At 58.8% G+C, this 55,764-nt stretch carries 62 protein-coding genes (2 of these 62 running past the window's edge); 30 read left to right on the forward strand and 32 right to left on the reverse strand.

The features are described from left to right. The 7 genes from kynU to dksA all read right to left on the reverse strand — a co-directional run. Positions 1–1,088: the 5' portion of a kynureninase gene (gene kynU / locus WFP06_RS12325; protein WP_336987458.1), read on the reverse strand. It extends 136 nt beyond the left edge of the window; the window shows 1,088 of its 1,224 coding nt (coding positions 1–1,088); it begins with the start codon at positions 1,086–1,088; its stop codon lies beyond the left edge, outside the window. Beyond that, a complete protein-coding gene (gene kynB / locus WFP06_RS12330; protein ID WP_336987459.1) occupies positions 1,085–1,711 on the reverse strand; it encodes an arylformamidase in 627 nt (208 codons plus the stop codon). Before kynB ends, kynU begins: the two co-directional genes overlap by 4 nt. Then, a complete protein-coding gene (locus WFP06_RS12335) occupies positions 1,708–2,499 on the reverse strand; it encodes a tryptophan 2,3-dioxygenase (RefSeq protein ID WP_336987460.1) in 792 nt (263 codons plus the stop codon). Before WFP06_RS12335 ends, kynB begins: the two co-directional genes overlap by 4 nt. A gap of 33 nt (positions 2,500–2,532) precedes the next feature. Beyond that, positions 2,533–2,949, reverse strand: coding sequence for a DUF4112 domain-containing protein (locus tag WFP06_RS12340; protein WP_336987461.1), 417 nt, complete (start codon positions 2,947–2,949; stop codon positions 2,533–2,535). 18 nt (positions 2,950–2,967) lie between these two features. Further along, positions 2,968–4,443 carry an ABC transporter substrate-binding protein gene (locus tag WFP06_RS12345; protein ID WP_336987462.1) on the reverse strand — a complete coding sequence of 492 codons (1,476 nt, stop codon included), beginning with the start codon at positions 4,441–4,443 and terminating at the stop codon, positions 2,968–2,970. 47 nt (positions 4,444–4,490) lie between these two features. Beyond that, entirely contained in the window at positions 4,491–4,865 is a 375-nt protein-coding gene (locus WFP06_RS12350; RefSeq protein ID WP_336987463.1) for a PilZ domain-containing protein, read from the reverse strand. Positions 4,866–4,978: 113 nt separating this feature from the next. Then, positions 4,979–5,437: an RNA polymerase-binding protein DksA gene (gene dksA / locus WFP06_RS12355; RefSeq protein WP_336987464.1), complete on the reverse strand. Its 459-nt coding sequence runs from the start codon at positions 5,435–5,437 to the stop codon at positions 4,979–4,981. A 309-nt stretch (positions 5,438–5,746) separates the two neighbouring features. On the opposite strand from dksA, the gene WFP06_RS12360 reads away from it, so the two are divergent. Next, the gene (locus tag WFP06_RS12360) at positions 5,747–6,076 is read left to right on the forward strand and encodes a hypothetical protein (protein ID WP_336987465.1); all 330 of its coding nucleotides are present in this window, start codon (positions 5,747–5,749) and stop codon (positions 6,074–6,076) included. Here WFP06_RS12360 and WFP06_RS12365 read toward each other — a convergent pair whose 3' ends face one another. From WFP06_RS12365 to WFP06_RS12385, 5 genes are read right to left on the reverse strand one after another with little or no spacing between them, the layout of a single operon-like run. Beyond that, positions 6,077–7,228, reverse strand: a complete 1,152-nt coding sequence (locus WFP06_RS12365) for a GNAT family N-acetyltransferase (protein ID WP_336987466.1) — start codon at positions 7,226–7,228, stop codon at positions 6,077–6,079. Next, entirely contained in the window at positions 7,225–7,956 is a 732-nt protein-coding gene (locus tag WFP06_RS12370; RefSeq protein WP_336987467.1) for a glycerophosphodiester phosphodiesterase family protein, read from the reverse strand. The genes WFP06_RS12365 and WFP06_RS12370 overlap by 4 nt, the downstream gene beginning before the upstream one ends. 13 nt (positions 7,957–7,969) lie before the next feature. Further along, complete coding sequence (locus WFP06_RS12375) at positions 7,970–8,431, reverse strand: RidA family protein (protein ID WP_336987468.1); 462 nt, start codon at positions 8,429–8,431, stop codon at positions 7,970–7,972. Then, a complete protein-coding gene (locus WFP06_RS12380; protein WP_336987469.1) occupies positions 8,431–9,060 on the reverse strand; it encodes an HAD family hydrolase in 630 nt (209 codons plus the stop codon). Before WFP06_RS12380 ends, WFP06_RS12375 begins: the two co-directional genes overlap by 1 nt. Beyond that, positions 9,057–9,293, reverse strand: a complete 237-nt coding sequence (locus tag WFP06_RS12385) for a DUF3572 family protein (RefSeq protein ID WP_336987470.1) — start codon at positions 9,291–9,293, stop codon at positions 9,057–9,059. Before WFP06_RS12385 ends, WFP06_RS12380 begins: the two co-directional genes overlap by 4 nt. Before the next feature lie 77 nt (positions 9,294–9,370). On the opposite strand from WFP06_RS12385, the gene WFP06_RS12390 reads away from it, so the two are divergent. From WFP06_RS12390 to WFP06_RS12405, 4 genes are all read left to right on the forward strand, one after another. Then, the gene (locus tag WFP06_RS12390) at positions 9,371–9,754 is read left to right on the forward strand and encodes a response regulator (RefSeq protein ID WP_336987471.1); all 384 of its coding nucleotides are present in this window, start codon (positions 9,371–9,373) and stop codon (positions 9,752–9,754) included. A 75-nt stretch (positions 9,755–9,829) separates the two neighbouring features. Beyond that, positions 9,830–10,072 (forward strand): acyl carrier protein, encoded by a 243-nt coding sequence (locus WFP06_RS12395; protein ID WP_336987472.1) that lies wholly within the window; start codon positions 9,830–9,832, stop codon positions 10,070–10,072. Between the two features lie 7 nt (positions 10,073–10,079). Then, the gene (gene spt, locus WFP06_RS12400) at positions 10,080–11,330 is read left to right on the forward strand and encodes a serine palmitoyltransferase (protein WP_336987473.1); all 1,251 of its coding nucleotides are present in this window, start codon (positions 10,080–10,082) and stop codon (positions 11,328–11,330) included. 291 nt (positions 11,331–11,621) lie between these two features. Further along, complete coding sequence (locus WFP06_RS12405; RefSeq protein WP_336987696.1) at positions 11,622–12,050, forward strand: OsmC family protein; 429 nt, start codon at positions 11,622–11,624, stop codon at positions 12,048–12,050. A gap of 45 nt (positions 12,051–12,095) precedes the next feature. Here WFP06_RS12405 and WFP06_RS12410 read toward each other — a convergent pair whose 3' ends face one another. Beyond that, the gene (locus WFP06_RS12410; protein ID WP_336987474.1) at positions 12,096–12,737 is read right to left on the reverse strand and encodes a YqaA family protein; all 642 of its coding nucleotides are present in this window, start codon (positions 12,735–12,737) and stop codon (positions 12,096–12,098) included. 323 nt (positions 12,738–13,060) lie between these two features. Between WFP06_RS12410 and WFP06_RS12415 the strand changes: the two genes are divergently transcribed. From WFP06_RS12415 to WFP06_RS12505, 19 genes are all read left to right on the forward strand, one after another. Continuing rightward, entirely contained in the window at positions 13,061–13,672 is a 612-nt protein-coding gene (locus tag WFP06_RS12415) for a hypothetical protein (RefSeq protein ID WP_336987475.1), read from the forward strand. A 31-nt stretch (positions 13,673–13,703) separates the two neighbouring features. Next, positions 13,704–15,008: a DNA-packaging protein gene (locus WFP06_RS12420; RefSeq protein WP_419716229.1), complete on the forward strand. Its 1,305-nt coding sequence runs from the start codon at positions 13,704–13,706 to the stop codon at positions 15,006–15,008. A 14-nt stretch (positions 15,009–15,022) separates the two neighbouring features. Beyond that, positions 15,023–16,180: a phage portal protein gene (locus WFP06_RS12425; protein WP_336987476.1), complete on the forward strand. Its 1,158-nt coding sequence runs from the start codon at positions 15,023–15,025 to the stop codon at positions 16,178–16,180. After that, positions 16,177–16,578 (forward strand): HK97 family phage prohead protease, encoded by a 402-nt coding sequence (locus WFP06_RS12430; RefSeq protein WP_336987477.1) that lies wholly within the window; start codon positions 16,177–16,179, stop codon positions 16,576–16,578. The genes WFP06_RS12425 and WFP06_RS12430 overlap by 4 nt, the downstream gene beginning before the upstream one ends. Before the next feature lie 99 nt (positions 16,579–16,677). Further along, positions 16,678–17,844, forward strand: a complete 1,167-nt coding sequence (locus WFP06_RS12435; RefSeq protein ID WP_336987478.1) for a phage major capsid protein — start codon at positions 16,678–16,680, stop codon at positions 17,842–17,844. Positions 17,845–17,962: 118 nt separating this feature from the next. Continuing rightward, positions 17,963–18,511, forward strand: a complete 549-nt coding sequence (locus WFP06_RS12440; RefSeq protein WP_336987479.1) for a head-tail connector protein — start codon at positions 17,963–17,965, stop codon at positions 18,509–18,511. Continuing rightward, positions 18,508–18,678 (forward strand): hypothetical protein, encoded by a 171-nt coding sequence (locus WFP06_RS12445; protein ID WP_336987480.1) that lies wholly within the window; start codon positions 18,508–18,510, stop codon positions 18,676–18,678. Before WFP06_RS12440 ends, WFP06_RS12445 begins: the two co-directional genes overlap by 4 nt. Positions 18,679–18,683: 5 nt before the next feature. Further along, positions 18,684–19,091 carry a tail completion protein gp17 gene (gene gp17, locus WFP06_RS12450; protein WP_336987481.1) on the forward strand — a complete coding sequence of 136 codons (408 nt, stop codon included), beginning with the start codon at positions 18,684–18,686 and terminating at the stop codon, positions 19,089–19,091. Continuing rightward, entirely contained in the window at positions 19,088–19,495 is a 408-nt protein-coding gene (locus tag WFP06_RS12455; RefSeq protein ID WP_336987482.1) for a phage major tail protein, TP901-1 family, read from the forward strand. Before gp17 ends, WFP06_RS12455 begins: the two co-directional genes overlap by 4 nt. Then, positions 19,492–19,839, forward strand: coding sequence for a gene transfer agent family protein (locus WFP06_RS12460; RefSeq protein ID WP_336987483.1), 348 nt, complete (start codon positions 19,492–19,494; stop codon positions 19,837–19,839). The genes WFP06_RS12455 and WFP06_RS12460 overlap by 4 nt, the downstream gene beginning before the upstream one ends. Then, positions 19,836–20,030, forward strand: a complete 195-nt coding sequence (locus WFP06_RS12465) for a phage tail assembly chaperone (RefSeq protein WP_336987484.1) — start codon at positions 19,836–19,838, stop codon at positions 20,028–20,030. Before WFP06_RS12460 ends, WFP06_RS12465 begins: the two co-directional genes overlap by 4 nt. After that, positions 20,023–20,607: a tail tape measure protein gene (locus WFP06_RS12470; protein WP_336987485.1), complete on the forward strand. Its 585-nt coding sequence runs from the start codon at positions 20,023–20,025 to the stop codon at positions 20,605–20,607. Before WFP06_RS12465 ends, WFP06_RS12470 begins: the two co-directional genes overlap by 8 nt. Positions 20,608–20,609: 2 nt before the next feature. Then, on the forward strand, positions 20,610–22,922 hold the full coding sequence (locus WFP06_RS12475; RefSeq protein ID WP_336987486.1) for a DUF2460 domain-containing protein: 2,313 nt from the start codon (positions 20,610–20,612) through the stop codon (positions 22,920–22,922). Then, positions 22,919–23,734, forward strand: coding sequence for a DUF2163 domain-containing protein (locus WFP06_RS12480; RefSeq protein WP_336987487.1), 816 nt, complete (start codon positions 22,919–22,921; stop codon positions 23,732–23,734). Before WFP06_RS12475 ends, WFP06_RS12480 begins: the two co-directional genes overlap by 4 nt. Beyond that, entirely contained in the window at positions 23,731–24,141 is a 411-nt protein-coding gene (locus WFP06_RS12485) for an NlpC/P60 family protein (protein ID WP_336987488.1), read from the forward strand. Before WFP06_RS12480 ends, WFP06_RS12485 begins: the two co-directional genes overlap by 4 nt. Before the next feature lie 12 nt (positions 24,142–24,153). Further along, positions 24,154–26,340, forward strand: a complete 2,187-nt coding sequence (locus WFP06_RS12490; RefSeq protein WP_336987489.1) for a phage tail protein — start codon at positions 24,154–24,156, stop codon at positions 26,338–26,340. A 45-nt stretch (positions 26,341–26,385) separates the two neighbouring features. Continuing rightward, positions 26,386–26,844, forward strand: coding sequence for a DUF2793 domain-containing protein (locus tag WFP06_RS12495; RefSeq protein WP_336987490.1), 459 nt, complete (start codon positions 26,386–26,388; stop codon positions 26,842–26,844). Positions 26,845–27,042: 198 nt separating this feature from the next. Then, positions 27,043–28,164, forward strand: coding sequence for an OmpA family protein (locus tag WFP06_RS12500; RefSeq protein WP_336987491.1), 1,122 nt, complete (start codon positions 27,043–27,045; stop codon positions 28,162–28,164). Positions 28,165–28,246: 82 nt separating this feature from the next. Then, a complete protein-coding gene (locus WFP06_RS12505; RefSeq protein WP_336987492.1) occupies positions 28,247–28,774 on the forward strand; it encodes a superoxide dismutase family protein in 528 nt (175 codons plus the stop codon). Here the strand turns inward: WFP06_RS12505 and WFP06_RS12510 are convergent. The 7 genes from WFP06_RS12510 to WFP06_RS12540 all read right to left on the reverse strand — a co-directional run bounded on the left by WFP06_RS12510 (position 28,771) and on the right by WFP06_RS12540 (position 35,644). Next, positions 28,771–30,372, reverse strand: a complete 1,602-nt coding sequence (locus WFP06_RS12510) for an MFS transporter (protein ID WP_336987493.1) — start codon at positions 30,370–30,372, stop codon at positions 28,771–28,773. The genes WFP06_RS12505 and WFP06_RS12510 overlap by 4 nt on opposite strands. A gap of 3 nt (positions 30,373–30,375) precedes the next feature. Continuing rightward, complete coding sequence (gene queC, locus WFP06_RS12515; RefSeq protein ID WP_336987494.1) at positions 30,376–31,098, reverse strand: 7-cyano-7-deazaguanine synthase QueC; 723 nt, start codon at positions 31,096–31,098, stop codon at positions 30,376–30,378. A 60-nt stretch (positions 31,099–31,158) separates the two neighbouring features. Then, the gene (locus tag WFP06_RS12520; RefSeq protein WP_336987495.1) at positions 31,159–31,596 is read right to left on the reverse strand and encodes a DUF3617 domain-containing protein; all 438 of its coding nucleotides are present in this window, start codon (positions 31,594–31,596) and stop codon (positions 31,159–31,161) included. A gap of 55 nt (positions 31,597–31,651) precedes the next feature. Next, the gene (gene hslO / locus WFP06_RS12525; RefSeq protein WP_336987496.1) at positions 31,652–32,545 is read right to left on the reverse strand and encodes an Hsp33 family molecular chaperone HslO; all 894 of its coding nucleotides are present in this window, start codon (positions 32,543–32,545) and stop codon (positions 31,652–31,654) included. 57 nt (positions 32,546–32,602) lie between these two features. Continuing rightward, a complete protein-coding gene (gene argF / locus WFP06_RS12530; protein ID WP_336987497.1) occupies positions 32,603–33,526 on the reverse strand; it encodes an ornithine carbamoyltransferase in 924 nt (307 codons plus the stop codon). Between the two features lie 5 nt (positions 33,527–33,531). Next, entirely contained in the window at positions 33,532–34,722 is a 1,191-nt protein-coding gene (locus WFP06_RS12535; protein ID WP_336987498.1) for an aspartate aminotransferase family protein, read from the reverse strand. Positions 34,723–34,843: 121 nt separating this feature from the next. Beyond that, complete coding sequence (locus WFP06_RS12540) at positions 34,844–35,644, reverse strand: cold-shock protein (protein WP_336987499.1); 801 nt, start codon at positions 35,642–35,644, stop codon at positions 34,844–34,846. Positions 35,645–35,935: 291 nt separating this feature from the next. On the opposite strand from WFP06_RS12540, the gene WFP06_RS12545 reads away from it, so the two are divergent. From WFP06_RS12545 to WFP06_RS12565, 5 genes are all read left to right on the forward strand, one after another. After that, positions 35,936–36,367, forward strand: coding sequence for a protein tyrosine phosphatase family protein (locus WFP06_RS12545; RefSeq protein ID WP_336987500.1), 432 nt, complete (start codon positions 35,936–35,938; stop codon positions 36,365–36,367). Next, complete coding sequence (locus tag WFP06_RS12550; RefSeq protein ID WP_336987501.1) at positions 36,364–36,765, forward strand: hypothetical protein; 402 nt, start codon at positions 36,364–36,366, stop codon at positions 36,763–36,765. Before WFP06_RS12545 ends, WFP06_RS12550 begins: the two co-directional genes overlap by 4 nt. A 3-nt stretch (positions 36,766–36,768) precedes the next feature. Further along, positions 36,769–37,662, forward strand: coding sequence for a sterol desaturase family protein (locus WFP06_RS12555; RefSeq protein WP_336987502.1), 894 nt, complete (start codon positions 36,769–36,771; stop codon positions 37,660–37,662). A 44-nt stretch (positions 37,663–37,706) separates the two neighbouring features. Then, on the forward strand, positions 37,707–39,320 hold the full coding sequence (locus WFP06_RS12560) for a GMC family oxidoreductase (protein ID WP_336987503.1): 1,614 nt from the start codon (positions 37,707–37,709) through the stop codon (positions 39,318–39,320). 101 nt (positions 39,321–39,421) lie between these two features. After that, positions 39,422–39,685, forward strand: a complete 264-nt coding sequence (locus tag WFP06_RS12565; protein ID WP_419716230.1) for a DUF1232 domain-containing protein — start codon at positions 39,422–39,424, stop codon at positions 39,683–39,685. Between the two features lie 57 nt (positions 39,686–39,742). Here WFP06_RS12565 and WFP06_RS12570 read toward each other — a convergent pair whose 3' ends face one another. The 7 genes from WFP06_RS12570 to WFP06_RS12600 form a co-directional block, all read right to left on the reverse strand. Beyond that, positions 39,743–42,148 carry a TonB-dependent receptor gene (locus WFP06_RS12570; protein WP_336987505.1) on the reverse strand — a complete coding sequence of 802 codons (2,406 nt, stop codon included), beginning with the start codon at positions 42,146–42,148 and terminating at the stop codon, positions 39,743–39,745. 257 nt (positions 42,149–42,405) lie between these two features. Continuing rightward, on the reverse strand, positions 42,406–43,761 hold the full coding sequence (locus WFP06_RS12575; protein ID WP_336987506.1) for an ammonium transporter: 1,356 nt from the start codon (positions 43,759–43,761) through the stop codon (positions 42,406–42,408). 44 nt (positions 43,762–43,805) lie between these two features. Next, a complete protein-coding gene (locus WFP06_RS12580) occupies positions 43,806–44,144 on the reverse strand; it encodes a P-II family nitrogen regulator (protein ID WP_336987507.1) in 339 nt (112 codons plus the stop codon). Positions 44,145–44,283: 139 nt separating this feature from the next. Then, positions 44,284–44,997, reverse strand: a complete 714-nt coding sequence (locus WFP06_RS12585; RefSeq protein WP_336987508.1) for an endonuclease/exonuclease/phosphatase family protein — start codon at positions 44,995–44,997, stop codon at positions 44,284–44,286. A 14-nt stretch (positions 44,998–45,011) separates the two neighbouring features. Continuing rightward, positions 45,012–45,569, reverse strand: a complete 558-nt coding sequence (locus WFP06_RS12590) for a pyridoxamine 5'-phosphate oxidase family protein (RefSeq protein ID WP_336987509.1) — start codon at positions 45,567–45,569, stop codon at positions 45,012–45,014. A 36-nt stretch (positions 45,570–45,605) separates the two neighbouring features. Beyond that, a complete protein-coding gene (locus tag WFP06_RS12595; protein ID WP_336987510.1) occupies positions 45,606–47,129 on the reverse strand; it encodes a peptide chain release factor 3 in 1,524 nt (507 codons plus the stop codon). Positions 47,130–47,177: 48 nt separating this feature from the next. Continuing rightward, entirely contained in the window at positions 47,178–47,798 is a 621-nt protein-coding gene (locus tag WFP06_RS12600; protein WP_336987511.1) for a TetR/AcrR family transcriptional regulator, read from the reverse strand. Positions 47,799–47,934: 136 nt separating this feature from the next. On the opposite strand from WFP06_RS12600, the gene WFP06_RS12605 reads away from it, so the two are divergent. Beyond that, entirely contained in the window at positions 47,935–50,277 is a 2,343-nt protein-coding gene (locus WFP06_RS12605; protein ID WP_419716251.1) for a TonB-dependent receptor, read from the forward strand. Between the two features lie 51 nt (positions 50,278–50,328). On the opposite strand, the gene pheT is transcribed toward WFP06_RS12605, so the two are convergent. The 5 genes from pheT to WFP06_RS12630 form a co-directional block, all read right to left on the reverse strand. After that, positions 50,329–52,734, reverse strand: a complete 2,406-nt coding sequence (gene pheT, locus WFP06_RS12610) for a phenylalanine--tRNA ligase subunit beta (RefSeq protein ID WP_336987512.1) — start codon at positions 52,732–52,734, stop codon at positions 50,329–50,331. Further along, a complete protein-coding gene (gene pheS, locus WFP06_RS12615; protein WP_336987513.1) occupies positions 52,731–53,861 on the reverse strand; it encodes a phenylalanine--tRNA ligase subunit alpha in 1,131 nt (376 codons plus the stop codon). Before pheS ends, pheT begins: the two co-directional genes overlap by 4 nt. 525 nt (positions 53,862–54,386) lie before the next feature. Then, the gene (gene rplT / locus WFP06_RS12620; protein ID WP_336987514.1) at positions 54,387–54,746 is read right to left on the reverse strand and encodes a 50S ribosomal protein L20; all 360 of its coding nucleotides are present in this window, start codon (positions 54,744–54,746) and stop codon (positions 54,387–54,389) included. Positions 54,747–54,763: 17 nt separating this feature from the next. Next, positions 54,764–54,967 (reverse strand): 50S ribosomal protein L35, encoded by a 204-nt coding sequence (gene rpmI, locus WFP06_RS12625; RefSeq protein ID WP_336987515.1) that lies wholly within the window; start codon positions 54,965–54,967, stop codon positions 54,764–54,766. A gap of 165 nt (positions 54,968–55,132) precedes the next feature. After that, positions 55,133–55,764, reverse strand: the 3' portion of a protein-coding gene (locus WFP06_RS12630; protein ID WP_336987516.1) for an inositol monophosphatase family protein. The gene runs 139 nt beyond the window's last position; 632 of the gene's 771 nt are visible here — the last part of the coding sequence; its start codon lies beyond the right edge, outside the window — the gene reads right to left on this strand; the stop codon is at positions 55,133–55,135.

Here is a 55,764-nt window from a genome sequence, read left to right on the forward strand (position 1 = left end):
TCGGGGTCGCGAAAATCGCCAATGATGCCGCGAGCGATCAGGGCCTGACAAATCGGGTAAGCCTGTTCTAGCCGGTATGAGATCTGGCTGCCGCGAGACATGGGGTCAGGCGGGCTCGCCAGTTCAAGTTCGGGGAGCAAACGGTGCACGGCAGCGCGAAAGAATTCGCTCATATCCCGCGATTTTTTCCATAAGGCTCGCGCGCCGATTTCCGCCGCAATTTCAACCCCGACCTCCAGCGCTGCAAGCCCGATGATATGCGGTGTGCCCGCCAGCAACCGGGCTGTGCCGGCAGCGGGAACATATCGATCATCGAACGCAAACGGCTCCTTGTGCCCCATCCAGCCGCTTAGCGGTTGCTGCAATTCGCGGTGATGACGCTCTGCGACATAGGCAAAAGCGGGCGCGCCCGGTCCGCCATTGAGGTATTTGTAGCCGCACCCGACCGCGAAATCTGCGCCGGCATTTGTAAGATCAACTTCGACCGCGCCTGCACTGTGCGAAAGGTCCCACAACACCAGCGCACCGGCAGCGTGAGCCGCCCTGGTCAGCTGCGCCATATCATGCATTCGTCCGGTTTTGTAATGTACGTGCGTAAGCAGCAGCAGCGCGGTGTCATCATCAAGCGCTCCCTCCAGATCACCATGTGCAGCGGTTTTCTGTACTGCCAGTCCCTGCGCCTCAAGACCCTGTATCATATAGAGATCAGTGGGAAAATTACCCGGTTCTGAAAGTACGGTCTTGCGCCCCGGACGCATGGCCAATGCCGCAGCAATCAGTTTGAACAGGTTCACCGACACGGAATCCGCGACAATAACCTCGCCGGCTGCGGCGCCGATAAGCGGAGCGATTTTGCCTCCGACCCGCTGCGGCGCGGTAATCCAGTCCGCATCGTTCCAACTGCGGATCAGCCCCTGCCCCCATTCCTTCCGGACGGTTTCTTCAATCCGGCCAGGCGCAGCGTTGGGCAAGGCGCCCAAAGAATTTCCGTCAAGATAGATAATCCCTTCGGGCAGCGAGAAAAGCTGGCGATATTTCGCCAGCGGATCGGCAGCGTCGAGTTTTCGGGCCATAGCGAGGTCAGTCATGGAAGCTCTCTCAATACAGCCCTGACCGGCGAAGCATCACCGCCTTCGATCGGCAGCGGCAGCGCGATCAGTTCGTAAATGCCGGCCTCCACATCATCGAGCACAAGGCCTTCAAGGACGCGGATATCCGCGCGCAAAACTGCATTATGGGCATCCATCGATTTGGAGTTTTGCGGATCAATCGAAGGGGTGTCGATACCGATCAGCGTGACACCATGCATCGCCAGCCAGCGGATGGCTTCGGGCGAAATGGCGGTAAAGTCTTCCTCCCATTGCGTATGCGGAAACCGTTCGTAAGTCCGCAGAAGTATCCGGGTGATGCCCAGAAGGTTGGGCAGGTCTGATTCCTGGATCAGGCCGACCGCCTTGCGCGCATCCACCACCAGACATTTGCCGAGATAAGGCGTCAGATCGACCGAAGCGATATCGGCACCGTCCTGCGAATAATGCAGCGGCGCATCAGCATGAGCGCCGGTATGCGTCGAAAGCGTCAGCCGCGACACATTGACCGGAGAGCCGTCCGCCATCTTCCAAGTTTGTTCCCCGCCAAAAGGCGTGTCGCCAGGCCATACCGGCACACCCGGGTGTAACCGCTGCGAAATATCCCAGATACGCTGTTTCATATGGCGGTGCGTACCGAAAGCAGTTCGGGGAAGAAGCCCTTTTTAAGTACGCTTTCGAGGTAACCCACGCCGGATGTGCCGCCGGTGCCGCGCTTGAAGCCGATAATCCGCTCCACAGTTTTCATATGGCCGAAGCGCCACCGCTGGAAATGATACTCGAGATCGACCAGCTTTTCAGCCAGCTCGTACAAATCCCAGTATTTCTGCGGATCACGGTAAATTACGGCCCATGCTGCCTCGACCTCGTCAGATGCTTCCCACGGGGCCGCACAGTCGCGGCCAAGAATGGCCTGCGGTATGTCGAAACCCCGGCGGGCCAGAAGCTGGATAGCCTCGTCATACAGACTGCGGCGGTGCATCTCGGCGCGGAGCATGTCGGCGACTTCAGGAGTTGCTTCATGCATCGTCACCATATCGGGATTGCGCCCGCCAAGCAGGAACTCCATCAACCGGTATTGCGATGACTGGAAACCGCTGGAAGTGCCCAGAAATGGCCGGACCAGCGAATAATCATGCGGTGTCATGGTGCTGAGGACTTCCCAGCTATGAATGAGCTGGTTTTGCGCCCGCGCCACTCGGGCGAGCATCTTGAAGGCTGGCCTGACACTGTCGGCGATAATGGCTTCTCGCGCAGCATTCAATTCGTGCAAACACAGTTTCAGCCAAAGTTCGCTGGCCTGATGCACAATAATGAACAACATCTCGTCGTGCGCATCGGACGCGGGATGCTGCGCCGAAAGAACTTTCTCCAGAGCAAGGTATCCGGAATATGTGACATCTGTTGACATATAATAGTCGCTATCATGCCTGCCAGTGTGTGGTCACCCTTCGATAACCCTTGTTTCGGGATGATGCTTGTCGAGATGCTTTCTGACGATCCGCAGATTGCGCGAGTTGGACCGGTAGAGAAAATCGAACGCATCGCCTGCAAGAGGGACAGCGCCAAGTAGCGAATCGACCCCGACATTCCCGGCCATCCGCCACAATTTCCATTTTGGGAGGCCGATATTCTTCGCTTCCCACACCAGATACATTCCCATTACAGCTGTCACTATATCGCCGACCACCGGGACTAGACCGACCAGCGAATCCAGGCCGACGGGAATTTTCGTTCCGGGTACATGAAAACTTCGTTCCAGCAATCGCTCCATTGTCTCGATCCGCTTGCGGACTGACTGGATATCATTGCCGACCGGCAGCTCGAAACCCATCGGACGGGGGCGGTCAGGTTGCTCCATGAAATTCTCCCTACCCGCTTAAATGGGGCGATTTGCCAGTGGCGGCAAGGGGTGCAAACCCCATCTGTTATTGATAAAACCCGTGATATTTCCGCGCACAAGCGACCATCTGATCGGCGCTCCGAAAGGGATATATATGTTCGAAGCATTCAGCACAGCTTCGGCCTCGCGCAGAATTGCATCGCGCCGGCCCGGATCGGCTTCCCTGATCGTATCAAGCACCAGCGCATCGACTTCTGGCGAGCACAGGCCCAGGTTCAGGCTGCAATTGAACTGGTTCAGAAACCACCGCGGACTGGCAAACCGGGCCAGCCTGTCAACCAACACCAGATCTGCCTGATCTTCCTGCGTCACGAGCTCGCTGGTGATACCGGCAGCGGCAAGATCTTTTCTGATCTGGCTGAAAAGCAGTTCGCTTCCGGGCCCTGCGGGAAAGGCAATTTTCAGCCGCGGCGAATTGCCACCATTGGCGGCACGCCATCGCTCCACACGCTGCAAGGCAATCGCCTGCCGTTGCTCAATGGATAGATCCGGCCACCGTTCGGCGCCGGTATCGACTTCACCATCAAGATCGGGTGCGACCGCTCTGGTTGTGGCTACCCAGCCGCCGATGTTGAACGGCTCGAGCAGCGCAGTCCGGTCGATCGCAAGCGTTATCGCCTCGCGCTGGATCGCTTCTGACAGGAAGCCCTTGCTGCTTTTTATCCGCAGACCGAACAAACCCACTGCCGCGTCCAGCCTGACCGTGCCGCGGGATAGGGCGCCCGTATCGGCCAGAGAAAGCGAGGATATCCGGCCATTCAGGACAATGTCTGCTGCGCCGCTATCGAATTGCGCGATGGCTTTGTCGGCCGACGCCGCAGTGACCCGGATTGGCTCGAAATATTCTTCCCAGTCGTCGCGCATGGGCAGGCCGCGCATATCGGGCGGCAACATGGTCAGTTCGGCGGCATCGCCTTTTCGCTCCAGCGCCATCGGCCCCACGCCCGACGCATTCCGGCGCAGCCCCAGTTCAGGCTGCGCCAGAAGCTGCAATAGCCCGGGAACCGGCCCTTCCAGCCGGATTTCGACTACACGCCCCGTCATCGCCCGCACTTCGGTAACCGGTGCTAGATCCAGCCCGAGTGATGTGCCGCGAAGGCCCGCGATGGCGCGGGTGAGGGCTGTTTTGACGGTCTCGCTGGTCAGCGCTGTCCCGCCTGCCCATTCACCGTCGCGCAGCCTGAAAATATAGCTTTGCCCGTCATCTGTAACGATCCAGCGGTCTGCCAGCGCAGGTACGACTTCGCCCGACGCATCGAATGCGACCAGGCCTTCGGTGGTTGCGCCGCGTAACAATTGGGCTGGCGCCGAAAGCCGCAAGCCGGGATCGAACATCGATTCGGGATCGCCGATAATGACGGCATCGACGATGCCGTCATCCCGCGCCCCGTCACAGCCCGGCAATGCGGCGAGAAGCGCCAAAATTCCAAGTGCTGAGAAAAAACGCGCCATGGGCGCGACACTAGCACATGCCGGCGCGGCAGGTCAGCGGCAATCGTTCAAATCTTGCGGAGGCTGTCCGCATTGTCAGGACCGCGCGCCAATTTAACCGGCCGGGAAGGATAAGCAGCCTTGCCCGCGGCATTTCCGCTCACAGGCTCGCGAGCCAATCCGGGGTCGATTTCGTCGGTGAACGCAATTCCGAACCGGTTGTCCTGGACCCATGCGACCGATCCTTCGACCGTCCCGACATTGCGCAGATCGACCAGCAGCTGGGCGCCGCGACTGACGGGGACGCTGCCTTCTGCCATCATGCCGCCCGGCGAGAGATTGCGAACTTTGACCCGGTAAGTGTCAGGCATCCCGTCAAACCGCACATCGGCAGCCAGAAACAGGCTGTCCCGCGGTATATGTCTTGTTTCGACGGCGCTCATGATTGCTCCAGCATTCGCGTGATAAACCCGTGGTAACTGACCGGAATTCCGCGCAGCCCCGCTGGCCAAAGGCCATATCAGATCAAGCGCTAAAGAATGCTTAACCGGCGCTATCAGTCGTCGCGGCTGCTTCTCTCGCGGCGCTCATGCGCTTCCTGTGCTTCCACTGTCATGGTTGCAACCGGACGAGCGATCAGTCGCTTCAGCCCAATGGGATCACCGGTGACTTCGCAATAGCCATATTCGCCTTCGTCAATCCTGCGCAGCGCGGCATTTATCTTTGTGACCAGCTTGCGCTGCCTGTCACGCGTACGCAGTTCGATACCCCATTCCGTTTCGCTGGAAGCGCGATCATTCAGATCCGGTTCGCGGATCGGCGCATCCTGGAGCGACTGGAGCGTCGCGTTGGCTGACGCCAGAATCGTGTCTTTCCAGGCAAGCAATAATTCGCGGAAATAATCACGCTGCTGCTCGCCCATATAATCCTCGTCATCGCTCGGTACATAATCCGTATCTAGCGCGCTTTTCGCCTTGGCGAGGATATCTACGTCATCGGTCAACAAAGTGCCCATCGGTGCAATCACATCCTTTAGTCTTCCCGTGTGGCCGGACGATCTTTGCCGCCTCGATCCGTCACTGGCTTTTGCGGTCCTGCGTATGGCGCGGGCCTATAGAACGCAGACAATTCAGGCACAAGCGGCAATAGTCTGATATGTTAACCGTCGAGAAATTTAACCCGGTGAAAGCCTGGTTTTGTGCGGGTTTCGGCCCTCTTTCGCCATAAAGCAGAAACAATGTTAACCATTTATTGACCATAATGGCGCGAATGTTGTTTCCTGACAGCGGCCCGGGAGGATCGCTGAAAACAGGGGGAAAGATAAATGCAACTCGTCAAAATCATTACGCAAGATGCGGCACTAGCCGGCACGGCCGGCACCGATATGTTGGTCGCACGGTGCCTTGCTGCAGCAGCGCAGGGCGATAGCGGAGCTTACTATGATTTGGGGGTCGCATTTTCCACCGGCAGTCACGGGGCAGAATGTGATCTGATCGAAGCGCATAAATGGTTTAATCTGGCCGCATCGAAGGGTCACGAAGAAGCGACCTGGTGCCGCGCGGATATTTCCGACGAGATGACAGCGCGCGAAATTGCCGAAGCGCAGCGCAGGGCCCGCGAATGGCTTGCTTCCGTTGCGCGGAAGGTCGCCTGATCAACTCTTTTTAAAAGGTGTATGGTCGCCAAGCCGAAACGCATGGTCAGCCACGCCTTCGCGTTCGCTGACCAGAAAGTCGGCGACCGCTGACCGAAAGCCGGTATCGGCGATGTAATGGGCGGACCATGTTTGGACGGGTTCGTATCCCCTGGCGAGTTTGTGGCCACCTTGGGCGCCCGCCTCGACCCGGCTCAGGCCCAGTTCGATAGCGGCATCGATTGCCTGATAGTAACATAGTTCAAAATGCAGATACGGTTTATCCAGACTGCATCCCCAATACCTGCCATAAAGTGTGTCGGCGCCGATAAAATTGAGCGCGCCTGCTATCGGCACGCCCCTATCGCTGGCCAGTATCAGCATCAACCGGTCGCCCATCTTGCGGGAAAACAGGTCGAATGCGTCGCGCGTCAAATAGGGGATGCCCCATTTTCGCGCGCCGGTATCCTGGTAAAAGTCCCAGAACGCTTCCCAATGTTCGGGCAAGATCAGGTCGCCTGTCAGGCGTTCGATTGAAATGCCGTGCTGCGCCGCCGCGCGTTCTTTACGAACGGCCTTGCGTTTACGCGATGACATGGCAGCCAGAAACGCCTCAAAATCCCCGTAGCCGCGATTGGTCCAGTGAAACTGGATGTCACTGCGGGCAAGCCAGCCTGCCTGCTCGAACAGTTCGAGTTGCGCCGGCTCGATAAAGGTCGCGTGAGCAGACGAGAACCCGTGCTGGAGACACAATTGCTCGGCCGCCTTCAAAAGCGGAACAGCGTATTTTTCGTCGGAAAGCAGAATGCGAGGGCCGGTTGCCGGAGTGAACGGTGCAGAAATCTGAAGCTTGGGGTAATAGCTCCCTCCGGCCCTTTCCCAGGCATCAGCCCAGCTATGATCGAAAACATATTCGCCCTGGCTGTGGCTCTTGACATAGGCGGGTAGCGCAGCAGCCAGCTTGCCGCCGGGCCCTTCGATTACAATCGGTGCAGGGCTCCACCCCGTCCCCGGCCCGACGCTGCCGGATTCCTCAAGTGCAGTCAGAAACGCGTGTGACATGAACGGATTGGCACCGCCGCAAAGAGCATCCCATTCGGCTTGCGGCAAATCGCCAACCGCCGGCGCCAATTTGGCAGTAAAGATACTGTCCGTTGCGGAATTTGCGCTCACGCGGCACCATCCCCCTCGGCAATCGGAGCATCGGCATGGTCCCGTGCGCGGCGGACGTGTTCAGCTGTTCGCACCGTCCAAGTTACGACCGGATAGCCGGCGTTGCGCTTTGCTGCAGCGAACGGGCTTGGCAGATCGCGAATATCATAAGCCAGAAATTGCGGTGCCGCGTGGCGAAACGCAAGTTCGCGCTTGATCCGCGCAGCAAGCGATTTGCCATGCTCTTCCGTGACCACCAATCCGCGCAGCGTGAGCGGTGAATGTTTGGCAAACCAGCGCGGGATGCGCGGGTCGAAGCTCATGATGGCATGAAGCCCGCGATATCCTTCGAGCGCGTGCCGGACAGGCAAGCATAGCGGACTGACCTTCATATCCGACTTCGATTTTATTTCGATGAGCAAGGGAACGCGGCCCGCCACTTGATCGAGCGTCTTGCGAAGGGTCGGTATCGTATCGTCACCGCCGGATAAACCAATGGCGGCCAGCTGGATTGATGTTCTTGCGGCCACCGGTCCGCTCTCGCGGGTAAGCCGGTCCAGTTCCCAATCGTGGAAGACAACGGCGCGGCCATCGCTACTGCGCTGGATATCGCATTCAATGCCCATGCCCCGCTCGATGGCGGCATCGAATGCCGCAGGCGAGTTCTCGGGAATCCCGGATGAATGCAGACCACGGTGGGCAAATTTCCATTCGCGCATCCAGCCAGGATCTGTGCCTGTATCAGCCAATGGAAATCCGGATTTACCCGGCACTGACAGCAATTATTGCATCGACTTCGACTGCCGCGCCCAGCGGCAGAGCCGGCACGCCGACCGCAGCGCGGGCATGGCGCCCGGCGTCACCAAACACCTCGAACATCAGATCGGATGCGCCATTGATGACTTTGGGCTGGTCGGTAAAATCGGGCACACAATTGACAAATCCGCCCAGCTTTATCACCCGCTCCACCCGGTCAAGCGAGCCCAACACTGCCTTGGCCTGTGCCAGGATCATCAATCCGCAAGCGCGCGCGGCATCGATGCCGTGTTCGAGGCTGGTGTCATCTCCCAACTTGCCGGTTATCAGATTTCCGCCGACAAACGGCAACTGCCCGGAGACATATAGGACGCCTGAATGCTCTACCGCAGCGACATAGCTTGCGACGGGCGCTGCCGGTTGCGGCAAAACGATACCTAAACTGGCCAGCTTTTCTTCAATCGTCATTACGCATCCTCTTGGTGTAATTTGTCCAGCAACCATGGCAGAGCTTCGTCCCAGCGATCAATCCTGGCATCCGCATCGCCCGCTTCATGAGCGCAGGGTATATGCGCGGCCAGCGATGGTTCGCCAACAAAGTGCAATCGGCCCACTTGCGGGGTTTCCTTCGCAGCCGAAGCGTGATGCTGCGCCAGATCATCGACAAAAACAGCCCGGTTGGGGGAGTATTCTTCGATAATGGCGCGGATTGCCAGACCCTTGGGGCCCTGGTTGGTGAAAACCGGGACATGAATTCCGTGTCCGGCAAGCTGTGCCGAACGTTGATCGCGGCGATGATCGAGCAGATTGGTCAGAACCACCACGTCAGCGTTCTCGCCGATGACCGACAATGCGCCCGACGCTCCCGGTATTTCGGTTTGGCGATCCATTTCGGTGTCGAAAAACCGGTTTAGCAGCCGCCAGATCTCTGCCTGTTCGACAGGTTTGTCATTATCCTTGCAGCGCAGAGCGTTTGCAAAATCGCCCCCGTCCATCTTGAAGGTCACATCCTGTTCTTCATCAAGCCACGTCTTGAAATGGCTGACCATGTGCAGCAGCACTTCATCGCAGTCGGTAATCAATAACGGGCGGGTCATGCAGTTAATCTTTCCCGCGCGATGGCGATTTCGGAAGGGCCGATGTTCAGCGCTGTGGCTGCTGCGACAAGGTCCGGCTCGTGACTGCACAGAAAATCCAGCACAGCCAGTTGGACCGATGTTTCAGCCAGGCTGTCGCGCAAGATTTCGGGAGTCAGCCCGGTCAGGGCAAGAAGGCGCTGGGCGCGGTCATCGTCTGCCAGTACCCAGCCCAGCACCGACAGAGCGAGCACGTGCGGATCGTTGGTAGCGGGGGAAGGTTTACCCTGGTGAATTGTCAGCGTCCCGTGTCGGCCATAAAGAGCTGGCCATGGCGAAGAGAATACTTGTTGTCGAGGATAACGACCTTAACCGCAAATTGTTCACCGATGTTTTGCGTGCGAACGGGATGGAGGTGGAGCCGGTAGGCGATGGCAATGCCGTAATCACCGCCGCACGGAGTTTTGCACCCGACCTTGTTATCATGGATATCCAGCTTCCCGAGATATCCGGTCTTGACCTTATCCTCGCTATCAAAAGCGATGCGTCGCTTCGATCAATCCCGATATTGGCTGTCACAGCCTATGCCGGAAAGGGCGACGAGGACCGCATTCGCGATGCCGGCGCGGAAGGATATCTGGCGAAGCCGGTGAGTATCGGGCCGTTCATGCAAGCGGTCAAAGCGCTGCTTCCTGCGCCGGTGCCGGAAGAATAGTTACGGCCCGTTCGCTTGACATTCATCTTCACTGGCCGCTTTTGCGCCGTAAATCATAATTAGGAGCCGCCCATCATGGACAGAGCCGAAGTTGACGCCACCATCCGCGAATTAATCGCACCCTTCAACAAGAAGGAAATCGACATTAGTGACGGCACGACATTTGCCGGCGATCTGGAATTTGACAGCCTGACGGTCATGGACTTCGTTGCGGCGATCGAGGACGAGTTCGATATCATCATCAGTATGAACCAGCAGGCGGAAATCGAAAAATACAGCCAGCTGGTTGATGCCGTTTGCAATTCGAAGGACGATTGAGCGTAATATGAGCGAAGGTATCGGCCAGCCAGACCAGCCGCAGGAACTTGACGGGGGGACACCCGATCTGTTCAGCAAATTCGATCCGCTAATCGAACAGCGCAGGGCCTTGCTGGAAGGCGGCCTGACCGATCCTTTCAGTCTGGTGATGGAGCAGGTGCTTTCTCCAACGCGCGCGATCTGTAATGGCCGCGACACGATTTTGCTGGGCACCTACAATTACATGGGCATGACCTTTGACCCCGATGTCGTTGCGGCGGGAAAGCAGGCGCTGGCCGATTTCGGCACCGGAACCACCGGCAGCCGCGTGCTGAACGGGACGTATCAGGGACATAAAGAGTGCGAGGATGCGCTGCGGGAATTTTACGGGATGGACCATGCGATGGTCTTTTCCACCGGCTATCAGGCCAACCTCGGCATTATCAGTACCATCGCGGGCAAGGGCGATTATGTCGTTCTGGATATCGATAGCCATGCCAGCATCTGGGATGGCTGCGCGATGGGCAACGCCGAGATCGTTCCCTTCAAGCATAACGATATCGAAGCGATGGAAAAGCGCCTGAAACGCATTCCCGAAGGCGCGGGCAAGCTGGTTGTGATCGAAGGTGTCTATTCGATGCTGGGCGATGTCGCGCCGCTGAAGGAAATGGTCCGCATCGCCAAGGAAAACGGCGCGATGGTGCTGGTCGATGAAGCGCATTCGATGGGCTTCATCGGTGAAAACGGCCGCGGCGTTGCGGAAGCTGTCGGCGTAATGGACGATGTCGATTTCATCATCGGCACTTTTTCCAAAAGCGTCGGAACGGTCGGCGGTTTCTGCGTTTCCAACCACCCCAAGTTTGAAATCATGCGGCTGGTTTGCCGGCCCTATGTGTTTACCGCGAGCCTGCCGCCAAGCGTTGTTGCCACTGCCGCCACCAGTATTCGCAAATTGATGCAAGGGTCCAACAAGCGCGCGCATTTGTGGGAAAACTCGCGCAACCTGCATCAGGGTTTGCGCGATCTGGGTTTCCAATTGGGAACTGCGGAAGCGCAAAGCGCGATCATTGCAGTTATTATGCCCGACCTCGAAAAGGGTGCTGCCATGTGGGAGGCGCTGCTGAATGAAGGGCTTTATGTAAATCTGGCACGTCCGCCTGCCACACCGGCGAACATGACCTTGCTGCGCTGTTCGCTGTGCGCGGAACACACAGAAGAAGAAGTGCGGACCATCCTGGGTATGTTCGAACGGGCAGGCAAGGCGATCGGCATTATCTGACGCGGATAGCAGGCCGCGCGCCACGGGCGACGGATGTGAAGCCGGCAGCGATAGCGATCGGCGATGTGTAAAATTGTGGGTCTGTGTTCTTGTTTAGTATGGGGCGCAACAATGGCCGGCAACATGCGAACGCAGCGGCCAACCTGGTCTGACCGCGCTCGCATCATGGAAACCCCGGCAGTGGGACAACGCCGATTTCAATCCAGCGGTTTGCGGTCAGACAGATTATCGCATCCGGTTTGCAGGAACATACGCACCTCTGCCCCGTCTTTCCTGTGAAGGAGAATGATGATGACTACCAACACCGGCAGCGCAAAATATGAAGGCCTTGGTAAAGACGGCAAAGGCCATGTTTCGACCGGGTCAGGCGCGCTCGACGATCAGCCGTATGGTTTCCAGACCCGTTTCGAAGATGAGCCCGGTACCAATCCCGAAGAACTGATCGCAGCAGCCCACGCAAGCTGCTTCACCATGGCGCTCAGCTTCGCCCTTGCGAAGGCTGGCCACGAGCAGGGTTCGCTTCATACCGATGCCAAGGTCACGCTGGAAAAGGACGGTGACGGTTTCACGGTCACCCGTTCCGATCTGACGGTCACGGGCAAAGTGGATGCCATCGAAGAATCGCAATTCCGCGAACTGGCGAACGGCGCAAAGACCGATTGCCCGATTTCCAAATTGTTGACCTGCGATATTTCACTCGACGTGAAGTTTGACGCCTAGATCACTCCGGGCCGGATAGCGAACCTGTCCGGCCCGGCCGATCGTTTACCGCGGTAATTCCTGCGCCGCTTGCGCTGCGCATCCGCTCACCCCCTTGTCCTCGCCGCCGCCAAACATCGTGACAGCCAGAATGCCGCCCACGATCAGCACCGCGAAGAAAGTTGTCAGCAAGCCAAGATATTTATCGATTATGCGTTTGATCGGCGCACCGAAAACGCGGAACAGGATGCCCACCGTGAGGAAGATGATCGAGCGGCCGACGATGCTGGCGACGATAAACGTCACCAGATTCATCTCGATAAATCCCGCTGTGATGGTCAGCAATTTGAAGGGAACCGGGGTCATCGCCGCAAAGATTACCGCCTCCGCGCCATACTCGCGTAAAGTGCAGGCAGCGACGGGGAAACTGTCGGACAGACCCAGCGCGGCGAGCAATTGTTCGCCAACCGCATCATAAAGTCCCCAGCCGATCGCATAACCGAGCAAGGCACCCGCGACCGAGGCCGCAACCGCGATGATGGAAAACCGGATCGCCTTTTTCGGTTCGGCCAGACACATCAGACCAAGCAGCGGATGCGGCGGGATCGGGAAAAAGCTCGATTCAATGAAACAGAAAAATGCCAGCCACCACTCGGCGTGGGGATGTGAGGCTTTTTCGAGAGTCCAATTATATAAACTGCGCAGCAAGCCAGCCTCCTGTAACGCCGCGCCCTTTAAGCGAGCGGGTGCCGGGCAGCAAGCGAATTGGCAGGGCGCCTGCGCCATTCTGGTTTCCGGTATGCGCCCGCACAATCTGACGGCACACAGCAATGGCTTGAGAACCACAGCGCATCACATTGAATTAACCTATCTGGCACTTTTTTGTTGACATTGTCACGCTCGTTGGTTAGAGAAACGGAACATCGCAATAAACCGATTCGAAAAGGGCGGCGCCGGATTTTCCGGGGTCGCCCTTTGCTGTCCGCGCTCTGCAGGTGTGCGGCGGGGTTCAAGCCGGAGTGACCAGTAACATGAAACCAAAAACGGACCGGAACGGTTTGTGGACTGCCGATTTCCTTACTGCAATTCGAAATGGAGACACCCCGACCAAGGCAGCGGCGTGGCTGGGTTTGTCCCGCTCGACCGCCTATGCACGGCGCGACAAGGATGCCGCATTTGCGCTGGCGTGGGATGCCGCCAAATGTGCAGACACAGCCGCGGGCGGACATCAGCAAACCCGCAAGCCGGGCGGCCCGTGGAAGCGCCAGTTTCTGGAATTTCTGGCCGAAACGTCCAACGTCTCGGCCTCTGCATTGCGCGCCAAGGTAAAACTGCACCGTGCATACCAGACACGGCGCAGCGATCCCGAATTTGCGGCGCTATGGCGAAAGGCCTTGTTCGAAGGGTACGAACATCTGGAAATGGAAGTCCTGGCCTATTTGCGGGGCAATCTGCCTGATCGCAAAATCGACGTACCCAATGCCATTCGCCAATTGGCGGCGCATCGCAAGACGGTGGCCGAAATTCGCGCATTCGAAGATGACGAGAATGAACAGGACGTGCTTGATTCCATCGACAAGGTCATTGATGAGATGAAAGCCGAATGGGCCGCATCCGAGCAGGCGAAAAACCAAAATGGTTAGTTTGCCAAGCGAAAGACGCGCGGCAATCGGCATGGCTGAATCAAAAAGGGAACTGGATTTCCTCAACCGGCTCAACAAACGCCAGATGGCGTCTGCGCGGCGCAACTGGCGGACGCAGGCGCATGACGGCCAGATTGCGCCATTGGGCAACTGGTCCACCTGGCTGCTGATGGCGGGGCGCGGTTTTGGTAAAACCCGCGCCGGGTCCGAATGGCTTAGTGCGCTCGCCCAGCGGAACCCTTCGGCGCGGATTGCGCTGGTTGCAGCATCGCTTGGCGAAGCCCGCGCAGTGATGGTGGAAGGCGATAGCGGGGTGTTGGCGGTGGCTCCGCCGCGCTGGCGCCCCGTGTTCGAACCATCCCGCCGGTTGCTGCGCTGGCCCAATGGGGCGCAAGCCAGCCTGTTTTCGGCAGCCGAGCCTGAAAGTTTGCGCGGGCCGCAGCACAGCCATGCATGGTGCGACGAGCTGGCTAAATGGGAACGGTCGGGCGACCGGGCGGAAAAAACGTGGGACAATCTGCAGCTCGGGATGCGGCTGGGTGCAAGGCCGCAAACCCTGGTTACGACAACGCCGCGCAGTGTGCCGCTGGTGCGGCGTCTGAAAGCTGACCCGTCGGTGACTGTGACGGGAGGCAGGACCAGCGAAAATGCGGACAACCTATCGCCCGAATTCATGCGCGCGATGCACCGGCAGTTTGGTGACACGGCGCTGGGCAGGCAGGAACTGGATGGCGAATTGCTGGAGGATGCCGAAGGCGCACTATGGAGCCGTGCGCTGGTCGAACAATGCCGCTGCGGCCCCGGCAGAGATATCGCCGCCGACCCGTTTTCCCGCATCGTGATCGGTGTCGATCCTCCTGCCAGCGCGCACGGCGATGCGTGCGGAATTATCGTGGTCGGCCAGACGGAAGACGGTCACGGCGTCGTTCTGGCTGATTGCTCGGTTGAAAAAGCCAGCCCCGAACGCTGGGCGCGGGCGGTCGCAGGGGCAGCACAGGTATGGTGCGCCGACCGGATCGTGGCCGAAGCAAATCAGGGCGGTGCAATGGTGGGCAGCGTGTTGCGCGCGGCCAATATCGCGCTGCCGGTCAAACTGGTGCACGCCAGCCGGGGCAAATCCGCGCGCGCAGAACCGGTCGCCGCCTTATACGAAGCCGGACGGGTCAGCCATGCCGGCCTGTTCGCAAAACTGGAAGACGAAATGTGCGGTTTGATGGCCGGGGGAACCTATGATGGCCCCGGTCGCAGCCCGGACCGGGCCGATGCGCTCGTCTGGGCGCTAAGTGAAATGATGCTCGGCCAGCAGCGCCAGCCGCGTGTCCATACCGACCTTTAGACCAAGGATAATCCATGTCATTTATCGATAGTCTGGCTTCCGCCTTCAAGGGCGGCGGCGCAAATCGTGTGCCTTTGGCGCGCGGATATATTTCGCCCTGGGCAGCCGCCTTCGATAGCCGTCCGGCACGCGGCCCATTTGATTATAGCCGCGCTGTTCGCGAGGGGTTTGTCGCCAATCCGGTTGCCCAGCGGGCCGTACGGATCGTGGCCGAAGGGGTCGGCAGTGCGCCGCTGGAAACGGGCGACAAAAATCTGGCCAGCCTCGTCAGCGCCACCAGCGCGGGGCAGTCACTGGTCGAAACTCTCGCCGCGCAATTGCTGCTTCACGGAAATGGCTATGTCCAGATCATGAAGGACGGCGCGGGGATGCCCACCGAACTGTTTGCGCTGCGGCCCGAACGCATCACAATCGTACCGGGCGCTGATGGCTGGCCCGCCGCCTATGCCTACAAGCTGGCCGATCGGACGCTGAACTTGCCGCTGGATGACGAAGCGGGCTGGCCCAATGTGATCCATTTGAAGGCATTCCATCCGGCCGACGACCATTATGGTGCCAGCAGTCTGGCTGCAGCAGAACAAGCGGTGGCGATCCATAATTCCGCTTCAGAATGGAACCGCGCCTTGCTGGAAAATGCCGCGCGGCCTTCGGGCGCGCTGGTTCACGATGCGGGCGATACTGGCGGGCTGACCGCCGACCAGTTCGAGCGTCTGCGTAACGAGTTGGCGCAGGCGTTCAGCGGACAGGGTAATGCCGGGCGGCCCATGCTGCTGGAGGGTGGACTGACGTGGCAAAGCCTGTCGATGAGCCCGGCAGATATGGACTTTGCCACGCTCAAGGCCGCGGCTGCCCGCGATATCGCGCTCGCCTTTGGAGTGCCGCCGATGTTGCTGGGTCTTCCCGGAGACAACACTTACGCCAATTACCGCGAGGCGAACCGCGCACTCTGGCGCCTGACACTGCTGCCGCTTGCGACCAAGATCCTTTCGGGATTGCAGGAAGGTCTGGCCCCGTGGTTTCCGGGCGGCAGGCTGGCGATAGATCTCGATAAGATACCGGCCTTGTCCGAAGACCGAGAGAGATTGTGGAGCCAGGTTTCGGGCGCCGATTTCCTGAGCGATGCCGAAAAGCGCGCGATGCTGGGACTGGACACCGGCGGAGCGCGCCCATGACCCGGCCACTGCATTTTGCAGGTTACGCTGCCCTGTTCGGCCGCGCCGATGGTTCGCGCGACACAATCCGGCCCGGCGCCTTCGAGCGATCGATAAGCGAGCGCCGCAGCCAGTTGCCGCTTTACTGGCAGCACAGGCCCGACCAGCAAATCGGCCGCGTCTTGGAAATTTCGGAGGACGCAAAAGGCCTCAGGATTATTGCCGCGATCGACAACCCGGAAGGGTTGGCGGGCAAGTTACTGGCCCGCCGCGAAGTGGACGGATTGAGCTTCGGCTACCGCGCGCGGCGGTTTCATCACACCATTGCGGGCCGCGTGCTCGAAGATATCGATCTGCACGAGATCAGCCTGGTTACCCATCCCCTCCAGCACGGCGCGAGAGTCCATCTGATCAGCTGACCCGCCGGCTCCTGCAGGTTTCGCTTTGGCGGCCATTTCCGGCGGCCATTCTTGTCCTTCTCACCACCACCCAAGCCCCACGACGAAAGGTACTAATTCATGGATACCGTCCCCAACCTCAAGACCGAAGCAAACGCGCCTGCCGCCGACCCGCTCGAAGCGTCATTCGATATTGTCGAGCGTCAGGACCGCGCCGATGCGGCAATCAGCGGCCTTCGTAGCGATGTGGACGAGGTGAAAGCCCGCCTCGACCGCGTTTCGCGGGCCGCCAGCCGCCCTGCCATCGCAGCGCCCGAAGGTTCCGCATCCGCCGAAGTCAAAGGCTTCGTGGATGGCTATCTGCGCGGTGGCCGCACCAGCGAGATCAAATCCGTCAACGGTCAGGTTCCGTCCGACGGCGGCTATGCCGTCCCGCGCGAAATCGACGCGATGATCGCTCGCCAGCTGATCGAAATCAGTCCGATCCGGGCAATCTCGCAAGTCGTCCAGACCGGCACCGCGGGTTACCGCAAACTGGTCACAACCGGTGGGACTGCATCGGGCTGGGTCAGCGAAACCGCCGCGCGGCCGGAAACGGATGCCCCCAACTTTGCGGAAATCGCGCCGCCGACGGGCGAGCTTTTCGCCAACCCTGCAGCCAGCCAGGCGATGCTGGATGATGCCGGTTTCGATCTGGAAAACTGGCTGGCGAGCGAAATTTCCATGGAGTTTGCCCGCGCTGAAGGGGCGGCATTCGTCAACGGCTCCGGTTCGGATATGCCCAAAGGTTTTCTGCAAGCGCCCGTTTCGGCTGCGGAAGACAGCGTCCGCCCGTTTGGCACGCTGCAATATCTCGGCACCGGCGATGATGCCGGGTTCGGGGCGACGCCCGAAGCGCGGTTGATCGATCTGGTGCACACCATGAAGGCCGGACACCGGCAAGGTGCAAGCTGGGTCATGAACTCATCGACTTTGGCCGAAGTCCGCAAGCTGAAGACCGCCGACGGCGCGTTCCTGTGGCAGCCCGGACTTGTCGAAGGCCAGCCGGATCGTCTGCTTGGCTATTCGGTGGTGGAGGCAGAAGACATGCCCGATGTTGCAACCGGCGCCTTCCCGATTGCGTTTGGCAACTTCCGCCATGGCTACCTGATTGCCGAGCGCACCGCGACGCAAATCCTGCGTGATCCGTTTACCAACAAGCCGTTTGTCCACTTCTACGCCACCAGGCGCGTTGGCGGACAGGTGCTGGATAGCGCGGCAATCAAGCTGCTCAAGATCGAGGCGTAAGCTTCGAAAGGTGGCGGCTTGTCCCCTTGGCCGCCTGACCGGCGTCCCGTGCTGTAGCGATCTTCCCCGCCGCAGCACGGGCGTATTTTCCTGCCATAATAATTGATGGAGACCGCCAATGAAGCGGGTTGTCATTACGCCTGCAGATCTTGCGGGTCCGGCCTTGGCCGATCTGAAGAAATGGCTCGCCATTTCGGGTGAGCGGGACGACGCGGCGCTGATCGATTTGCTGCACGCCGCGCTCGATAACTGCGAAGCATTCACCGGGACCATGCCGCTGGAACAATCCTGCAGCGAGATGCTGGCGCCGAATACCGCATGGCAAACCTTGGCCGCCCGTCCGGTGCAATCGGTTTCGCAAATTGACTCGGTCACAGCCGGCGGTGCGGTAATAGCGGTGCCGATACAGGATTTCGCAATCGAGCTTGAGGCTGACGGGACGGCCCGGGTGCGTTTGGCTAGTCCGGCAGCCGGGGCAACCGTAACGGTGCGCTTCGATGCAGGGCTGGCACCTGGCTGGGCAGCGCTTCCCGGCGGGATGCGTCACGGGATTTTACGTTACGCTGCCGAAGCATTCCGCGAACGTGACAGCGGATCGCCGCCGGAAGGCATCTCATCCGCGATTGCTGCGCTGTGGCGGCCCTGGTGCCGGCCCAGATTGGCATGATCCGCGCTTCGGTCAAACGGTCGGGCCAATCCTTCGCCGCCGGTCTGGAAACCAAGGCAAAGGCCATCGCGCTTGCAACCGCAGAAATCCGGCTTCGCAAACAAAATGGCCTGGCCAGTTACTGGCGCATTCCGCGCCTTCTCTGGCCGCTATTCACGAAAGGCTGAAGCCAATGGAAATCAGACTTCGCAGCGCGCTTCTCGAATGGCTTGAGGCAGATGAATTGCTTTCGGGAATGCTTAATTCGGTCACCGAGGAGGCGCCGCTATCCGCCACCGCGCCGTGGCTGGGGATCATCGCGAGCGCATCGACCGAATGGGGCAGCAAGGACCGCCGGGGCCACGAAATCCTGATTGCGCTGGAATTGTCGGTGCGGAGCGATGCGCCCGCCAGCGGGAGCGACATCGTCACGCTGATCGACAAGCGTATCGATGCGTTACCCAGACAGTCCGGCGGTCTCGAAATCGTCACCGCCCGTTTCCTGCGGGCCCGCGCCGAGCGGCGTCCGCGCAATCTGCGCAGCATACTGCTGGAATATCGTTTCCGTGTTCTGGAAACCCTGATGGAGAATGTCCAATGACCGCCCAAAAAGGCTCCGCCTTTCTGCTCAAACTCAGCGACGGCGCTGTGCCCCCACAGTATGAAACTGTTGCGGGCCTGCGTACGACGCAAATGTCCATCAATGGCGATACCGTGGTTATCACGCACAAGGATTCGGGCGGCTGGCGGGATCTGCTTTCGGGTGCCGGAACACGCTCCGTATCAGTCAGCGCGGCGGGGATTTTCCTTGGTAGTGACGCCGAACACGGCATCCGCGCACATGCACTTGCCGGCACCATCGACGATTATGAATTGTCGTTCGAAGACGGCGCAAAATTGCGCGGCAAGTTCCTCGTCCAGCGGCTCGATTATTCGGGCGATTTCAATGGCGAGCGCAATTATACGCTTTCGCTAGAGAGCTCCGGCGTGGTCGCCCCGGTATGACCGGCAATTCAATCAGAGGCGAAGCTGCGCTGGAGATCGGGGGGCAGTGCCGCGTGCTCCGTCCGTCATTTTCCGCGCTGGTCGCTGCCGAAGACGAGCTTGGCCCGTTATTCGCGCTGGTCGAACGCGCAGGTGAAGGCCGGCTGACGCTGGCTGAAATGACCGGGCTGTTCTGGCACTGCCTGGCAAGCCGCGACGATCTTACGCGCGAACAAGTGGGTGAAGGCGTTATCGCGCTGGGGCTGGCGGCCTCTGCCCGCCCGCTGCGCATTTTGCTGGGCCAGATCTTGCAGGGCCAGATCTTGCAGGGCCAGATCTTGCAGGGCCGCCCGGAAGCAGAATGAGCCCGGTGTTTGGCAATCATGCGCGGAAACTGGCCGCTTTGACCAGCAAATATCTCGGCTGGCGGCCCGGCGAGTTCTGGGCTTCAACGCCGGCGGAACTGGTTACCGCTCTGTCCGCCGATCCCGACCATGACGCGCCGCTGGCGCGCAGTGAATTCGAAACATTGATGGAGCGTGACCGCAATGGATGATCCGATCGACGAACTGCTGATTGACGTGCGCGCCAATACGCAGGGCTTTGCCAGCGATATTGCAGAAATGCGATCTTCATTCGATACCACCCTGATCGGCGGTTTCGAACAAGCCGGCAGCGTGCTGGAACGCGGACTGCTGACTGCCTTGCGCAAGGGCAGCCTCGGGTTCGATGATCTCAAACGCATCGGAATGCAGGCGATCGACCAGATCGCCAGTCAGGCAATTAATTCGGGTCTGGCGAACCTGTTTGGTTCGACCGGATCAGCGGGCGGGGGCGGTGCCGCCGGAATCCTGGGCGGGGTTGCCGCTTCACTCCTGGGATTGCCGGGCCGCGCGACCGGCGGACCCGTTTCGCCCGGACGCGGGTATCTGGTCGGCGAACAGGGGCCGGAGTTGTTTGTACCGACATCGTCGGGCCGGGTCGAGAAATCGGCGCAATCGGGTGGTAATCCGCGCGATGTGCGGGTGTCGATCAGTCTGCCAAAGTCGCGCGGTATGGAAACCCCTGTCGCGATGCAGCGAAGTTCGCGGCAAATTGCCAGTGCCGTTCGCCGCGCATTGCAGGAGGCCTGATCATGGCGTTCTGGTTGGCTGATCGCCGGAGCGGACAGGACAGCAGCTGGATGCAGCGGTTTGACCCGCGCTTCTGGACTGTAAATTTCCCGCGCCCGATGATGGCTTCGGTTGTGACCACCGCGGCTGACGCTCTCAAGGCCGAATGCGAATTTCATCATGCGGGCGAACTGGCAGGTCTGATCTGGGACAGCGAAGACACGCTTGACCACCCGCTCCTCGCCTACGCTACGGACCGCGATTATGCGCGAGCGGTTTTGCAGTTTCACTGGAGGTCCGAAGGACTCATCCCGCTCGACCGGCCAAACGGTCCGACATTGACCATCGAGGGGCGCGATGCCCAGGGGCAGCCGCGAAGCTGGTATGTCAGACTGTGGAATTACGCGGCCGGAACACCGGAGGATGCGCGGATTGTCCTGCCGTTTTCGGCGCTTGAGAGCGGCTACACCCTTCCCGGGGAGAGTGTTTATCCATCGGCAATCGACCGGATGTTCATTTCGCTGGTTCCGCCCGGTTATATTCCTGGCAGCACGCAGCCAGTGCCGCAGCGTGCCAATGGCTGGGCCGAATTGAGCGAGATCGAATGTACCGGAGACCGGCCGCTGCTCGCACTGGGAGATGTGCTGGTACCGCCGCACGATATTCAAATGGCGACAGCCTATGATGATGGGTTCAACCAGACCCCCGCCCGGCTGGTGCGGTCTTTGCAAGGGCTAGGGTACCGTGGCCGCGTGCTCCATTATGTCGGGATGAGCCACTTTTTCCGGCTCGGTGCAAATTTGGAAGTGCTTGCGGACGGCACCCTCTGCGCTCCGGCGGCTGACTGGCACCGCTCGTTTTTTGCTGAATGCGCTGCCAGCCGCCTCGATCCGGTCATATCGCTGTCTTACGAGCTGTTTGCTGCCCATTGCCCCGCCGATTGGCAACAGCGGGCATTTGACGCAGAGCCAGCGCGTACCGGGTGGGTGCCGCCGTCCGCGCTGCTATCGCCCGCCAACAATGATGCGATGGCCTGGCTGCAAAAGGTCGCTGCCAAGTTTGTCACTTTGGCCGAGGCGGCGGGATGTCCTGTTCTGTTTCAGATCGGCGAACCATGGTGGTGGTTGATGCCTGATGGCCGGCCCTGCCTTTATGACGCTGCGGCCAAGGCTGCACTGGGGGGTGACCCGGTCGAGATCGCCACGATGCGGGCAGAATTGTCGCCAGCACAAACCGCTCTGCTCGATCAGGCCGGGGCGCTTTTGTCTGCGTCGACCGCCGCTTTGGCGCAGTCGGTACGCGATGTGTCGGGCGGGACGGCAGAAATATTGCTGCTGGCATTCACGCCGACGATCCTTGACCCCGCCACGCCTGAATTCAAACGGGCGAATTTGCCGGTCGGCTGGGCATATCCCGCTTTCGACCGGCTGCAACTGGAAGATTATGACTGGCTGACGTCGGGCGCAGAGGCGAAGCGGCGCAATGCCTATAAAGAAGTCGCGGCGCGTCTCGCCTATCCCGCAGAGCGTCAGGATTATCTGTCCGGTTTTGTGCTCGATCCTGCTGACGCCGGACAATTCTGGCCCCTGATCGACACGGCCTTCGACGAGGCAAAACAGCGCGGGATCAGCCAGCTTTATGTCTGGGCCATCCCGCAAGTAGCGCGCGACGGATACACCCGCCTTCCCGATGAACAGGAGAGTGAATTGCAACCCTTCGACAATATCCCGTACCCCTTGTCGCTTGGCCGCGATGCGAGCGTCAGCCCCGAGTTTTCGACATCTGTCGCGGTTACCGCCTCGGGCCATGAGAGGCGCAATTCGCTGTGGTCCGATGCCAGACTGCAATTCGATGTCGGGACCGGAATCCGCTCTGAGGACGAGCTGGGGGTTTTGATCAGCTTCTTCAGGGCCCGGCGCGGCGCGGCGCGCGGATTTCTCCTTCGCGATCCTTTCGATCACAGTTCCAACGCGATGAACGGCGCACCGGCGGCGGGCGATCAAACTATCGGTATCGGCGACGGGCTGACTGCAAGCTATCAGCTGGTTAAACGGTACGGCGATGGGGCCGAAGCGCAAATCCGGCCGATAACAAGGCCGCAAGCAGGCACGATCTCGGTCAATGTCGGCGGCACCGCGACCGCATCCTGGACAGTGGCAAGCGGCGGCATGATTGTTTTTGATGAAGCGCCCGAAGCGGGAGCACCGATCACAGCAGGTTATCTGTTCGATGTGCCGGTACGCTTCGCGCAAGACCGGCTCGACGTATCCGGACTGGCGTTTACAGCAGGCGAAGCCCCCTCTGTGCCGCTTGTCGAAATCCGCGAGGCGGTATGAGCCGGATTTTCTTCCGCGAAGAACTGGAAGGTGTCGCTACGTTCTGGCAAATATTCCGGCGCGACGGCGTGACGCTGGGGTTTGTCAGTCACGACCGCGACCTCTATTTCGGCGGGATACCGCACCGCGCGGCTCCAGGAATACTGCCATCCGCAATCCGCCTGACCGCGGATCTTGGTCCGGATAGCGCCGAAATTCGCGGAGCGCTGGCGCATGACAGTATCTCTTCGGCGGATCTGGCGACGGGGCGGTATGATGGCGCATTGGTCAGGGCAGGTGCCGTGGACTGGGAGACGCTGGAAAACGCCGTTCTCTACAATGGTTCGATCGGCAATGTTTCCGAAGACGGCGGCAGTTTTTCCGCTGAATTGAAATCGGCAAAAGCGGCTCTGGATGTCGATCTGGTCCCCCGCACCAGCCCAACGTGCCGCGCAGAATTTTGCGGACCCGGCTGCAATCTGTCAGCCGCCAGATACACGACGATTGTGGAAGCCGTTTCGGTTACGCCGGAACTTGGGCAAATCCGACTAACGACTGGGTTAGTGCAAGGTTTTGACGGCGGGGTCATCCGCTGGCTTGGCGGTCCGCATTCAGGTTCGCAGTGGGATATAGTCGGTACCGCCGCGGGGGCGCTGGTCGTAAACGAAAGCCAGATCGCGGATATCGAGCCTGGCACACGGGCGAGAATCCTCGAAGGTTGCGATCACACACTTGCAACCTGCGGCGGAAGGTTTGGTAATTCGGTGAATTTTCAGGGCGAACCCTATCTTCCCGGAAATGACAGGCTGGCCCGTTACCCGGCGCCGAAGTGACCGGCGATACCGGACGCGCTATTGCGCGCGCGGCCTATGGTCTGGTCGGTAGTCCGTTCCGTTTGCACGGGCGCGACCCGGCGACCGGGATCGACTGCGCCGGATTGGTGCTGGTGGCGCTGGAAAGAGGCGCAGGCATTCGGATCGAATTGGCCGGCTACGGTCTTCGCAATTCCAGTATCGATGCCTGTGTCCACAGCGCCGGTTTCCCCGGGCTAACCTTCGCCCAAGGTCCGCCGCAGGCGGGCGATATCGTGTTGGTCAAACCCGGGCCCGCCCAATGGCACCTGCTTGTCGCCAGTGGGAATGGCGGTTTCATCCATGCCCATGCCGGCCTGCGAAAAGTGGTGCGGGTGCAAGGTCCGCTCCCGTGGCGAACGCAAATGCAATGGCGCATCATAACCTAAGGAACACAGCGCATGGCAACTCTCGTGCTAACCGCAGTCGGTTCGTTGATTGCCGGCCCGATTGGCGGATCGATCGGCGCCATTATCGGCAAGTCGGTCGATAATTCGATCTTTGGACCGGGCAGCCGTGAAGGCCCCCGGCTCAAGGAGTTGGCAGTCAGCACATCAAGCTACGGCCAGCCATTGCCGCGACATTTCGGCACGATGCGGTCTGCCGGTTCGATAATCTGGGCAACCGAACTTGAGGAAACGAAGGAAAAAAGCGGAGGCGGCAAGGGACGCCCGTCAGCGACTGTATTCAGCTACAGCGCATCGTTTGCCGTGGCGCTCGCAAGCCGGCCAATCCATTCGGTTGGCAGAATCTGGGCAGACGGCAATATCCTTCGCGGCAATGCCGGTGATCTCAAAGTGCCGGGAGCAGTCCGGGTGTATCGCGGGTATGCCGATCAGCCGGTCGATCCGCTGATCGGGTCAAGCGAAGGGGATTACGCACCTGCGTTCCGCGGCACCGCCTATATCGTATTCGAAGATCTTGATCTGGGCGAGTTCGGGAACCGCATACCCGCGCTGACCTTTGAAGTGATTGCCTCTGTATCGCCCCTCACCATCGCGCAGATTGTCGAGGGACAAGACCGGGCAATCACGGGCTCGGTCGATCTGCCGGGGCTTGAGGGTTTCAGTGATGAGGGAGGCTCTCTGCTTCAAACCCTGGCTGCGATCGACAGCGTGTATCCGATTTCAGCTGATTCCGGCGGGGAGTGCCTCTCGCTGAATGCAGGCCCGACCGACCTGGCAAATGCCGTGCTGCTTCCCCGGCCGGCAGCGCTGGTGGGCGATGCGGATTTTGGCGAAGCCGACGGCAAAGCGGTCGATCGCGAGGCCGGCCCGAAACGCACGGTAGGCGCATTACGCTATTACGATACAGATCGCGATTTCCAACCCGGCTTGCAAAGGGCGGAAGGACGTGCGCGGCCAGGCTATCAGCAGACCATCGATTTCCCCGGTGCGCTGAACGCGCGCGAAGCAAGGGCGCTGGCAAATCGCGCAGCAGGCCGGGCTGTAGCAAGCAAGGAAAACCTGCGGTGGAGGCTGGCCGAACTTGATCCTGAATTAACGCCTGGTACGATAGTGCGCGTGCCGGATGAAAGTGGATATTGGCGCATCAATCGATGGGAATGGCGTGACCGGGGTATCGAGCTCGACCTGTCGCGAATCGCCTTTACGGTGGGAAATTTGCCTGTGGCAGACCCCGGCGCCGCGGCATTGGCGCCCGATTTCCTCGCAGCGCCGACCAGTCTCGAAGCGTTCGCGCTACCCCCGCTCGAAGCTGAAAATCGTGCGCCTGGCTCGATCTATGCCGCAGCGTCATCGCCTAGCCCGAACTGGAAAGGGGCTGCGCTATTTGCCGACTTCGACGGCCAGCTCGCCGAACTCGGGCGGTCAAATCCGCAGCGCTGCGTGATGGGCAATCTGGCATCCACGCTGGAGACTTCGAACGGACTGTTCTTCGAAGAACGTGCCAGCTTCGTGGTTCAGTTGATCGGTGAAGACATGGCGCTGGATCCAGCCGGCATTCTGGACATATCGCTGGGCGCAAACCGGGCACTTGTCGGAAACGAAGTGTTGCAATTTTCCCGGCCGACCCCGCTTGGAGGCGGGCGATGGGCAATATCCGGGCTGCTGAGAGGACGCGGGGGAACCGAAACGAGCGCAGTGTGTGGACATGCTCCCGGGGCAAGATTTGTCGTGCTGGATGATGCAATTACCCCGATAGCCTTATCCGCATTACCCCAGCCCGAGAATGCGACAATCGCAGCGCTCGGCTTGGGTGACGAAGAACCTGTCTTCGCAAATGGGGGCACGGGGCTTCTTTTTCGCAAACCGCTCGGCCCGGTGCATCCCCGCGCCAGTATATTGCCTGACGGAAGTTTATCGCTGTGCTGGGTGCGCCGTGCCCGCGGCAGTTATCTCTGGCGGGATGAAGTCGATGTACCGTTGGATGAAGAGACCGAGAAATACGCGGTCGGTATCGGCCCTGCATCTGCGCCAGTTGCAGAATGGATAGTGAGCGAACCCCGGCTGCAATTATCCGCCGCCCAGCTTACTGACTTGCAAACCGCCTATTCCTCGGAACCGGTATGGGTGCGACAAATCGGCAACTTCGGGCGTTCCCGGCCCACGCTACTTTATACGATCTAATTCACGAGGCGCCGTTCCCCACGGCGCTATATCAGGAGCGCGTCCATGACAGAGCCAACGACATTTCCATCACAATCCGGCCGGTTCGGCCTGCCCTTCCTGTTGGTCGGTCAGGCACAAAAGGAATTTTTCTATAACGAAAGCATCGGCAAACTCGATTGCCTGCTCCATGCATCCGTCAAAGGTGATCAGTCAGGGCCGCCGCAAAATCCGGTCGATGGCGATTGCTGGATTATCGCCAGTCCTGCGGCCGGCGAATGGGCCGGTAATGACGGGATGCTTGCCGGCTGGAATGGAGGCAAATGGTTCATTTGTGCTCCCACATCCGGAATGCGGGTGTTCAACCAGCAGGACGACTGCTACTGGTTTTACCGTGATGCCTGGCAAAGATGCGAAGTTCCCGCGCAGCCGGTGGCTGGTAATGTGATAGATGAGGAGGCACGCGCATCTATCTTTAACCTAGTAGCAATACTTCGCGTTGCAGGGGTGTTGCCGGCACAATAAAAGTGGGAACGATCATGAGCATCAACCATTTGCCGTGTAGAGGAGCACTGGAAATCCGGTTCTTTTCCATCTAGGCCTCCGTAACAGAGGCTTTAATGCAACAGTTTGGCAATAATGCCCGCTTGCCTCGCCACCGAGGAAAAGTTAGAAAATACAAACTCGGTGGCTCAATTTCGCTTTTGTAAGGGGAAATCTATAATGCGTAAATTCGTCATAGGAATGGCGATGGCTTCAACGGCCCTCGCATCACCTGCCTTGGCCCGTGACGGTCAATGGTATGCTGGTGTTGAAGGCGGGGTAATGCTCGCTGAAGACCTGAATATCGATGTCAATGGCTTCGAAAACGCTGTTACGGCAGAACATGACAATCCAGGCTACGACTTTGGAGCGTTGGTTGGTTACGACTTCGGCGGTTTCCGTCTTGAAGCCGAAGCCAGCTTCCGTGAAGCTGACGTAGACAATGTGGAAGCGTTTGTTGGCGGGCTTCCCTCCAGCACTGCGACTGCATTGCGGCTTGGCCAATACGATGCCGCTGGTGACGTGAATGCTCTTAGCTTCATGCTCAACGGTTTGCTCGACTTTGGCGATGATGATGGTCTCCAAGGCTATGCCGGCGGCGGTGTTGGTGTTGCCCGCGTTGATGCGCAGGCTTCGATCAATGCAACTGGTCCCGGAGTTGTCGACGATTCCGATACAGGCTTCGCTTGGCAAGCTATTGCTGGTGTTCGCGCTCCGATCTCGGATCGTTGGGATGCCGGTCTGAAGTATCGCTTCTTCAACGCACCTAATGTCAATCTGGTTGATTCGATTGGCCGTGATCTCGAGACGAACTTCCGTTCGCACTCGCTTCTTGGCACATTGACATACAACTTTGGCGGCGCTCCTGTGGTTGTGGCTCCGGTTGTTGTACCACCGGCTCCTCCACCGCCTCCACCCCCGCCGCCACGGCCACAAGTCGTGGCTCCGGTTTGCAACAAGGGTCCTTACATCGTGTTCTTCGACTGGGATCAGTCGGACATCACACCTGAGGCAGCAACGATTTTGGACAGCGCAGTAACGGCTTACGCCAGCTGCACCAATGTTCCGATCATGCTGGCAGGCTACACTGACCGTTCGGGCAGTGTGCAGTACAACCTCGGCCTTGCTGATCGCCGTAATGACTCGGTTCGTGGATACCTCACATCACGTGGTATCTCGGGCGGCGCCATCACGAGCGAAGGCTTCGGTGAAGCCAACCCACGTGTCCCGACCGCCGATGGCGTTCGTGAACTCCAGAACCGTCGTGTGGAAATCACATACGGTCCGGGTTCGGGCATGTAAGCTTCGCCATCTGGTGAAAATCGAGAAGGGGCCGGAGCAATCCGGCCCCTTTTTCGTTGGTACATCAGAAGGAGATTTTGCTGTGATTAGAAACGCGACGATTGGACTGCTTTCCCTTATGGGCATAACCGGCTGCGCGCCGCTTGGTCCGGTCGCAACCGAGCGGGTCGCCAGTTCGGCGATTATGAAGTCGGACGGAGCGGCTGCCGGAAATCTGCAGGTATTTGCCGCGAAAGACGAACTGATACTTAGCGCAGCATTCTTCAGCCTTCCAGCCGGGCCCCATGCGGTGCATCTCCATCAGGTTGGCACTTGCGATGGCCCCGCGTTCACCAGCGCGGGTGCGCATCTTAATCCCTCAGGCGCTAATCATGGCACAGCCGACGGCAAACAAGGCCACCTGGGCGATCTACCCAATGTCGAGATCAAGGCTAGCGGCAGCACGGCTTATGAGGCACGCATAAGCGGCATACCCTCAGCCATTCTGGCAGAGATCCAGGATGCCGACGGAACCGCCATCGTCGTCCATGAAAGTCCAGACGACTATAGGACCGACCCGTCAGGCGCGGCCGGCGCGCGCATCGCCTGCGGAGTGTTGACGGCGAACTAGACGCCCGTCTCCCCGGCCAAACGTGCGCGTTCCCGCACCGTATCGCCCGCCTTTGGAACCAGCACGATCGCTGCGATCAGGAATGCGAAGCCGATTGGTACCACCGCCAGTGTCGAGATTACGCCAATTCCCAGATCGTCGCCATTTTGTGACGATACGAACCCGGCCATAAACGGCCCAAGTGCCAATCCCAGAAGTGTCGTACCCAGAAAAAATGTCGCAGTGGCGGTGCCTCTCATGCGCGGTAGCACCAGTGTCTGGCTGGTTGCTGCGGCCGCGCCGAGCGCCGACGCGGCAAGCATGCTGGTAACGAAATTCAATACGTAGAATACTGTCGAACTCTCGGTCGTAAATGCGATTACCAACGGCGCAACAGGGGCAAGCAATCCAAAAACGATTACATAGACACGTCCGGCCTTGAAGCGTTTGAGCAGACTGTCTGCAACTCGCCCGCCCAGGATCACCCCCAGAAATCCTGCAACCGCACCTGGTGCACCGATGAACCAGCCAAGCTCGCTCTTGGGGACTTCAAAGAAACGTTCCGCATAAGGGGCCGCCCAATATGATACCGAGTAAGCGGTGAATGCGACCATCGAATAACCCAGAACGGTACAGATAAATGCTGGCGAACCCCAGATCAGATTAAATGTCGGGAGATCGCGGGCGCGCAAAGACGATGCCCAGCAAAATACCGAATAAAAACCGATACCCAGAAACAGCCATTGGTCAGAAATCAGTTCCACGACAACGCCCGGCGCGGTTCCCGTCAGGCTGGTCATCAACCAGCCCGCAATTGCGACACCCGCTGCGACAAACAGGTTCATCATGAAAGCGCCTGGTCCCCTGCGCCATGCCCCGACCAAAGTGAAGGGCGGAATAACGGTGAATAGTTCGGCCCTGAAACCTTTGAATGGTTCGGGATCAGGGGGGGTCGGAATGCCTTCCATGCCCCCACGAACCGGCTCCCGCAGAGTGACCACAAGAAGGGCAAGCAGCAGACCGGGGATACCAACCGCCAGAAACGCAGCCTGCCAACCTACCAACCCCAGCGGCCCACCACCGGGATATGTCATATTCCATTTTTCGACGATCAACGCCCCGATGAGTAACGAGAGCCCGCCGCCGATATACAAGCCTGAGGAATAAATCGCCAAAGCGGTCGCCCGTAGCCGCGGCGGAAAATAGTCCGAGATCAGCGAGTAGGCCGAAGGACTGGCAGTTGCTTCGCCCACACCTACGCCAACCCGGGCAAATGTCAGCATCGCGCCGTTTTTGGCGAAGCCGGATATTGCCGTCATGAACGACCAGACACTTAGCCCGATGCTCATCAATTTAACCCGGTGCCAGCTGTCGGCCAAACGGCCCAGCGGTATTCCGAACAATGCATAAAAGACGGCAAAGGCGGTGCCGTAAAGGAAACCGAGGTCGGCGTCGCTCAGACCCAGATCGGCTTTAATATCGTTGGCCAGAATAGACAGGATCTGCCGGTCAATAAAGTTGAGCACATAGACCAGAACGAGCACACCCAACGCGTACCAGCTGTAAGCCGGAACCGGTGCGTCATCGATAGGTGTTTCCACCTGCGGGCTGTCGCTCATTAACTAATCCCCTGAAAGCCTGGGTGCACCTTCGGCGTATTGTGTTGCGTCCGCAAGGCCTGCGTCGGCAAATCCTTGTCGTCTAAGCCGGCAACTGTCGCAAGCACCGCAAGCCGTTCCGTCCATTACCGGATCATAGCAGGACCAGCTCCATACCGGGTCCAGTCCCAGCCGGATGCATTCACGTGCAATATCGGACTTGCCCAGCAGCTGAAGCGGCGCATGGATGTTGAAGGGGGTACCTTCCACGCCGGCCTTGGTTGCCAACCGTGCAGTTTCGGTGAAGCTGGAAATGAATTCGGGCCGGCAATCGGGGTAGCCGGAGTAATCGAGCGCATTCACCCCGATGAAAATATCAGCCACACCGGCAGCTTCGGCAAAGGCGGTTGTCAGTGATAGAAAAACCAGATTTCTGGCCGGCACATAAGTTACCGGTATCTGGCCATTATCAATGCCGCCTTTGGGGACCGGAATATCGTCAGTAAGCGCAGAACCGCCAAACCGGCTGAGATCGAGCGGCAAAACAACATGCCGCTTGGCACCCAATTTTCCGGCAATATCCTTGGCAGCCTCGATTTCCCGGCGATGCCTTTGGTTGTAATCGATTGTCAGCGCATGGATTTCGAAGCCTTGCTCTTTGGCAAGAGCGGCCGTGACCATTGAATCCAGACCGCCCGACAGCAAAATCGCTGCAGGGTTACCCGGCTTAGCGTGATATTCTGGCATAGTGATTGGCTAAGCATAATTGCGGACGCCCGCAACGCCAAAGCACTGATCTGCGTCAAATTAGCGGCAATTTCCCGTCCGGCGCGCTTCTGCCGACACTTCGAATGGCAAGCCCCCGGCAATCCCGCGGCTCTCTATCTGCACGAGCGAAGCCGTTTCGCGGCGCAATTGCGTATGGCCGTGGCCATTGCCGGGACATGTGTATTGGACAGTCACCGAATTTGCGCTGCTGCGAACTACCTGTTGGTTGCATCCAGCATCGCGGTGGCGCAGCTTGATAAGCTCCCAGCCCGTGCGAACGCAAATCTTGCGTGGGCTGTCTCCACCCCGGAAATTGACCGTCCACTGGCCTTTCGACAGTCCCTTGAGCACTGCTGCATCGGGGGCGGATGCGTTGGCCGGAGCGAAGAACACTCCGCAGACGGCTGCAAGCCCCAAGGCCAATCTCGTCCGTTGGCCGGAAAAACGCGCTTCTGATTTGGCTAATTCTAATCTCATAATCGATAGATACCAGATTTACGCCCTTGGGCAAAACGCATCGCTTGCGCCGGTTTTAGCCCGGTACGCGAAATTTGCGTGAACAAAATGCGCAATCGACAATGATTTCGCCATCATCATTGTGCATTTCTTCACGTTCGGATTTGCCAAAGCGCGATAAAACATCGGTGAAATGTTCAAGCGTGCAGCGGCATCCACGCGTTAGCCGCGCACCTTGTTCAACGCGGACCTCGCGCTCTTCATGAAACAAGCGCCACACCAGCGCTTCCAGCGTAAGCGCCGGATCGACCAGCTCTTCATGCCTGACGCTGCCGGCCATGGTCGCGACATGTTCCCACTCGGGATGATCCAGCCGCACGTGAAGGCGTTCACGCCCTTCTTCCCCTTCGGCCAGATGCTGAAGCAACAATCCGCCTGCAACAGTGCCGCGCGGGCCCGATTTGACGCCGATGCGGATCAAGGTCGGCAATTGTTCCGATTGTGCAAAGTAGCTCTCGCAAGCTGCAGCAAGCGAATCGCCTTCCAGCGGGACAATCCCCTGATAACGTCGCCCTGTGCTCGGCAGATCAAACGTTACTGCCAGATGACCTTGTCCAAAGAGAGCATCCAGCGCGGGGTTCGCGCCCAGTGCTGCCAGGCGGTCATTATCATGCTTCACATAGCCGCGCAGTTCGCCATCACGAAAATCGCATACCAGCAGTTCGACAACGCCATCATTGGTCTGCGCTTGTAACGTGAGCTGGCTGTTCTCGCCCTTCAGCAATCCGCCCATAAGGGCAGCTATCGCCAGTGCTTCCGCCAGCAGATGTTTGATAGCCGGCGGGTAATCATGCACGGAAAGGATAGTGTCCAGCACCCCGTCAAGACGGATCACGCGGCCACGGGCATTTCGGTCAGGAATGGTGAAGCCGAGCAGTTGGTCGGCGAGAATTTCAGGCAGCTGCTGCATGGATCAGGATATGGGTATGACAATCTCGAAATGAAGTGCCGCACCGCTGCGAACCGCCTACAACTTCCCAGCGCACCATAGCAGGATGCTTTTCTGCGCGTGGATGCGGTTTTCTGCCTCGTCAAATACAGCGGATTGCGGCCCTTCAAACACGCTTTGGCTAACCTCGTCACCGACATGGGCCGGCAAACAATGCAGAAACTTCGCATCCGGTTTGGCATGTGCCATCAGCGCGTCATTGACCTGGTAGGGAGCCATCGCCGCAATTTTCTCTTCGGCATGGTTCTGCCCCATCGAAATCCACGTGTCGGTTATCAGGATGTCGGCCTGACGGGCGGCAGCGACGGCGTCCTGCGTCAGCGTAACAGTGGACCCTGCCTGCCGTGCCAATTCGACAAATCCGGCGTCCGGCTGGTACCCGGCAGGGGTGGCGATCCTGACGTTGAATTTCATCAGTGCAGCAGCTTCGAGGATCGAATGCAGCACGTTGTTGCCGTCACCCAGCCACGCCACTTCCAGACCGGGCAATGCCTTGCCGTGTTCGATTACAGTGACAAGATCGGCGATAATCTGGCACGGATGCGAACGGTCTGTCAGCCCGTTGATAACCGGGACATCCGCGTGCCGGGCAAGTTCTTCGATTTTCGCGTGATCGTCCGTGCGGATCATGATGGCGTCAACCATCCGGCTTAGAACACGCGCAGTATCGGCGATTGATTCGCCCCGGCCCAGCTGCATGCTCCCCGCTTCCATAACTATCGCCGACCCGCCGAGCTGGCGCATTGCAATATCGAAGCTCACCCGCGTCCGGGTGGAGCTTTTTTCGAAGATCATCGCCAGAACGTGTCCGGCAAGCGGAACATCAGCGTCCACCCGCCCCCTTGCCCATCCCGAACGCGCGGCCTTCCGGTCCTGCGCATCGTTCAGCATTGCGGCAATGGTATTGCCACCCGCGTCTGACAGATCGAGGAAGTGGTTCATCGGTTTCAGCTCGCTGCAGGTATTTCATAATCGGCGGCGCCGGCGGACAGCTTGTCGAAAAACTCGTCAATTTCGGCATCACCGACAACCAGCGGTGGCAACAAGCGCAGCGTATTGTCGCCCGCAGCCACGGTCAAAAGCTGATGATTGTCGCGTAGATGGACAAAGAACGAGCGGCTTTCGACCTTCATTTTTATACCGAGCATCAAGCCGCGGCCACGCACCAGCTCGAACAGATCGGGATAATTGCCGATAAATTGTTCCAGCCGTCCGCGGATGCGTTCACCCTTATCACGAACTTCTGCCAGGAAATGATCGTTGGCAACCGCTTCCATGATCGCCGTACCCGCTGCCATGGCCAGAGGGTTGCCCCCATAGGTCGAGCCGTGCGTACCGAATGTCATTCCGCGCGCAGCCTTCTCCGTCGCAAGACACGCGCCAAGCGGGAATCCGCCGCCGATGCCCTTCGCCGTGGCGACAATATCAGGCGCGATACCGTAGTGCTCATACGCATATAACGTGCCGCTGCGCGCCACACCGCATTGAACTTCGTCGAGCGCAAGCATCAGATCATGTTCGTCAGCCAGTGCGCGAAGGCCCTGCATAAATCCGTCGGACGCGGGGCGGATACCACCCTCGCCCTGGATCGGCTCGACCAGAAACCCGGCGGTTTTCGGGCCGATCAGCGCCTTGGCCGCTTCCAGATCATCGAATTCACAATATTTGAAACCTTCGAGCATCGGCATGAACCCCGTGTGCATTTTGGTTTGGTTCGATGCGCTGATCGTCGCCATCGTGCGGCCGTGAAAAGCATTGGTGAAGGTGATCAGCTCATACCTATCGTGATCGCCTGCCGACTGGTGGTATGCACGCGCTGTCTTGATTGCGGTTTCAACCGCTTCGGCTCCTGAATTGGTAAAGAATACGGTATCGGCGAAGGTTTTATCGACGAGCATTTGTGCCAGCTTCTCGCCCTGCGGGCTACCGTAAAGGTTGGACACGTGCATCAGCGTTGCGGCTTGTTTCTGGATCGCTTCGATCAAACCGGCGTGAGAATGACCCAGCAGATTGACCGCGATTCCGCTGGCGAAATCGAGATACCGTGTACCGTCTTCGTCAATCAAATGGCAGTGTTCGCCGCGAACGGGGCGAACACCGCAGCGGGGATAGACTGGCATCAGCGGGGTGATCGACATAGACATACTCCGAGGGGAAGAAATTATGTTGGAAACGGGATTATCCGGATTGCTCTAAACGACAAATGGCGGCCCCGATAGGACCGCCATTTGCGTTTTCTGCCATATTGATGGCTACGGCTTAGTCCTCTGCAGGCACCAGGTTCACGGCAGAATGCTTTCCCCGTCGATCAACTTCGAGATCGAACGTGTAACGCTGGCCTTCATCGATGCCGCTAAGTCCTGAGCGTTCAACTGCACTGATATGCACGAACGCATCAGGCTGCCCGTCATCACGAACGATAAAGCCAAAGCCTTTCATCGTGTTGAAGAATTTGACCGTTCCGGTGGCCTTTTCTCCCGTCAGTTCACGTTGCGGGGCACCGCCCCGGTCGCCGCTAGCGCTTTCACGCGGGGCGCTTTTCGTGACAGCGATCACATCGCCAACGACCTGAAGATCCTGAGCGGACACTTTGCCGCCGCGATCGACCAGATTATACTCAAGTCCTTGCCCTTCGGCGAGACCTTCGAGCCCGGCGCGCTCAACAGCGGAAATATGGACGAACACGTCCTCGCCGCCATCTTCCTGCGCGATGAAGCCGAAGCCCTTGTCGCCGTTGAAGAACTTTACCTGACCCTTGCCTGTCCCAACGACCTGGGCCGGCATACGGTTGCCGCCACCGCCACCGCCAGCACCGCCGCCGGAAAAGCCGCCACCGCCAGAAGAACCACCGCCGAAGCCGCCAACGCGATTACCGCCGCCGCCGAACCCGCCGCGATCGTTGCCGCCGCCGCCAAATCCACCGCGATCTCCGCCGCGGTCATTACCGCCGCCGAATCCGCCGCGGTCTCCGCCGCCTCCGAATCCGCCGTCAAAGCTTTCTTCGCCAAATCCGTCGCGTTTGTCTCTACCGCGCCCGCGACGCCCTCTATCGTAACCCATAGTATTAAACGTACCTTCGTCTCGCCCTATCGAAATCCATCGGCCGCACGGGCGTGTCGCGCCGACAATTGAAGGGGCGAATCAACAAATGCAATCGTCCGCACCTTCCACACGGCGTGAGGATATAGCGCAGAAATACCCGAGAGGCGAATAATTTAAGCGAGGTCTGATCTCGCCGGCAAAGATCGGGGTTTCTTCAATGCGCCGGGCGGGCTAGAATTGGGACGAACCAGGCGAAAGCCAGACCGCTGCCGCGACAAAAGCAGCTGTAGCAAGATCGGAAATTCGAAAATGTTCCGCAAACTGTCAGAAGACATGATGGCCAGTCCTCAAATCACGCTCGGCGATGTTGCGAACGCTGCAAGGCAGGGCGTAAAACTGATCATCAACAATCGCCCCGATGACGAGGAAGCAGGCCAGTTAGCGGGAAGCGATATCGAAGCGGCCGCAAAAGCGCATGACATCGCTTACCGCGCAATTCCGGTCGGCCATGACGGTTTCGGCGAATCCCAGATCAAAGCCATGGGAGATGCTCTGGATGGTGCGGAGGGTAAAGTTCTGGCCTACTGCCGTTCGGGTACGCGATCGACCTTCCTGTGGGCGCTGGCGCGCGCCGGTCAGGGTTACGATACGCAAGAACTGGCAACCATGGCTTCAAGCGCGGGCTACGACCTTTCGCCCATCAGTCCGGCTTTGGATATGTTAGCCGTCAAGGCGAAATGAGCGCGCAATTCATCCAGTTTGCCGCTTCGTTGGCAGCCATATTGTTTATCGCATGGCTGGCCAGCAAACTTGGCCTGGGCGGAGACGCACGCATCCTCAACGAAGACCATGCGAAAGAACTTGCTGACGAGGCACTTTGCGGATTTCACGCCACTGCAGTTGCGCTCGACAAATCGGGCATGGGTGCATTGCTGCGGGGTGCCGACGGGCGGGTGATGTTGCTGCGCCGCCACGGCAGCCATTTTGCGGGAAGAATATTGGATAATCACGCAAACGTCAGGCTTGAACAGAATTTTCTGACTTTAGCGACGAACGAATCCACCTTCGGAGAGTTCACCCTCGATCTTGGCGCGGATGCGCAAGATTGGGCCGCTAGCTTACGCGGGCTGGGAAGATGACCGATGCCTGATTTCAATCCTGTCGATTATGCGGTGCCCGGGTTTGTCCTGCTGGTGCTGCTTGAAATGTGGTGGGCAAAGCGGCGGCGGCCCGAGGCGTATGAACCCCGCGATACGCTGACTTCGCTGGCATTCGGTTTGGGGAGCACAGTTGCAGGATTGTTGTTTGGCGGCGCGATAATCACGCTGTCGTACTGGCTTTATCAATTCCGTCTATTCGACTTCGGGTTTGTCTGGTGGGCTTGGCCGATTGCCTTCGTGCTGGACGATTTCGCTTATTATTGGTTCCACCGCTTCGCGCACCGCGTGCGCTGGTTCTGGGCCAGCCATGTGAACCACCACTCCAGCCAGCACTATAATCTCAGCACTGCACTGCGGCAGAGCTGGACCAGCTTTTTCGCGTTCAGCTTCGTATTTCGCATCCCTATCGTTCTGCTCGGCTTCCATCCGGTGATGGGACTGTTCGTCGGAGCGATAAATCTGATTTACCAGTTCTGGATCCACACCGAAGCGATCAGAAGGATGCCGCGCTGGTTCGAAGCTGTGATGAACACCCCCAGCCACCACCGCGTGCATCATGCCACCAATCCGCTTTATCTTGACCGGAATTATGCCGGAACATTTATCGTTTGGGACAAGCTGTTCGGAACGTTTCAAGGCGAGCAGGACGACCAGCGCATACGCTATGGCATTGTCAGGCAGCTTGGCAGCTTCAATCTGCTTTGGGCAGTGTTTCACGAATGGGTGGGCATAGCGAGAGACGTTCGGACTGCCCCGTGGCGCCACAAGTTAGGTTATATTTGGCGCCCGCCCGGCTGGACCCATGATGGCAGCCGCGACACATCCGACGCGATCAGATCGCGCTGGCTGGCCCAACAAAAAAGCCAAAAAGACTGACGAAGCGATTGCCGGAAGTTAATCGCACGATTAACCCTGCAATCATGAGCAACCAAACCCACAAGTTCGACATCATCGTAATCGGCGCGGGCAGCGCGGGCAGTGCTGCAGCCGCGCGGCTTGCGGAAGACGGCACCAAACGCGTGTGTTTGCTGGAAGCCGGCGGCAAGATGGCGCATCTGGCGACCCGCGTTCCCGGCCTCCTGACGTTTTTGCCGAAAAGCGGTAACTGGAGTTTCGATACCGAACCGATGGAGGCGCTGAACGGCCGCGTGGGTTACCAGCCGCGTGGGCGCGGATTAGGCGGCTCGTCCGCAACCAACGGTATGGTCTATATCCGGGGCAATCCGTGGGACTATGACAATTGGGCTGAACTGGGTTGCACAGGTTGGGCGTGGGACGATGTATTACCTGTGTTCAAGCGTCAGGAAAACAATGCGCGCGGCGCAGATGATTTGCACGGTGCCGGCGGCCCGCTGCACGTGAACGAGCAAATCAGCCCTAGCCCGGTGGCACAGGCATTTGTCGATTCCGCTGCCCGATTGCAGATACCGTATAACGATGATTTCAACGGCCTGCGTCAGGAAGGGGTTGGCCTGTATCAGGTCACCCAGAGCAATGGTGAACGTTGGTCTTCGGCACGTGCCTTCCTCGAACCACTTGCTGGTAAAGACAACCTTGTCGTCCGCACAGATGTGCTGGTGGAAAAGATTGAAATCGAAAACGGCCGCGCGACGGGCGTGACCGTTCGCAGCGGGGGCCGTCTGGGTAGCAAGCGCGAGACGCTGGAGGCGCGCGGCGGAGTTGTGGTGTCCGCGGGCGCATTCGGATCACCGCATATCTTGATGCTATCGGGCATCGGCCCTGCGGACGAACTCAAAAAGCATGGCATTGATATAAAACTGGATAAAGCCGCTGTCGGTGCCGATTTGCAGGATCACTGCGATTTTCTGACCAGTTACGAGCTCGACGATCTAAGTCTGTTCGGCGGATCGCTGCGCGGTGTCTGGCAACTGGCCAAAGCCTTTGCCGAACATCGCCGCCACCGCACCGGAATGCTCACCACCAATTTTGCCGAGAGCGGCGGTTTTGCAACGATCCGCCCCGATGCGCCGGCTCCAGATGTCCAATTCCATTTTATGCGCGCGATCATCCAGAACCATGGCCGGGACAAGCCGAAGGAGCACGGCTTCTCGCTGCATGTTTGTGTCCTGCGTCCTGAAAGTCGCGGCTGGGTAAGGCTGCATAGCCCTGATCCGGCAGCCGCACCGGCAATCAACCCCAACTTCCTTTCCGACGACCGTGATATGGCACTCATGAAAGACGCCGCACGCCTGATGGCGCGCATCGCAGACACCCCGCCGCTGTCGCAGTTGGGAGCGAGAGATCGCCACCCGATCGATTATGAAGATGACCGCGCTCTCGAAGCGCGCATTCGCGAGGTATCCGATACGATTTATCACCCGGTGGGCACATGCAGAATGGGCCCGCACGATGATGATGTGGTAAATCCGGCATTGGCGCTGCGCGGGATCGACAATCTTTGGGTGGCCGATGCCAGTATCATGCCCCGCCTGGTTTCAGGCAATACAAATGCCCCCAGCATGATGATCGGCGAACGGTGCGGCGATTTCGTAAAGGCTGCGCTGTCAAACTGAAGCTGCAGCGATGGGCTGCAGCGCTCAATTGTGATGTGATCGCGCTGTGGATTGCAGCGAGAGATCGGCGTACGCCCTTGCTGGCGAAAATCGTGGCCACGATGACCGCCGCCTACGCATTCAGCCCCATCGACCTGATCCCCGACTTTATCCCGGTGCTGGGGTTGCTGGACGATCTGCTGCTGGTTCCCGCCGGGATCTGGTTGGTAATCCGGCTGATCCCGCCCGCGCTGTTTGCGAAATTCCGGCTTCGCGCAGCGGCAATTGCTCGGCGCCCGGGTAAAGCCGGCTTTGCGGCGATGTTGCCGGTGCTGCTGACATGGGCGGGACTGGTGGCGGCTTCGGCAATTCTGCTTTGGCGATAAAGAGGGGCCGAAGCATACGCTTCGGCCCCTTCACCATTTTACCATTGGGTAATCCGGTTAGAACGACTTGCGGACCGTCATCCCGAAGGTGCGCGGCTGGTTGGTTGCAAATCCCAACCTGGCCCGGCCGCCGCGTTCGCGGTCGAACGACAGCAGCGCATTTTCATCAAGCACATTGTTGATATAGGCCGTGACAGACAGCCCGTTTTCAAAATCGACACCCGCGCTCAGGTTGATCACCTCGTATGATGGCAGCACCAGATTCAGCACGGTGGCATCGTTGCCGGTCGCCCCGCCGAACGGCAGGCCCGCCACGAAACTGCGCGGGTTGCCTTCCTGATCGCTTGGCTGGGTAATGCGGTTTCCAATGTGCTGTACGGATGCCGCGACGTAGGCTTCTGCGCCATCGCTAACCGGGTAAGTATAAGACGCATTGGCCGAAATCTGGAACTTCGGCACTGTCGGCAACCGGTTCCCGTCACGAATCCCGGCGATCACGACGCCGTCAACGGTGGTAACCGAAGAGTCGAATTTCGCACTCAGCACGCTACCCGACACTCCGAGGTCCAGACCATTTGTCGGCGACGTGGTCAGTTCAAACTCTACCCCTTGCGAATGCGCCTTGGGCACGTTGAACACCACGCGTGACGAACAGCTGCCCGCATCGGCGGTCACCTGCAAGTTGCTGATGTCGGAATAGAATGCCGCCGCGTTGAAAGTGAAGCCGCGGCCCTGGGTCTTGATGCCCAGTTCGTAATTCCACAAGGTTTCATCTTCATAGCCGGGCCGGCCGCCGAATGTCTGCGCATCTGGCCCGCCCGGAACACCACCATCGCATAGCGGCAGGTTGAGCGGATCGTTGATCCCGCCAAGCCGGAAACCCTTGGCCGCTTGCGCGTTGACCGTAATAGACGGCGATGCCTCGTAACTCAGCAGAAAACGGGGCGTAAACCCGTCGGAAGTCGTGGTGCCGGTCTGGTCGTCTCCATTGGAGAACAGACCGCCCGAAACAAACCGCCGGTCTTCGGTGAAATCGTAATACCGGCCGCCAACGGTGGCGGTCAGACTTTCACCGATCAGATAACTTGCTTCGCCGAACACCGCAATTTGTTCGATATCGTACGTTATATCGGCATTATAAGGCGAATCGGGCCCGAACCCATTGGCCGTTGCGGCCACAGTTCCGGCACCCAGTGTTGCATCGGTGAAGGCATCATAGCCGGGCGTAGGCAGCCGCTGTGCATAATCACGGCTGGTATCGGAATAGAACCCGCCAAACACCCATTGGAATGGCCCGGCATTGTTGGAACTCAGCCGCAATTCCTGCGTGAAGGATTGGACCTTGGTGGAATCGCGCAGGTTCGACGGTAGCAGCACGCCAGCATCGGGATAACCCAGATCGACCGACACACTGCCCGTCAGCGCGCTGGCATCGCGGCTGACCAGGATGTCACGGTCGGTATAGCTGGTGACGGATGTAAGATCGACACCGCCAAGCCCGACTTCGATCACCGCATCGGCAATCAGGGTTTCATCCTCAAACGCTTCGCGCAAGAGCAGGAATTGTTCGCGTTCGTCGAATGTCACTGCCGGACGCGTGGTGGTAAAGGGGTTGGCGTAGAGGTTGAAAACCTCCTGACGGTTGAAGCCGCCCGCCGTGACTTTCTGGTATATCACCCGCGGGGTGATCGACAAATTGCTGGTCGGTTCAAACGTCAGCGCCAGACGTCCGCCATAGCGTTCGCCGCTGTTGACATTCTCATCAACCGAGCCGCCTTCGCGCAGGGCATCGATAAAGCCGCCATAGCGGGTGTAATAGCCCACCGCGCGTGCGGCTGCATTGGCTCCCAGCGGAATATTGACCGCGCCCTTGATATGGCCGCCCAGATCCCCGCCATCGACAAGGTTGAGGTTGGCTTCGAGCGAACCTTCGGTTTTTCCGATAGTGGGCTGATTGGTGATGTAGCGGATGGTGCCGCCGACAGATCCCGAACCGAACAGGGTGCCCTGCGGTCCGCGCAGCGTTTCCACCCGGTTGAGATCAAACAGATCCAGGTCCGGCGTGAACAGCGACAGGGAAATGACCGATTCGTCGACATACACGCCGACCTGTTCTTTTACGCCAGGCTGGTCGCGGACGATCTGCCCGGCGGAAACCCCGCGGATCGATACCTGGCTTTGCCCGGGACCCAAGTTCTGCACGGCAAGTCCGGCGACGTTGCGCGACAGATCTTCCAGCGTGACAGCGCCGGTTTTCTGAATGTCTTCAGCGGTCTGCGCGTTGATCGAGAATGGCACGTCCTGAACGGTCGAATCGCGCTTCGTGGCGGTCACGACGATGATGTTCTGCCCGGATTCGTCCTGCTGCTGGGCCAGTGCCGGCGTCGCAGCGCAGGCAAAGGCGCAGGTGCCGAGCAATGCGGCACGCAGCGCCGCGGCGTGATGGAATGCGGATTTGGCCATGAGTATTTCCTCCCATTTGACAAAGGTCTTGCGCCCCTCATGGTCAAGAATGAATCAGTCCTGCAGGATTGGCAACTGGCACAGGGCGAAATCGGCGCAGGTGTTTCATCGATGCCACACACATCCCGCGCATTTGCGATGGCAAAAAAAAGGGGCCGGAGCGCCATGCTCCGACCCGTTCGAGTTTTTGTTCGCAGGAGGAACAATTTCTGGCGGGACCGGGGGAGAGAAATTTCCGGCCCCGCCAAACTGGTGTATCAATTGTAAGCGCGTTCTCCGTGCTCGCTGATGTCGAGACCATCGACTTCGGCCTCTTCAGAGACGCGCAGACCGATAAGTGCTTTCACGATCAGGCCGGCGATCAGTGTGCCGATACCGGCCCATCCGATCGTGATCAGAACGCTTTTCGTCTGGATCCAAAGTTGTGCGCTCATCGCGGTCGAACCATCGCCCGGTCCGCCGATGAATGGCTGGTAAACGATCGCGGTACCGATTGCGCCGACGATACCGCCGATACCGTGGATACCGAATGCGTCGAGCGAATCGTCATAGCCGAACCTCGCTTTGACCTTTGCGACTGCGAAATAGCAGACAGCCGAGGATGCGATGCCGAGCAGGATAGCGCCGAATGGTCCGGAGTTACCCGCGGCCGGCGTTACCGCGACCAGTCCGGCGATGACGCCAGAGCAGAAGCCCAAAGCAGAACCCTTGTGACCGACCATCCTTTCGATCACCATCCAGGTGAGCGCACCCGCAGCGGTCGCGACAAAAGTGTTGATCATCGCCAGACCGGCGCTGCCGTCAGCTTCGAGCGCGGAACCTGCGTTGAAGCCGAACCAGCCGACCCACAACAGGCCCGTCCCGATCATGGTCATCACCATGCTGTGCGGGGGCATCGGCTCCGTAGGATAGCCGCGTCGTTTACCCAGCAAATATGCCAGAACCAGGCCCGAAATACCGGCGTTGATGTGAACCACCGTGCCGCCGGCAAAGTCCAGCGCGCCGTCTTCGAACATCAGGCCGCCGCCTGCCCAAACCATATGAGCAATCGGGAAATAGACGATCGTCAGCCAGATCGGCACAAAGGCCATCACTGCGCTGAATTTCATCCGTTCCGCCGTGGCGCCCAAAATCAGCGCTGCAGTAATCGCGGCAAAGGTCATCTGGAAACTGACGAAGACGTATTCCGAAATCACTTCATCGGTGAATGTCGCCGCTGTCGTCGAAGCGTCCATCCCTGACAGGAAGTAGCTGCCGCCACTGACGAACAGGCCAAGTGCGCCCTCATAAGTGGTTGAGCCGAATGCAAGAGAGAACCCCCACATCACCCAAACCAGCATGGCAAGACAGGCAGTCGCGCCGATCTGGGTCATGGTGGAAAGCATGTTTTTGGAACGGGTAAGTCCGCCGTAGAACAGCGCAAGACCCGGAAGGATCATGAGCAACACCAGAATGGTTGCGGTCATCATCCAGGCGTTGTTGCCCGGATTGGCAACAGCGGCTGCCGCTTCGGCAACTTCTGCAACCTCGGCAACCGGCGCTGCAAATGCGGCGGCCCCAAAAATTAGTGACGCGCCGATTGCACCGGCAGCGCCCGCAATAGTACGGAACATTGATGTATCCCCCGTGACGGAATTCCTGATATTTGACGGCTGGTTCATAGTGCCGTCTCCCCGGTTTCACCGGTTCGGATGCGCGTTGCATTGGCCAGGTCGAATGCAAAGATCTTGCCGTCCCCGATGTTGCCCGTCCCGGCGACTTCCTGGATCGTTTCCACGACACTGGGCGCAAGGGCGTCGCTAACCGCGATTTCCAGCTTCACCTTGGGAAGCATGTTGGTGGTATATTCTGCACCACGATAAATTTCGGTCTGGCCTTTCTGGCGTCCAAATCCCTTTACTTCGGACACGGTCATCCCCTCGACACCGATCCCGCCTAGCGCCTCGCGCACCTCGTCGAGCTTGAATGGTTTGATAATGGCAATGATGAACTTCACGAGTCGCCCCTGCTGATCCGCCGGGCTAGTCCCCGACTTCGCAAGTGCAGCAAAAACCGTGCCAGTTGGAAATTATCGCCTGGTTACAGCGAGCCCTGTGCAACATCCGGTAATCAGCAGAGGGCTGCCCGCCCGATTCTTACGCACCTGCCTGTTTTTTAGGCAATGATAAATCGGCGTAGACGGGCAAATGGTCCGAACCCGCTGCAGCAAGCGCGCTATGGTGGACGCCGCTATCGTCCAACTGCCAATGCTGCGACGCAACAATGCGGTCCAGCCGTGCGACGGGTTGGCGCGAGGGGAAGCTTCGGCCCGGGGCGAAACATTGCCAGTCACGCCCGAATTCTGTCATCGCACCACTGCTGACGCCCCATTGGTTGAAATCACCCATCAGTACAGTGGGTTTGGCATCCGCATGGCCGTTGATATGATCCAATACGGTGCGGATCTGGTGACGGCGGCGCAAGCCGGACAGATCGAGATGCATCCCCACAACCCGGATATGCGTGCCATCCACCTCGAGATCGGCACGTACGGCACCGCGCGGCTCGATAGTGGGAATTTCGATGTGGTCGGCTTCGCGCACCTTCAGGTTGCGCCGGACCAGCAACGCATTGCCATGCCAACCCAGGCTCGGTGTGTTTCCGCCCAATTGAACCGGCTTCCAGTGGGTATCGTCGAGCGCGGCCTTGGACAGGACACTTTTGCGTATGCCAAACCGCGTATCGGCTTCTTGCAGCGCGATGATATCGGCATTCAGTTCGCGCAGAACCGTAATGATGCGGTCGGGATCGCGCACCCCGTCCACACCGATAGCCTTATGGATGTTATAGCTGGCGAATTTCAACTTCATTGCAAGGGTGGCAGCTATTCGCCTGCAATGTAGCGGTCGGTCGGCCGTGTCGGCAGCCCGTCGATACTTTCACGGCTGAGCGCCATCTTGGCAGCCCATTGCGATGGATTTGCCTTGGCATGATATCTTACCAACGTCGGACGTTCGGCCTGCATTTCCATAAAAGGGACCCCGTAACCGCACGATGTTTGCACGCTTTCGACATCAATATCGAAAATCTGGCGAGTTCCGGGCATCAGGGTGAAATGTTGTGCCAGATCAGCCCACCCATCATCCGCCGGAAGCACGGGTTTTCCATGGCCGTAAATTCGCAATATCAGCGCAGGCTGTTCAAAATTACAGAACATGACCGTAATCCTGCCGTCTACCAGCAAATGGGCATTCGTCTCGTTACCCGAACCACCGAGATCGAGATAGCCAACCCGCTTTGGCCCCAACACGCGAAAGGCATCATACCCCTTGGGGCTGAGATTGATCCGGGCGTCCGCTGCTGCAGTTGCCACAAAGAAGACCGGCTGTTTGCCGATCATCGCGATATGATCGTCTGTGAGATGTTCGCTAAAATCGGCCATCGGCAATGATTAAGCGAGACAGGGGCTTACGGCAAGTTAGCGTTCTTTCGTCGCCGAAAAAGTCAGCTCGGGGTTCTTTTCCTGCTGATAGTTCACGTCCCACACGCTTTTCGCCAGAAACACCAGATCGCCATCGCGGTCTTTTGCGAGATTGGAACGGTTGAACTCTTCAAACCGGTTCTTTGCTTCATCCGGGCCCTTGATCCAGCGCGCTGTATCGAAAGGCGCAGCCTCAAGCGCAGCATCGACCTTGTATTCGGCTGCCAAACGAGAAATCAGCACTTCCAGTTGAAGTTGCCCGACAACGCCCACGATGTGCTGCGCGCCCAGTTCCGGATAGAAAACCTGGATCACGCCCTCTTCGGAAAGATCGTCAAGCGCCTTGCGCAATTGCTTCGTCTTGGTCGGATCCTTCAACAACACGCGCCGCAGAATTTCCGGCGCGAAGTTGGGCAGTCCGGTAAAACGGATTTTGTCTTTCTCGCTCAGCGTATCGCCCACGCGCAAGGTTCCGTGATTGGGAATGCCGATGATATCGCCGGCTTCTGCGGTGTCGGCAATTTCACGGTCCTGCGCGAAAAACAGGATCGGAGAATGGATGGCAATCGGCTTGCCAAGGCCCGACGGTGTCAGCTTCATGCCGCGTTTGAAAGTCCCCGATACCTGCCGCATGAACGCGATACGGTCGCGGTGATTGGGATCCATATTGGCCTGCACCTTAAAGATGAAACCGGTAACTTCATCATGGTCAGGGTCGATATGGTCGTCCCCGGCCGGTTGCGGGCGCGGCGGCGGAGCGTATTTGGCGATCGCGTCGATCAGCTCCGTTACCCCGAAGTTCTTGAGCGCCGATCCAAAGTAAACCGGCGTGAGATCGCCATTCCGGTAAGCTTCGAGATCAAACGCGGGATAGCCGATTTGGGCCAGCTCTGCCTCCTCGGCAAATTCTTCAGGTAGCACGGCATCCGCTTCGCGTTTGCCGAGAAACTCTCTCGAGGGACCTTCGGGGCGCGCCACTTTGCCGGTGGTATAATCTAGAATGCCCTCGAATTGGCCGCCCATCCCGATTGGATACATTTGCGGCGACACGTCGAGCGCCAGCATATCCGCAATCTCGTCGAGCAATTCGAACAGCGGGCGGCCTTCGCGGTCAACTTTGTTCACAAAGGTGATAATCGGCACCGACCGCAATCGGCATACCTCGAACAGCTTGCGGGTCTGCGGTTCGATCCCCTTGGCGGCATCAATCACCATTATTGCCGAATCCACCGCCGTCAGCGTGCGATATGTGTCTTCCGAGAAGTCTTCATGACCTGGCGTGTCGAGCAGGTTGAAAATGATCCCGTCACGTTCGAAAGTCATTACCGACGAGGTGACCGAAATACCGCGCTGCTGTTCGATCTTCATCCAGTCAGATCGTGCGCGCCGCGCCTGGCCGCGCGCCTTTACTTCACCTGCCAGATGGATCGCTCCGCCTTGCAGCAGCAGCTTTTCGGTAAGCGTCGTCTTACCGGCATCGGGATGCGAAATAATGGCAAAGGTACGGCGCGTAAGGGTCATGCCGCGCGCCCTAGCGCCCGCGTCCCCCGTAGTCGAGTGCGGCGTGGCCTAGCGGGAAAGCCCCTGACGTAATAACATCACCATTCTGGCGGCAATCGTTTCCATATCGGCATCATCCTGCTGGACCCCGTAGCGCAGGCCAAGAAAGACGTTCATCCCCATAATTGCCCAGGCTTCGACCTCGCCGACTGTGCGGATTTGGTCCGCCTCATGCATTTCGGCTAGCCGGGTCTCGATACGCGTAGCCGTGGTGGCATAATGGTCCTGCCAGGCTTCGGGTGCGACAAATTCTGCCTCGTCGATGATCCGGTAGAGTTCCTTATGCTCCCGGGCGAAAGACAAAAAGGCCGCGAGCGCCTTGCCCTCACGCTCCAGCGAAGGGGGTTGTTCCGCAATCGCAGGGGCAACCGCATCACGGACGCTGCCTGACATATCCTGCACCAGCGCGCGGAACAGCACGTCCTTGGATGCGAAATAAGTGTAAAAGCTGCCCAGCGCGACACCCGCGCGCGAAGTAATCGACACAATCGAAGTTTCGTGAAAGCCTTTCTCGCCAAACCCGATTGCCGCCGAATCCAGAATCTTTCGTCTGGTCGCGCGCCCTCTTGCCGTGCGCGGCACGTGTGGTGCAGCCATCACCGGCTTTGATGCGGATTCCTCGTCGATCATGGCGCTAGCTTACTGTTCCCCGACAAAGACACAACACAAAACTTGAAAGTCGGTTCATCTTTCAATACAGGATCGCGATAAGCTATCGGGAGAAGCTGAAATGACACGAATCCGTATCGTATTCGCCGCGCAATTGATGGATGGCTGCGCACTGGTCGCCTTGGCAGCGATGGCTACGCCCGTTGCTGCGCAGGATCAGACGGAAACGTCTCCTGCACAGGCCGCACGGACCATATCGGCAAATGAGGGCGAAATTATCGTCACAGCACGGCGGCGCGAGGAACGGCTGATCGATGTCCCCGTCGCAGTCACTTCTCTCAGTGCCGAAACGCTGTCCAATATCGGCGCCAGCGACATCACGGCCATCGCCGAAAACGCTCCCAATGTGACGCTTGAAGCATCGCGTGCCACCAACTCGACACTGAGCGCTTTCATCCGCGGCATCGGACAACAGGATCCGGTGTCCGGCTTCGAACAGGGCGTCGGTATTTATCTTGACGACGTTTATCTCAATCGACCGCAGGCCGCTCTGCTGGATATCTATGATGTCGAGCGGGTAGAAGTTTTGCGCGGACCGCAAGGGACGCTGTACGGCCGCAACACCATCGGCGGTGCAGTCAAATACGTAACCCGGCGCCTGCCAGCCGATACGGCCGTCACGATCCGTGCAACCTACGGATCTTATGACCGGCGGGAGGGCGTCATATCAGCTTCCACACCCATCAACGACATCGTCCGCGTCGGCGCGGCGGTGGCCGGTTTCAACCGCGACGGGTTTGGCGAAAATCTGACGCTGGGCATCGACAATTACGACAAGAAAATGATTGCGGCGCGCGGCAATCTGGAAATCGGCGGCTACGGTGCGCCGGTCCTGATCCGGATTTCAGGTGACTATACCAAGGACAAAAGCAATCCGCGCGGCGGTAGCCGCCTGATCACCGGGTTGGCGTCAGGTGCGCCGGTGCTGGATGATGAATACGATACGCGCGGCGGGCTGGCCGATCCCAGGCAGGAAGTCGAAGCTTACGGCGTGGCGATGAACATTGCAGTGGATCTGAGCGATGCGCTGACATTCAAATCGATAACTTCATGGCGGAAAGATGATAGCCAGAGCCCGATCGATTTTGATGCGCTTCCAGCAGTCGATCTCGATGTTCCGGGGGCCTACTTCAACGAACAGTTCAGCCAGGAATTGCAGCTGGCATATGATGATGGTGACAAGCTGTCCGCGCTGCTTGGCGCTTATTACCTCGATGCCTCGGCGGACACGTTATTCGACGTCCGGCTGTTTCAAGTTTTCGCCGGGTTTACCGCGTTTACGCAAGCCAATATCGACACCGAAACCTATGCAATATTCGGCGACGTGACGAATGATCTGACAGACCAATTCAGCATATCGCTGGGCGGCCGGTACACGTGGGACGAACGTACGGCAGATATCCTCCGGCAGAATTATCTCGGCGGCGGATCGCCTGCTTTTGGCGGGGCGGGAATTCCATTCGGCAGGGCGAGCACGGATTTCGAGGGATCGCGGGACTTTAAGAAGTTTACCCCGCGCGCCTCGGTCAGTTTCAAACCGTCACCTGACCAGAATATCTACGCCAGCTACTCGCAAGGGTTCAAGGGTGGCGGCTTCGATCCGCGAGGGGTGGGCGTGAATGCGCCTGACACAGATGGCACTCCCGGGCTGAGCGATGCCGAGATTGCCGGCTTCCTCAGTTTCCGCCCGGAAAAAGTCGATAGCTACGAAGTAGGCTACAAGGGCAGCTTTGCAGACGGGCGCCTGTATCTGGCACTGGCAGGGTTTATCGCCGATTATACCGATGTCCAGATTCCCGGATCAGTGGCGTGTAACGTCGGCGGCATCGCCACTTTCTGCGGAGTGGTTTCCAATGCCGGTAAGGCGAGCTTCAAAGGCGTGGAACTGGAAACAGTCGCGACATTGGCAGAAGGTTTGGGCAGCACCGGTGACAGGCTGACACTTAACGGCTCGCTCGGTTATATCGACGCCGAATATGACGAATACATCACCAACATCGGCGGGGTCCCTACCGATGTGGCTGAATTCCGAGAAGTGCAAAATACTCCGAGGTGGACCGCCAGCGGACGCCTCAATTACACTGCGCCGGCCGGCAATGGCGACATATATGCCGGCGCCGGGGTCAGCTACCGCAGCAAAACCTATCAATTTGAGGTCCCCAATCCCTTTATTGATCAAAGTGCTTATGCGCTGGTCGATGCAAGCATTGTTTATAATGCCCCCGGCGACCGATGGAGCCTTGGCCTTTACGGCAAGAACCTGACGGACAAACGGGTCAAGACCTCGGGCTATGCTTTCATCGTGGTCGATCCACGCACCGGCGTTCCGGTTTTGAACGGCAGCGGACAGCCGCTCTCGGCGTTGGGCACGGAAGGCACTTTGACCGCATTCTATAACGAACCGCGGCAAGTGTTCGCGACGCTGACATTTCGTTACTGATTGAAATCGGCTCCAGCGGGCAGGCCGCTACCCGCAGGAGCCGATTATAATTTATCCGCGCAGTTCTGCGCCCAGCTTGGCCGCTGCTGACATAACCTTCTCTGTAACCGCCTTGAGATCGACATCGGCAAAGCTTTTCTCGCCTGGTTGAAGTGTCACCTCCACCGCGAGTGATTTTTTACCGTCGGGAACGCCTGCACCGCGGAAATCGTCGAAGATCCGCGCGCTGACAATGATCGATTTGTCTGCCCCTGTGACCGCCCTGACCAGATCGGCTGCGGGCATAGCCTCGTCCACCAGGAATGCAAAGTCACGAGTGACGGATTGTAGCGCAGGGGGTGCGTAGGCAGCGCGCGCAAATCTGGGTGGACCATTTTTTGCCGGAATGGCATCGAGGAATATCTCGGCCGCCACGACAGGGCCATCCAGATCAAACGCCGCCAGTGTCCGGGGATGCAGGGCGCCGAACCGGGCCAACACATTCTTCGGGCCAAGCCGCGCTGTGGCTGACTGACCAGGATGAAACTGGTAACCAGCCTCGCCCATGATTTGCAGCTTCGGCACCGGCGCACCGGCTTCGGACAATAACGCAAGCGCTTCGGCCTTTGCGTCGAACGCCCCGAACGGGACCGCCCTGCCGCCATCCGCCGAAGTGGACCAGCGGCGCGGTTCCTTCTCGCCCGCCAGCACCAGCCCCAGCGTCAGCCTCTCGTCGCTGGAGCCATCCGCATTGCGGAAATACCGGCGGCCGATTTCAAACAGCCGCAGCGATGTCGCGCCGCGATCCATATTGCGTTTAACCGCTGATAACAGACCGGGCATGATCGACGGCCGCATGGCCTTCATATCTTCGCTGATCGGGTTTTCGAGCACCCACAAATCCTGGCCCTCGACCGCAAAATGCTCCGCTTCGGCAACTGGCAGGAACGACCAGGTGATCGCTTCGTGCATTCCGCGCGACGCGGCAGCGCGGCGCAAACGGCGCTCCAGTTTCTGGACATCGGTTGCAGTCGGCGGTGCCACCCCGTCCGGCCGGTCCAGCGCAACACTTTCGACATTGCCAAGCCCGTGAATACGGACGATTTCTTCGACCAGATCGGCAGCGCCGTCGATATCGGGGCGCCAGGTTGGAGCGGAAACATTCCAGTTGCTGTCGGCATCAAAGCCCAGCGCGGCAAGGATCTCTCGCTGCCGGTCCTGCGAAACCGCCACGCCGCCCAGCCGTTGTGTCAATGCCGCATCGAAGGCGATAATCTTGCGCTCCAGCGGCGGGTTGCCTGCATGGACTATCTCTGACGGCTGACCCCCGCAAATGTCGAGTATCAGCGTCGTCAAAATTGCAAGACCGTCGTCAAGAAAAGCCGGATCGACACCGCGCTCGAAACGCGTGCGGGCATCGGACGTCAGACCAAGTTTTCTCCCCGTGGCGCCGATACGCTCGGGGTCGAAATACGCCACTTCGAGCAGAACGTCGGTGGTGGTTTCGGAACATCCGGAATGCTCGCCGCCCATAATACCTGCAATATCGTGCACACCGCGATCGTCGGCGATTACCGTCATGTTGGAGTCGAGCACATATTGCTTTTCGTTAAGCGCGGTCACGATTTCCCCATCCTCCGCGCGCCGGGCAAAAACAGCGCCGTTCAGCTTCGCCAGATCATAGGCGTGCGACGGGCGGCCAAAGGCCAGCATCACATAGTTGGTGATGTCGACCAGTGCCGAAATCGGGCGCTGGCCCGCACTGATCAGCCGGCGCTGCATCCAGTCTGGTGATGCACCATTGGTCACGCCCTTGATGCTGCGACCATAAAAGGCCGGACAACCTTCGGGATCGTCCGTGCGGATTTCAGAGGCACAAGGATGCGTGCCTTTAATGTGAGTGGGTACAAATGGCTTGAGCTTGCCCAGCCCCGCTGCAGCAAGATCGCGTGCGACGCCGAATACACCCATGCAATCAGGCCGGTTCGGGGTGATCGCCACATCGAACACCGGATCTGAACCTGAATAATCCGCGAAACTGGCGCCAACCGGAGCGTCGTCGGGCAGTTCGATGATGCCATCATGCTCATCGCCCATTTCAAGTTCGCGGACCGAGCACATCATGCCGTTGCTTTCGACGCCGCGAATGGCGCTTTTTCGGAGTTCCATGCCGTTTGCAGGTACGATCGCGCCGGGCAGACCAAGCACGCCTATCATCCCTGCTCGCGCATTGGGCGCTCCGCAAACAACCTGCAAAGGGTCGCCTGCGCCTGTATCGACGCTCAACACTTGCAACTTGTCCGCGTCCGGGTGTTTCCCGGCGGTAAGGACTTTGGCCACGCGAAAACCGGCGAACCGCTCGGCGGGATCTTCGATACCTTCAACCTCGATCCCGATTCTGTTCAGCTTGTCGGAAATTTCCGCCACGCTTGCATCGGTTTCGAGAAAATATTTCAGCCAGGACAGGGAAAATTTCATGCCGGTGCTCCCACGCCAGCCGAAAGTGTCGGCTGGTCAAATGGCGCAAATCCGTAATGATCGAGCCACCGGTGGTCGCCATCGAAAAACGCGCGTAAATCGTCCATTCCGTATTTGAGCATCGCGAGGCGGTCTACACCCAGGCCAAAAGCAAAGCCCTGATATACGTGCGCATCGAGCCCGGACATTTCAAGTACCCGGCGGTTGACCATTCCGCTACCCAAAAGCTCCATCCAGGCATGGCCGGGCGCATCGCCGCTGCCGCCCAGAACACGGCGGCCGTCTTCCATGGCAAAACCGACATCGACTTCGACCGACGGTTCTGTGAAGGGGAAATAGGACGGCCGCAACCGCAGCACGATGTCATCACGCTCGAAGAAGGCTTTCAGGAAAGTTTCGAGTGTCCATTTGAGATGGCCAAGATGGATGTTCTTGTCGATCACCAACCCTTCGATCTGGTGAAACATGGGTGTGTGCGTGGCATCGCTGTCGCTGCGATAAACGCGCCCCGGCGCGATAATGCGGATCGGTGCACCGCCGCCATGTTCTTTCACTATCGCTTGCATCGTGCGGACCTGCACGGGCGATGTGTGCGTGCGGAGCAGCATACGCGTGGCCCCGTGCTTGCCGCCTGCATTCCGGTCAGGGAAATAAAACGTATCGTGCATCGCGCGTGCCGGATGGCTTTCGGGCATGTTGAGCGCGGTAAAATTGTGCCAGTCATCCTCGATTTCGGGGCCGGTCGCAACGGCGAAACCCATATCGGCAAATATCTCTGCAAGCTCGTCCAACACCTGGCTGACCGGGTGAACGCTGCCGCGCGGACTTTGCCGAGCGGGCAATGACATATCGAGCGTCTGCGATGCCAGTTGCCGTTCAAGTGCCGCATCGTCGAGCGCCGACTTACGTTCGGCAATCGCGCCCGCAACCGCGGCGCGCAAATCCTGGATTTTCGGACCTTCTTTTTGGCGCTGTTCGGGTGTCATCTTGCCAAGCGTTTTGAGCAATGCGGATACCGATCCCTGCTTGCCGAGATATTCTACTCGCAATGCTTCCAGCGCATCGGCGGTTTCTGCCGCAGCAATCCGCGCGGGTGCAGTGGTGCCCAGCTGTTCAAGTTCACTCATTGTTACTATCCGAATTTCTGTTTCGCGCCCCCTCTATAAGCGGGGCAGCCGCTTCGCAACGTCTGTCCGGTTTTTGGGCAACTGGTCAGCGGTGCTATTTACGCCTCCCGATTAGCGAGGGGCGCAGAATGCAGTTAATGCTAAAAAAATAGCTACTGGCGTCGTATTCTTACAATAGTTCCCAAGCATTCCGATCTATCAGGCCCTTGGAGCCGTTAATTCGGCCAGAAAATTTCATGGTTTTTGGGGGGCAATTGAACCTTTGGGTTCTGACCGGAGACATGAAATTGTTCGCCGCCCTGCACGGGTGGGCGCGCGAACAAGAAGCGCGGAAAGTCTTTAGGCTTTCCGCGCTTCTTTATTGTTGGGCTTCAAGCGCTGGCAGTTATTTATGCGCCGCCCCATCGCGGCGTTGGCAAAACCAACCTGCCGCAATAAAATTTCCCTCCGCCAACCGGAAACCAGAACGGGCGCGAACCTTTGCTGGTTCGCGCCCGCTAATGACTTGCCGGAAAAGCCCCTAGCTTAAGCCGGGAGGGATTTCTTGGCTGCTGCAATCACCGTAGCGAAGGCCGCGCTTTCGTTCATGGCGAGATCGGCCATGACCTTGCGGTCAAGCTCGATGCCCGCGAGCTTTACGCCGTGCATGAACTGCGAATATGTCAGACCTTCAGCGCGGACAGCCGCGTTGATGCGGGCAATCCACAGCGAACGGAATGTCCGCTTTTTGATTTTGCGATCGCGATATGCGTACTGGCCGGCCTTTTCGACGGCCTGACGAGCAACGCGAATGGTGTTTTTACGGCGACCGCGATAGCCCTTGGCCTGATCGAGTAACCGTTTGTGTTTCTGGCGCGTGGTAACGCCGCGTTTAATGCGTGGCATGCGTTTCTACTCCTGCCTCAATCGAGCCCGTAAGGGGCCCATTTTTTCACTGCTGCGTGATCGGCCTTGGCAAGCACGTCGGTGCCGCGGTTCTGGCGGATATATTTTGCAGAGTGGTGGGTCAGACGGTGGCGCTTTCCAGCGACGCCGTGCTTGACCAGTCCTGTGGCAGTGAGCTTGAAGCGCTTCTTCACGCCGCTCTTGGTCTTCAGCTTGGGCATTTTTGTCTCCTGTTCGAAACACGTCCTGTCAGCCCTGGCAGCCCTATCGGCCAGGCCAACAAATGGAATCACGTGTAAGTGAAGAGCGCGCCTATATAGTGCCGGCGCAGGAAATCAAGCGATTCGGCGCCCAGTGACGGCCAGCGATGTGCTGCGCTGCGTACGTTATCGCATCGCCTCAAGCGCTTCTTCAAGCCGTGCGGGCTCACCCAATGCCAGAACGCGGCCATCGCTATCCGCATCAAGCGGATTGCCTTGCCAGTCGGCCATCAGCCCGCCTGCGCCTTCGACAATCGGAACCAGAGCAGCATAATCATACAATTTGAGGCCGGATTCGCAGACAATATCGATGTTGCCCGATGCGAGCAGTCCGTAATTATAGCAATCACCGCCCCAGATTACAGTCTTGGAAGTCTGCGCGGCCAACGACATGAACGCCGCAGCATCCGCGTCGGAAAAATATTGCGGTCCGGACGAAGCGAGCGTTGCTTCCGATAATTCGCGGCACGCGCGCACCCGGACGGGATCGCCGTTCAACGTGGTGGGTTTACCGATTTGCCCGGCCCACCGTTCACCGGCGACAGGCTGGTCGATGATACCCAGCACTGGCCAGCCGTCCTGTAGCAGCGCGATAAGCGTTCCGAATATCGGGCGGCCAGCCATGAAACTGATCGTACCGTCGATCGGATCAAGCACCCATTGGCGCCCGGCCCCCTCGTTCCGTGTCCCGTATTCCTCACCGATGATACCGTCATCGGCGGCGGCGCTTTCGAGGATGGCGCGCATTGCCGCCTCCG

Source organism: Altererythrobacter aquiaggeris, assembly GCF_037154015.1.
Classification (GTDB): Bacteria; Pseudomonadota; Alphaproteobacteria; order Sphingomonadales; family Sphingomonadaceae; genus Aestuarierythrobacter; species Aestuarierythrobacter aquiaggeris.

Bases quoted from the DNA above. Each gene is read 5' to 3' on its own strand.
- WFP06_RS12465 (WP_336987484.1), top strand. From the start codon at position 19,836: ATGAGCCCGGTGTTTGGCAATCATGCGCGGAAACTGGCCGCTTTGACC.
- WFP06_RS12395 (WP_336987472.1), top strand. From the start codon at position 9,830: ATGGACAGAGCCGAAGTTGACGCCACCATCCGCGAATTAATCGCACCC.
- WFP06_RS12570 (WP_336987505.1), bottom strand. From the start codon at position 42,148: ATGGCCAAATCCGCATTCCATCACGCCGCGGCGCTGCGTGCCGCATTG.
- WFP06_RS12430 (WP_336987477.1), top strand. From the start codon at position 16,177: ATGACCCGGCCACTGCATTTTGCAGGTTACGCTGCCCTGTTCGGCCGC.
- WFP06_RS12510 (WP_336987493.1), bottom strand. From the start codon at position 30,372: ATGAGCGACAGCCCGCAGGTGGAAACACCTATCGATGACGCACCGGTT.
- WFP06_RS12590 (WP_336987509.1), bottom strand. From the start codon at position 45,569: ATGGCCGATTTTAGCGAACATCTCACAGACGATCATATCGCGATGATC.
- WFP06_RS12445 (WP_336987480.1), top strand. From the start codon at position 18,508: ATGATCCGCGCTTCGGTCAAACGGTCGGGCCAATCCTTCGCCGCCGGT.
- WFP06_RS12435 (WP_336987478.1), top strand. From the start codon at position 16,678: ATGGATACCGTCCCCAACCTCAAGACCGAAGCAAACGCGCCTGCCGCC.
- WFP06_RS12490 (WP_336987489.1), top strand. From the start codon at position 24,154: ATGGCAACTCTCGTGCTAACCGCAGTCGGTTCGTTGATTGCCGGCCCG.
- WFP06_RS12345 (WP_336987462.1), bottom strand. From the start codon at position 4,443: ATGGCGCGTTTTTTCTCAGCACTTGGAATTTTGGCGCTTCTCGCCGCA.
- WFP06_RS12360 (WP_336987465.1), top strand. From the start codon at position 5,747: ATGCAACTCGTCAAAATCATTACGCAAGATGCGGCACTAGCCGGCACG.
- WFP06_RS12480 (WP_336987487.1), top strand. From the start codon at position 22,919: ATGAGCCGGATTTTCTTCCGCGAAGAACTGGAAGGTGTCGCTACGTTC.
- WFP06_RS12500 (WP_336987491.1), top strand. From the start codon at position 27,043: ATGCGTAAATTCGTCATAGGAATGGCGATGGCTTCAACGGCCCTCGCA.
- WFP06_RS12520 (WP_336987495.1), bottom strand. From the start codon at position 31,596: ATGAGATTAGAATTAGCCAAATCAGAAGCGCGTTTTTCCGGCCAACGG.
- spt (WP_336987473.1), top strand. From the start codon at position 10,080: ATGAGCGAAGGTATCGGCCAGCCAGACCAGCCGCAGGAACTTGACGGG.
- WFP06_RS12455 (WP_336987482.1), top strand. From the start codon at position 19,088: ATGACCGCCCAAAAAGGCTCCGCCTTTCTGCTCAAACTCAGCGACGGC.
- WFP06_RS12475 (WP_336987486.1), top strand. From the start codon at position 20,610: ATGGCGTTCTGGTTGGCTGATCGCCGGAGCGGACAGGACAGCAGCTGG.
- WFP06_RS12560 (WP_336987503.1), top strand. From the start codon at position 37,707: ATGAGCAACCAAACCCACAAGTTCGACATCATCGTAATCGGCGCGGGC.
- WFP06_RS12585 (WP_336987508.1), bottom strand. From the start codon at position 44,997: ATGAAGTTGAAATTCGCCAGCTATAACATCCATAAGGCTATCGGTGTG.
- WFP06_RS12390 (WP_336987471.1), top strand. From the start codon at position 9,371: ATGGCGAAGAGAATACTTGTTGTCGAGGATAACGACCTTAACCGCAAA.
- WFP06_RS12535 (WP_336987498.1), bottom strand. From the start codon at position 34,722: ATGTCGATCACCCCGCTGATGCCAGTCTATCCCCGCTGCGGTGTTCGC.
- WFP06_RS12380 (WP_336987469.1), bottom strand. From the start codon at position 9,060: ATGACCCGCCCGTTATTGATTACCGACTGCGATGAAGTGCTGCTGCAC.
- pheT (WP_336987512.1), bottom strand. From the start codon at position 52,734: ATGAAATTTTCCCTGTCCTGGCTGAAATATTTTCTCGAAACCGATGCA.
- kynB (WP_336987459.1), bottom strand. From the start codon at position 1,711: ATGAAACAGCGTATCTGGGATATTTCGCAGCGGTTACACCCGGGTGTG.
- dksA (WP_336987464.1), bottom strand. From the start codon at position 5,437: ATGGGCACTTTGTTGACCGATGACGTAGATATCCTCGCCAAGGCGAAA.
- WFP06_RS12375 (WP_336987468.1), bottom strand. From the start codon at position 8,431: ATGACGATTGAAGAAAAGCTGGCCAGTTTAGGTATCGTTTTGCCGCAA.
- WFP06_RS12540 (WP_336987499.1), bottom strand. From the start codon at position 35,644: ATGGGTTACGATAGAGGGCGTCGCGGGCGCGGTAGAGACAAACGCGAC.
- WFP06_RS12460 (WP_336987483.1), top strand. From the start codon at position 19,492: ATGACCGGCAATTCAATCAGAGGCGAAGCTGCGCTGGAGATCGGGGGG.
- WFP06_RS12575 (WP_336987506.1), bottom strand. From the start codon at position 43,761: ATGTTCCGTACTATTGCGGGCGCTGCCGGTGCAATCGGCGCGTCACTA.
- WFP06_RS12550 (WP_336987501.1), top strand. From the start codon at position 36,364: ATGAGCGCGCAATTCATCCAGTTTGCCGCTTCGTTGGCAGCCATATTG.
- WFP06_RS12470 (WP_336987485.1), top strand. From the start codon at position 20,023: ATGGATGATCCGATCGACGAACTGCTGATTGACGTGCGCGCCAATACG.
- WFP06_RS12595 (WP_336987510.1), bottom strand. From the start codon at position 47,129: ATGACCCTTACGCGCCGTACCTTTGCCATTATTTCGCATCCCGATGCC.
- queC (WP_336987494.1), bottom strand. From the start codon at position 31,098: ATGCCAGAATATCACGCTAAGCCGGGTAACCCTGCAGCGATTTTGCTG.
- argF (WP_336987497.1), bottom strand. From the start codon at position 33,526: ATGAACCACTTCCTCGATCTGTCAGACGCGGGTGGCAATACCATTGCC.
- WFP06_RS12565 (WP_419716230.1), top strand. From the start codon at position 39,422: ATGACCGCCGCCTACGCATTCAGCCCCATCGACCTGATCCCCGACTTT.
- WFP06_RS12555 (WP_336987502.1), top strand. From the start codon at position 36,769: ATGCCTGATTTCAATCCTGTCGATTATGCGGTGCCCGGGTTTGTCCTG.
- WFP06_RS12350 (WP_336987463.1), bottom strand. From the start codon at position 4,865: ATGAGCGCCGTCGAAACAAGACATATACCGCGGGACAGCCTGTTTCTG.
- pheS (WP_336987513.1), bottom strand. From the start codon at position 53,861: ATGAGTGAACTTGAACAGCTGGGCACCACTGCACCCGCGCGGATTGCT.
- WFP06_RS12425 (WP_336987476.1), top strand. From the start codon at position 15,023: ATGTCATTTATCGATAGTCTGGCTTCCGCCTTCAAGGGCGGCGGCGCA.
- rplT (WP_336987514.1), bottom strand. From the start codon at position 54,746: ATGCCACGCATTAAACGCGGCGTTACCACGCGCCAGAAACACAAACGG.
- WFP06_RS12545 (WP_336987500.1), top strand. From the start codon at position 35,936: ATGTTCCGCAAACTGTCAGAAGACATGATGGCCAGTCCTCAAATCACG.
- WFP06_RS12495 (WP_336987490.1), top strand. From the start codon at position 26,386: ATGACAGAGCCAACGACATTTCCATCACAATCCGGCCGGTTCGGCCTG.
- hslO (WP_336987496.1), bottom strand. From the start codon at position 32,545: ATGCAGCAGCTGCCTGAAATTCTCGCCGACCAACTGCTCGGCTTCACC.
- WFP06_RS12600 (WP_336987511.1), bottom strand. From the start codon at position 47,798: ATGATCGACGAGGAATCCGCATCAAAGCCGGTGATGGCTGCACCACAC.
- gp17 (WP_336987481.1), top strand. From the start codon at position 18,684: ATGGAAATCAGACTTCGCAGCGCGCTTCTCGAATGGCTTGAGGCAGAT.
- rpmI (WP_336987515.1), bottom strand. From the start codon at position 54,967: ATGCCCAAGCTGAAGACCAAGAGCGGCGTGAAGAAGCGCTTCAAGCTC.
- WFP06_RS12335 (WP_336987460.1), bottom strand. From the start codon at position 2,499: ATGTCAACAGATGTCACATATTCCGGATACCTTGCTCTGGAGAAAGTT.
- WFP06_RS12420 (WP_419716229.1), top strand. From the start codon at position 13,704: ATGGCTGAATCAAAAAGGGAACTGGATTTCCTCAACCGGCTCAACAAA.
- WFP06_RS12340 (WP_336987461.1), bottom strand. From the start codon at position 2,949: ATGGAGCAACCTGACCGCCCCCGTCCGATGGGTTTCGAGCTGCCGGTC.
- WFP06_RS12415 (WP_336987475.1), top strand. From the start codon at position 13,061: ATGAAACCAAAAACGGACCGGAACGGTTTGTGGACTGCCGATTTCCTT.
- WFP06_RS12440 (WP_336987479.1), top strand. From the start codon at position 17,963: ATGAAGCGGGTTGTCATTACGCCTGCAGATCTTGCGGGTCCGGCCTTG.
- WFP06_RS12605 (WP_419716251.1), top strand. From the start codon at position 47,935: ATGGATGGCTGCGCACTGGTCGCCTTGGCAGCGATGGCTACGCCCGTT.
- WFP06_RS12405 (WP_336987696.1), top strand. From the start codon at position 11,622: ATGACTACCAACACCGGCAGCGCAAAATATGAAGGCCTTGGTAAAGAC.